Annotated in this window: 55 protein-coding genes and 1 tRNA gene (1 of these 56 running past the window's edge); 32 read left to right on the forward strand and 24 right to left on the reverse strand. The window is 35.8% G+C overall.

Annotated elements, in window-relative coordinates; all coding sequences use genetic code 11:
- Window positions 1-89: 89 nt before the first annotated feature.
- The 6 genes from L1S35_RS11465 to porU all read right to left on the reverse strand — a co-directional run bounded on the left by L1S35_RS11465 (window position 90) and on the right by porU (window position 10510).
- Entirely contained in the window at window positions 90-1937 is a 1848-nt protein-coding gene (locus L1S35_RS11465; protein WP_236400806.1) for a M1 family metallopeptidase, read from the reverse strand.
- 105 nt (window positions 1938-2042) lie between these two features.
- A complete protein-coding gene (locus tag L1S35_RS11470; RefSeq protein WP_236400808.1) occupies window positions 2043-3674 on the reverse strand; it encodes a dihydrolipoyl dehydrogenase family protein in 1632 nt (543 codons plus the stop codon).
- A 2-nt stretch (window positions 3675-3676) separates the two neighbouring features.
- Window positions 3677-4678, reverse strand: coding sequence for a pyruvate dehydrogenase (acetyl-transferring) E1 component subunit alpha (gene pdhA / locus L1S35_RS11475; RefSeq protein ID WP_236400810.1), 1002 nt, complete (start codon window positions 4676-4678; stop codon window positions 3677-3679).
- 140 nt (window positions 4679-4818) lie between these two features.
- Window positions 4819-5301, reverse strand: coding sequence for a cytidine deaminase (cdd, locus tag L1S35_RS11480; protein ID WP_236400812.1), 483 nt, complete (start codon window positions 5299-5301; stop codon window positions 4819-4821).
- Between the two features lie 84 nt (window positions 5302-5385).
- On the reverse strand, window positions 5386-6606 hold the full coding sequence (porV, locus tag L1S35_RS11485) for a type IX secretion system outer membrane channel protein PorV (protein WP_236400814.1): 1221 nt from the start codon (window positions 6604-6606) through the stop codon (window positions 5386-5388).
- A 37-nt stretch (window positions 6607-6643) separates the two neighbouring features.
- A complete protein-coding gene (porU, locus tag L1S35_RS11490; RefSeq protein ID WP_236400816.1) occupies window positions 6644-10510 on the reverse strand; it encodes a type IX secretion system sortase PorU in 3867 nt (1288 codons plus the stop codon).
- A gap of 206 nt (window positions 10511-10716) precedes the next feature.
- On the opposite strand from porU, the gene gldJ reads away from it, so the two are divergent.
- Both gldJ and L1S35_RS11500 read left to right on the forward strand, forming a co-directional pair.
- Window positions 10717-12444: a gliding motility lipoprotein GldJ gene (gene gldJ, locus L1S35_RS11495; protein ID WP_236401019.1), complete on the forward strand. Its 1728-nt coding sequence runs from the start codon at window positions 10717-10719 to the stop codon at window positions 12442-12444.
- Between the two features lie 70 nt (window positions 12445-12514).
- Window positions 12515-13804: a UDP-N-acetylmuramoyl-tripeptide--D-alanyl-D-alanine ligase gene (locus L1S35_RS11500; protein ID WP_236400818.1), complete on the forward strand. Its 1290-nt coding sequence runs from the start codon at window positions 12515-12517 to the stop codon at window positions 13802-13804.
- 161 nt (window positions 13805-13965) lie between these two features.
- Here the strand turns inward: L1S35_RS11500 and L1S35_RS11505 are convergent.
- Window positions 13966-14040 (reverse strand) — tRNA-Val (locus tag L1S35_RS11505).
- A gap of 68 nt (window positions 14041-14108) precedes the next feature.
- A complete protein-coding gene (locus tag L1S35_RS11510) occupies window positions 14109-15329 on the reverse strand; it encodes a bifunctional folylpolyglutamate synthase/dihydrofolate synthase (RefSeq protein ID WP_236400820.1) in 1221 nt (406 codons plus the stop codon).
- 128 nt (window positions 15330-15457) lie between these two features.
- Here L1S35_RS11510 and L1S35_RS11515 point away from each other — a divergent pair, with 128 nt between their 5' ends.
- The 3 genes from L1S35_RS11515 to L1S35_RS11525 are packed head-to-tail and all read left to right on the forward strand — an operon-like array spanning window position 15458 to window position 17110.
- Window positions 15458-16171 carry a MotA/TolQ/ExbB proton channel family protein gene (locus L1S35_RS11515; RefSeq protein ID WP_236401021.1) on the forward strand — a complete coding sequence of 238 codons (714 nt, stop codon included), beginning with the start codon at window positions 15458-15460 and terminating at the stop codon, window positions 16169-16171.
- Window positions 16152-16547 carry an ExbD/TolR family protein gene (locus L1S35_RS11520; protein WP_236400822.1) on the forward strand — a complete coding sequence of 132 codons (396 nt, stop codon included), beginning with the start codon at window positions 16152-16154 and terminating at the stop codon, window positions 16545-16547. Before L1S35_RS11515 ends, L1S35_RS11520 begins: the two co-directional genes overlap by 20 nt.
- Before the next feature lie 26 nt (window positions 16548-16573).
- Window positions 16574-17110, forward strand: coding sequence for a DUF4468 domain-containing protein (locus L1S35_RS11525; protein ID WP_236400824.1), 537 nt, complete (start codon window positions 16574-16576; stop codon window positions 17108-17110).
- 54 nt (window positions 17111-17164) lie between these two features.
- Here the strand turns inward: L1S35_RS11525 and L1S35_RS11530 are convergent, their stop codons facing one another.
- Both L1S35_RS11530 and L1S35_RS11535 read right to left on the reverse strand, forming a co-directional pair.
- Window positions 17165-18043: an energy transducer TonB family protein gene (locus tag L1S35_RS11530; RefSeq protein WP_236400826.1), complete on the reverse strand. Its 879-nt coding sequence runs from the start codon at window positions 18041-18043 to the stop codon at window positions 17165-17167.
- 77 nt (window positions 18044-18120) lie between these two features.
- Window positions 18121-19347 (reverse strand): Glu/Leu/Phe/Val dehydrogenase dimerization domain-containing protein, encoded by a 1227-nt coding sequence (locus L1S35_RS11535; protein ID WP_236400828.1) that lies wholly within the window; start codon window positions 19345-19347, stop codon window positions 18121-18123.
- 233 nt (window positions 19348-19580) lie between these two features.
- Between L1S35_RS11535 and L1S35_RS11540 the strand changes: the two genes are divergently transcribed.
- Both L1S35_RS11540 and L1S35_RS11545 read left to right on the forward strand, forming a co-directional pair.
- Window positions 19581-20327 carry an LCIB family protein gene (locus L1S35_RS11540; protein WP_236400830.1) on the forward strand — a complete coding sequence of 249 codons (747 nt, stop codon included), beginning with the start codon at window positions 19581-19583 and terminating at the stop codon, window positions 20325-20327.
- 3 nt (window positions 20328-20330) lie between these two features.
- A complete protein-coding gene (locus tag L1S35_RS11545) occupies window positions 20331-21329 on the forward strand; it encodes a bestrophin family protein (protein WP_236400832.1) in 999 nt (332 codons plus the stop codon).
- Here L1S35_RS11545 and L1S35_RS11550 read toward each other — a convergent pair whose 3' ends face one another.
- The gene (locus tag L1S35_RS11550; protein WP_236400833.1) at window positions 21330-22397 is read right to left on the reverse strand and encodes an anhydro-N-acetylmuramic acid kinase; all 1068 of its coding nucleotides are present in this window, start codon (window positions 22395-22397) and stop codon (window positions 21330-21332) included. It abuts the gene before it with no gap.
- Window positions 22398-22491: 94 nt separating this feature from the next.
- Here L1S35_RS11550 and L1S35_RS11555 point away from each other — a divergent pair, with 94 nt between their 5' ends.
- The 21 genes from L1S35_RS11555 (at window position 22492) to L1S35_RS11655 (ending at window position 40544) form a co-directional block, all read left to right on the forward strand.
- Complete coding sequence (locus L1S35_RS11555; RefSeq protein ID WP_236400834.1) at window positions 22492-23628, forward strand: acyl-CoA dehydrogenase family protein; 1137 nt, start codon at window positions 22492-22494, stop codon at window positions 23626-23628.
- Window positions 23629-23743: 115 nt separating this feature from the next.
- Entirely contained in the window at window positions 23744-24430 is a 687-nt protein-coding gene (locus L1S35_RS11560) for a Crp/Fnr family transcriptional regulator (RefSeq protein ID WP_236400836.1), read from the forward strand.
- Window positions 24431-24437: 7 nt separating this feature from the next.
- Window positions 24438-25010: a hypothetical protein gene (locus L1S35_RS11565; protein WP_236400838.1), complete on the forward strand. Its 573-nt coding sequence runs from the start codon at window positions 24438-24440 to the stop codon at window positions 25008-25010.
- Entirely contained in the window at window positions 25010-25543 is a 534-nt protein-coding gene (locus L1S35_RS11570) for a GNAT family N-acetyltransferase (protein WP_236400840.1), read from the forward strand. Before L1S35_RS11565 ends, L1S35_RS11570 begins: the two co-directional genes overlap by 1 nt.
- A gap of 136 nt (window positions 25544-25679) precedes the next feature.
- Complete coding sequence (locus L1S35_RS11575) at window positions 25680-26216, forward strand: carboxymuconolactone decarboxylase family protein (protein WP_236400842.1); 537 nt, start codon at window positions 25680-25682, stop codon at window positions 26214-26216.
- A 55-nt stretch (window positions 26217-26271) separates the two neighbouring features.
- Complete coding sequence (locus L1S35_RS11580) at window positions 26272-26691, forward strand: nuclear transport factor 2 family protein (RefSeq protein WP_236400844.1); 420 nt, start codon at window positions 26272-26274, stop codon at window positions 26689-26691.
- A 2-nt stretch (window positions 26692-26693) separates the two neighbouring features.
- Complete coding sequence (locus L1S35_RS11585) at window positions 26694-27572, forward strand: helix-turn-helix domain-containing protein (RefSeq protein WP_236400846.1); 879 nt, start codon at window positions 26694-26696, stop codon at window positions 27570-27572.
- Window positions 27573-27661: 89 nt separating this feature from the next.
- Window positions 27662-28081, forward strand: coding sequence for a DM13 domain-containing protein (locus tag L1S35_RS11590; protein ID WP_236400847.1), 420 nt, complete (start codon window positions 27662-27664; stop codon window positions 28079-28081).
- A 4-nt stretch (window positions 28082-28085) separates the two neighbouring features.
- Entirely contained in the window at window positions 28086-29027 is a 942-nt protein-coding gene (locus L1S35_RS11595) for a hypothetical protein (protein ID WP_236400849.1), read from the forward strand.
- Window positions 29028-29121: 94 nt separating this feature from the next.
- Complete coding sequence (locus tag L1S35_RS11600) at window positions 29122-29583, forward strand: YHS domain-containing (seleno)protein (RefSeq protein ID WP_236400851.1); 462 nt, start codon at window positions 29122-29124, stop codon at window positions 29581-29583.
- 24 nt (window positions 29584-29607) lie between these two features.
- Entirely contained in the window at window positions 29608-29997 is a 390-nt protein-coding gene (locus L1S35_RS11605) for a DoxX family protein (RefSeq protein ID WP_236400853.1), read from the forward strand.
- A gap of 46 nt (window positions 29998-30043) precedes the next feature.
- On the forward strand, window positions 30044-30532 hold the full coding sequence (locus tag L1S35_RS11610) for a DinB family protein (protein WP_236400855.1): 489 nt from the start codon (window positions 30044-30046) through the stop codon (window positions 30530-30532).
- Window positions 30520-31230, forward strand: coding sequence for an NRDE family protein (locus L1S35_RS11615; protein ID WP_236400858.1), 711 nt, complete (start codon window positions 30520-30522; stop codon window positions 31228-31230). The genes L1S35_RS11610 and L1S35_RS11615 overlap by 13 nt, the downstream gene beginning before the upstream one ends.
- Window positions 31231-31289: 59 nt before the next feature.
- Window positions 31290-32324: an ATP-grasp domain-containing protein gene (locus L1S35_RS11620; protein WP_236400860.1), complete on the forward strand. Its 1035-nt coding sequence runs from the start codon at window positions 31290-31292 to the stop codon at window positions 32322-32324.
- The gene (locus L1S35_RS11625) at window positions 32324-32953 is read left to right on the forward strand and encodes a hypothetical protein (RefSeq protein WP_236400861.1); all 630 of its coding nucleotides are present in this window, start codon (window positions 32324-32326) and stop codon (window positions 32951-32953) included. The genes L1S35_RS11620 and L1S35_RS11625 overlap by 1 nt, the downstream gene beginning before the upstream one ends.
- Window positions 32954-32989: 36 nt before the next feature.
- The gene (locus L1S35_RS11630) at window positions 32990-33538 is read left to right on the forward strand and encodes a hypothetical protein (RefSeq protein ID WP_236400863.1); all 549 of its coding nucleotides are present in this window, start codon (window positions 32990-32992) and stop codon (window positions 33536-33538) included.
- A gap of 59 nt (window positions 33539-33597) precedes the next feature.
- A complete protein-coding gene (locus L1S35_RS11635) occupies window positions 33598-34500 on the forward strand; it encodes a T9SS type A sorting domain-containing protein (RefSeq protein WP_236400865.1) in 903 nt (300 codons plus the stop codon).
- A gap of 77 nt (window positions 34501-34577) precedes the next feature.
- Complete coding sequence (locus L1S35_RS11640) at window positions 34578-35255, forward strand: SDR family NAD(P)-dependent oxidoreductase (protein ID WP_236400867.1); 678 nt, start codon at window positions 34578-34580, stop codon at window positions 35253-35255.
- A 2-nt stretch (window positions 35256-35257) separates the two neighbouring features.
- Window positions 35258-35860: a SprT-like domain-containing protein gene (locus tag L1S35_RS11645; RefSeq protein ID WP_236400869.1), complete on the forward strand. Its 603-nt coding sequence runs from the start codon at window positions 35258-35260 to the stop codon at window positions 35858-35860.
- 56 nt (window positions 35861-35916) lie between these two features.
- Window positions 35917-36978, forward strand: a complete 1062-nt coding sequence (locus L1S35_RS11650; RefSeq protein WP_236400871.1) for a mannose-1-phosphate guanylyltransferase — start codon at window positions 35917-35919, stop codon at window positions 36976-36978.
- Between the two features lie 107 nt (window positions 36979-37085).
- Window positions 37086-40544, forward strand: a complete 3459-nt coding sequence (locus tag L1S35_RS11655; RefSeq protein WP_236400873.1) for a T9SS type B sorting domain-containing protein — start codon at window positions 37086-37088, stop codon at window positions 40542-40544.
- Between the two features lies 1 nt (window position 40545).
- Here the strand turns inward: L1S35_RS11655 and L1S35_RS11660 are convergent, their stop codons facing one another.
- The 8 genes from L1S35_RS11660 to gcvP form a co-directional block, all read right to left on the reverse strand.
- Window positions 40546-41310: an ABC transporter ATP-binding protein gene (locus L1S35_RS11660; RefSeq protein ID WP_236400875.1), complete on the reverse strand. Its 765-nt coding sequence runs from the start codon at window positions 41308-41310 to the stop codon at window positions 40546-40548.
- Window positions 41310-42056, reverse strand: coding sequence for an MlaE family ABC transporter permease (locus L1S35_RS11665; protein ID WP_236400877.1), 747 nt, complete (start codon window positions 42054-42056; stop codon window positions 41310-41312). Before L1S35_RS11665 ends, L1S35_RS11660 begins: the two co-directional genes overlap by 1 nt.
- 70 nt (window positions 42057-42126) lie before the next feature.
- Window positions 42127-42975 (reverse strand): glycosyltransferase family 2 protein, encoded by an 849-nt coding sequence (locus L1S35_RS11670; RefSeq protein WP_236400879.1) that lies wholly within the window; start codon window positions 42973-42975, stop codon window positions 42127-42129.
- 86 nt (window positions 42976-43061) lie between these two features.
- Window positions 43062-43703 carry a WG repeat-containing protein gene (locus L1S35_RS11675; protein WP_236400881.1) on the reverse strand — a complete coding sequence of 214 codons (642 nt, stop codon included), beginning with the start codon at window positions 43701-43703 and terminating at the stop codon, window positions 43062-43064.
- A 344-nt stretch (window positions 43704-44047) separates the two neighbouring features.
- The gene (locus tag L1S35_RS11680) at window positions 44048-44572 is read right to left on the reverse strand and encodes a class I SAM-dependent methyltransferase (RefSeq protein WP_236400883.1); all 525 of its coding nucleotides are present in this window, start codon (window positions 44570-44572) and stop codon (window positions 44048-44050) included.
- 41 nt (window positions 44573-44613) lie between these two features.
- A complete protein-coding gene (locus tag L1S35_RS11685; protein WP_236400885.1) occupies window positions 44614-45672 on the reverse strand; it encodes a 3-oxoacyl-ACP synthase III family protein in 1059 nt (352 codons plus the stop codon).
- A 117-nt stretch (window positions 45673-45789) separates the two neighbouring features.
- Window positions 45790-46176 carry a group III truncated hemoglobin gene (locus L1S35_RS11690; RefSeq protein ID WP_236400889.1) on the reverse strand — a complete coding sequence of 129 codons (387 nt, stop codon included), beginning with the start codon at window positions 46174-46176 and terminating at the stop codon, window positions 45790-45792.
- Between the two features lie 126 nt (window positions 46177-46302).
- A complete protein-coding gene (gene gcvP / locus L1S35_RS11695; protein WP_236400891.1) occupies window positions 46303-49146 on the reverse strand; it encodes an aminomethyl-transferring glycine dehydrogenase in 2844 nt (947 codons plus the stop codon).
- A gap of 154 nt (window positions 49147-49300) precedes the next feature.
- Here gcvP and L1S35_RS11700 point away from each other — a divergent pair, with 154 nt between their 5' ends.
- Window positions 49301-50116 carry a UbiA prenyltransferase family protein gene (locus L1S35_RS11700; RefSeq protein WP_236400893.1) on the forward strand — a complete coding sequence of 272 codons (816 nt, stop codon included), beginning with the start codon at window positions 49301-49303 and terminating at the stop codon, window positions 50114-50116.
- Between the two features lie 165 nt (window positions 50117-50281).
- Here the strand turns inward: L1S35_RS11700 and L1S35_RS11705 are convergent, their stop codons facing one another.
- From L1S35_RS11705 to L1S35_RS11725, 5 genes are all read right to left on the reverse strand, one after another.
- On the reverse strand, window positions 50282-52309 hold the full coding sequence (locus tag L1S35_RS11705; RefSeq protein WP_236400894.1) for a M3 family metallopeptidase: 2028 nt from the start codon (window positions 52307-52309) through the stop codon (window positions 50282-50284).
- 41 nt (window positions 52310-52350) lie between these two features.
- Window positions 52351-52716: an endonuclease domain-containing protein gene (locus L1S35_RS11710; protein ID WP_236400896.1), complete on the reverse strand. Its 366-nt coding sequence runs from the start codon at window positions 52714-52716 to the stop codon at window positions 52351-52353.
- Window positions 52717-52771: 55 nt separating this feature from the next.
- A complete protein-coding gene (gene purE / locus L1S35_RS11715) occupies window positions 52772-53257 on the reverse strand; it encodes a 5-(carboxyamino)imidazole ribonucleotide mutase (RefSeq protein WP_236400898.1) in 486 nt (161 codons plus the stop codon).
- A 156-nt stretch (window positions 53258-53413) separates the two neighbouring features.
- Complete coding sequence (locus tag L1S35_RS11720; RefSeq protein WP_236400900.1) at window positions 53414-54571, reverse strand: 5-(carboxyamino)imidazole ribonucleotide synthase; 1158 nt, start codon at window positions 54569-54571, stop codon at window positions 53414-53416.
- A gap of 90 nt (window positions 54572-54661) precedes the next feature.
- Complete coding sequence (locus L1S35_RS11725; RefSeq protein ID WP_236400902.1) at window positions 54662-55198, reverse strand: HEAT-like fold family protein; 537 nt, start codon at window positions 55196-55198, stop codon at window positions 54662-54664.
- Window positions 55199-55303: 105 nt separating this feature from the next.
- Here L1S35_RS11725 and hpt point away from each other — a divergent pair, with 105 nt between their 5' ends.
- The 3 genes in view from hpt to L1S35_RS11740 are tightly spaced (at most 59 nt apart) and all read left to right on the forward strand, a layout consistent with a single transcriptional unit that may run on beyond the window.
- On the forward strand, window positions 55304-55834 hold the full coding sequence (gene hpt, locus L1S35_RS11730; protein WP_236400904.1) for a hypoxanthine phosphoribosyltransferase: 531 nt from the start codon (window positions 55304-55306) through the stop codon (window positions 55832-55834).
- Between the two features lie 29 nt (window positions 55835-55863).
- Complete coding sequence (locus L1S35_RS11735; RefSeq protein ID WP_236400906.1) at window positions 55864-56436, forward strand: adenylate kinase; 573 nt, start codon at window positions 55864-55866, stop codon at window positions 56434-56436.
- A gap of 59 nt (window positions 56437-56495) precedes the next feature.
- Window positions 56496-57671, forward strand: the 5' portion of a protein-coding gene (locus tag L1S35_RS11740) for a hemolysin family protein (RefSeq protein ID WP_255700852.1). The gene runs 99 nt beyond the window's last position; 1176 of the gene's 1275 nt are visible here — the first part of the coding sequence; the start codon lies at window positions 56496-56498; the stop codon falls past the right edge of the window.

Below are 57671 nucleotides of genomic sequence, written 5' to 3' on the forward strand. Positions count from 1 at the left end.
TAAGCCGAGTGTACTTTTGTAAAACCCAACGCAACAAAACAGTAAAAAGATATAACGGACAGCCCGGCCCGAAGGGACACGCCATAATTCTATTTCAATATCTTTTCTAGCGCTTCCACAGTCGTTGCATGATACCCTGGTTTTGCTTTGGCATAAATTTGTTTTGCCCAAACTTTCCCTTCGGGAGTTTTAATCATTTTTTTGTATAACGGTGTTAAGGAATATGTTCTACTATAAGAAGTCAGGAATTGTTCGATGGCAGGGTAGGCAAATTTATACTGATGTTGTATCGCAATAATAAACCATTGGCGTTTTACAACAAAGTTTCCACCATTAGTAAAGTTGAATTCTTTGTCGATGGCTGTCATTTCCTCAACGGTTAAATCTTTTGGTAGATAATCTATAAAGTGCTGTTTTTCGTTGGTTGACTTTATCTTTTGATTCAATCCATTAATGCCGGTTTTTCTCCATGTTTTTTGGATAGCGTCAATGGTGTTGAAATCTTCTGAAACCGGAGTGATTATATTGGATGGAATTCCCGGTTTGTAAATCCATTCCTCGGCTTTGATTTTATCAGCTAAAGCTTTGTCACCTTTGATTAGATTTTTATTGTAATAATCCACAAATTCTTCAGTTGTTACCGATTGGAAGGCATGGTCATTGAAATAGTTAGTGATAAAAGCATCAAATTTTTTGCGGCCAACAGCAGTTTCAATAGTCTGTAAAAAGGCATATCCTTTTTCATAAGGAATGTCACTCAATCCATCATCGGGATTTTTACCTGATGTGTCTATCTTTAAACGCGTATCAGGGCTTTCAATTCCAAGTTCATCCAAATTGTTTTGCAACACTTTTCGGCTTAAGACGTCCTGCATTTGGGCTTCGTTAACTCCGAATACTTCTTCACCAATTCGGTGTTCAACATAAGTGGTAAAACCTTCGTTGAGCCAGGTTTCATCCCATGAGGCATTGGTTACCAGGTTTCCGCTCCAACTGTGTCCTAATTCGTGTGCTAACAAACTGGTTAACGAACGATCGCCGGCTAAAACGGTAGGTGTAAGAAAGGTTAAATTTGGATTCTCCATTCCGCCAAAAGGAAAACTTGGTGGCAGCACAATCACATCATATCTGCCCCAACGATAGGATCCAAATAACTTTTCGGCTGCGTAGACCATTTTTCCTAATTCAGCAAATTCCCATTTGGCTTTATCAATTACAGAATGCTCAGCATAAACTCCGGTTCTGTTATCAATAGATTTGAATTCGACGTCACCAACGGCAATCGCCATCAAATAGGATGGAATTGCTTTTTCCTGTTTAAAAGTATACACTCCGGTATCGTTTTTCTGTTGTGGATTGACAGCACTCATTAATGCTATTAAATCTTTTGGAACAGTAACTTTAGCATTATATGTAAAACGAACTCCAGGTGAATCCTGACAAGGAATCCAAGTTCTTGACCAAATGCTTTGTCCCTGTGAAAACACAAATGGATATTTTTTATCGGCGGTTTGTTCAGGCTTCAGCCATTGCAGTGCTACGCCATCTTTAGTTGTGTTGTAATAGATGTTGACCTTGGTAGTATTCGGTTCTATAGTTATATGAAGTGGTTTTCCGTGGAGTTCAATTTCATTTCCCAGTTCGAATTTGGTTTCTTTTTCGTCATCGCCCAAAGTAACTTTGGTGATGTTCAGCGTGTTTTCATCGAAGATGATTTCGTTTCCTTTGGAGATATTATCAATTGTCCACGAAGCTTTTCCTGAAATAGTTTGGGTGTCAAAATCGACTTTAATATCTAAATCCAGGTGTTTGACAATTGCTTCAGATGAATTTGAAAAGGAGTGGGAGTCTTTTGTTGTTTGATTTTGTATTGGTTCTGCTTTTTTTTGACAGGCAGTAAAAGTAATGAGAACTATCAGTAAACTTAATTTGTTCATAGGTAATTTTATTTGGGTCTAATTTAAAAAGAAAAACCCGTTTTGGAATTCCAAGAACGGGTTTTATTATCTAAAGGTCTTCGACAAACTCAGACTGACTCTTGGTTATGCCAGCATTGTAACAGGGTTTTCTATATACTGTTTCAGGGTTTGCAGGAATTGCGCTCCTGTTGCTCCGTCAATAGTTCTGTGATCACAAGCTAATGATAACATCATAGTGTTTCCAACTACAATCTGTCCATTTTTTACAACCGGTTTTTCTACAATGGCTCCTACTGAAAGGATAGCAGAATTTGGTTGGTTGATGATGGAGTTGAATTCAGTAATACCGAACATTCCAAGATTAGAAATAGTAAAAGTACTTCCTTCCATTTCTGATGGTAATAACTTTTTGCTTTTTGCTCTTCCGGCAAGATCTCTAACGCTTGCGCCAATTTGAGATAAACTCATACCATCAGTAAATGGCAATACCGGAACTACTAATCCGTCTTCAACTGCTACAGCAACACCAATATTTACGTGGTAGTTGATGGTAATAGCTTCTGCTGACCATTGTGAATTGATCTTTGGATGTTTTTTCAACGCCAATGCACTAGCTTTAATCACCATATCGTTGAAAGACACTTTGGTGTCCGGAACACTATTAATGACTGCTCTTGATTTCATTGCTTCGTCCATTGTTACTTCAATTACTAAGTTGTAATGCGGTGCTGTGAACAATGATTCTGATAAACGTTTCGCAATGATTTTACGCATTTGCGAATTTTTGATTTCTTCTGTTGCTATTTCTCCTGCTGGTACAAATGGTTTTGCCACGGTTGGAGCAGGTTGTGCGTTGTCAGTAGCTGGTTGAGCAGCCTGACTTGTCGCAGCCGCTAATGGAGTAAAGTTTTCCACATCACTTTTCGTGATACGACCGTTTTCTCCCGAACCTTTTATTTGAGAAAGATTAATTCCTTTATCCTTAGCAATTTGTTTTGCTAATGGCGAAGCAAAAATTCTTCCTCCATCAGTTGTTGTTTGAGTAGCTTCTACTGTTGGTACAGCTATTGCTGATTGTTCTGTTGCAACCGGAGCAGTAACTGGCTCAGCACCACCTTTTTTATAATTTTCGGCTATGCCTGAAACATCTGTTCCTGCAGGACCGATGATAGCTAAAACGCTGTCAACCGGTGCAGATTCTCCTTCGTTAATTCCGATGAACAATAAAGTACCGGCGTTGAAAGATTCAAATTCCATAGTAGCTTTATCGGTTTCGATTTCAGCAAGGATATCACCTTCTTTAACTTCGTCACCTACTTTTTTCAACCAGGTCGCTACGGTTCCTTCTGTCATTGTATCACTAAGACGAGGCATCGTTACTACTACAACTCCTTTTGGTAAAGAAGCTGGAGCCGATGCAGCAGCTGGTGCTTCTGTAACATTAGGTGCTGTAGCTTCAGCCTTAACTTCCTGAGTAGCTTCTGCAGCACCTGAAATTAATCCCGAAATATCTTCACCTTCATTTCCGATGATTGCTAATAATGAATCCACCGCAGCGGTTTCACCTTCTTTAATTCCTATATATAATAAAGTCCCTGAATTGAAAGATTCAAATTCCATTGTAGCTTTATCAGTTTCGATTTCCGCAAGGATATCACCTTCTTTTATAGTGTCGCCTACTTTTTTCAACCAAGTAGCAACAGTTCCTTCTGTCATCGTATCGCTCAAACGCGGCATTGTGATTTTTGTCGCCATAATTATAGTCTGTGAGGGATGAAAGGATAATTTTCTTGTTCGTAAACCACATCATACAATTGTTGTACTTCAGGGAAAGGAGATTCTTCGGCGAATGTTGCACATTCTTCAACTAAATCTTTTACTCTTTCGTCAATGATTTCAATTTCTGCATCGGTTGCATACTTGTTTTCCTTGATGATGTCAAGCACTTGAGTGATTGGGTCAATTTTTCTGTATTCTTCTACTTCGTCTTTCGAACGGTATAATTGTGCATCCGACATGGAGTGACCTCTGTATCGGTATGTTTTCATTTCTAAGAAAGTTGGTCCGTCACCACGACGTGCTCTTTCCATAGCTTCGTGCATAGCCTCGGCAACTTTTACAGGATTCATTCCGTCAACTGGTCCGCATGGCATTTCATAGCCCAAACCAAGTTTCCAGATATCGGTATGATTTGCAGTTCTTTCTACAGAAGTTCCCATTGCATATCCATTATTTTCGCAAATGAATACTACAGGTAATTTCCATAACATAGCCATGTTGAAGGCTTCGTGTAATGAACCCTGACGCGCTGCACCATCACCAAAATAGGTAAGTGTTACACCGCCGGTGTTGAAATATTTATCGGCGAAAGCCATACCTGCACCAACCGGAATTTGAGCTCCAACGATACCGTGACCACCATAAAATCCGTGTTCTTTTGAGAAGATGTGCATAGAACCACCCATTCCTTTTGAGGTTCCGGTTACTTTTCCAAGTAGTTCTGCCATTACTCTTCTTGGGTCAACACCCATTCCGATTGGCTGCACGTGATTACGATAGGCTGTAATCATTTTGTCTTTTCCACCTAAGTTCATAGCGTGTAATGCACCAGCTAAAACGGCTTCCTGACCATTGTATAAGTGTAGAAATCCTCTAACTTTTTGTTGAATATAAAGTGCTGCAAGTTTGTCTTCAAACTTTCTCCAAAGTAGCATGTCTTCGTACCACTTTAAATAAACTTCTTTTGTTACTTCTTTCATTTTTTACTTTTTGCTAAAGCGTTATTAAGTTGTAAATTATATTTCAACGCAAAATAGTTCACTCACATACAAATTTGCGAATGGCAAAAGTAAAACATTCCGAGTTAGAAGTAAAATTTTAAAAGAGTAATTTTTACCTTTTATAAGAAGTTTTTGTCGAAGGTTAGTGGTAATAAATTTTTAATGGAATCTGATTTATAAATTTCACCACTTTCACCCATAAAATAGATTTCTATTGGCGAGTTTTGTTTGAATTCATATTCAGAAATTGATTGTCTGCAACCACCGCAGGGAGGAATTGGAGTAAGAGTCGGATTTGTATCAGATGCTGCGGATATTGCCATTTTTACAATTCGTGCATCAGGATAGATTGCATTTGAATGGAAAATAGCAACTCTTTCGGCACAAAGTCCGGATGGATAGGCAGCGTTTTCCTGGTTTGATCCTAAAACAATTTTTCCGTTATCTAAAAGTAGTGCTGCTCCAACTCTGAATTTTGAATAAGGAGCATAAGCATTTTTTCTGACTTCGACAGCTTGCTGCATTAGAGATTGAACATCTTGCGGAAGTTCATCAACAGATTGAAATGCTGTAAACGAGGTTTTAATTTCTATTTTGTTCATTTGCTTTTATTGATACTTATTGAGGAAAAAAAATCCAAATCTCTTTTTTGAAATTTGGATGTTGTTTTTATTATTTATCAGCTATTAATAATCTTCGTATTTATCACCAAAGTTAAACGATAATGAGAAGCGAAGTGTATTTTCTAATGGGTTTTTCACTTTTGATGCAGAGAACAAATAAGACACATCTACTTTAACTACGTTGTATTTAAATCCGGCTCCAAGTGAGAAAAATTTTCTGGCACCTTTTATTGGACTTTCGTGGAAATATCCTAAACGGAAAGCGAATGAATCTTGGTATAAATATTCGGTACCAACCGAATAAGTAAACTCTTTAAGCTCTTCACTAAATCCTCCGGGTGCATCTCCAAAAGAAGAGAAGATACCGGAAACCCAGTTGATTTTGTTATAGTCTGCAATGTTTTGATCTCTTATATCTATTTCATTCACCTCATTGCCATTTTCATCGGTGTAAGTTTGACTATCTACAATGCCATTACCGTTTCTATCGGCACTTTGTGGTGTTGGCACTAAAAGTTTTGCCAACTCAACGCTTAAAGTTACTTTGTTGAAATCGTCAAGGATAAAGTCGTAGCCGGCACCAATTCTCATATTAGCCGGAAGGAAGTTAGCACTGTTATCGTCAGAAGCACCAGCATCGTAGTTGATTTTTGGTCCCATGTTTTGGAAATTAAAGCCAAGACGCAAACGACCGTTAAAATCGGCGAAAGCGGCTTCTTCACCTACATAATATCCTGCGATATCGACTGCAAATGAACTTGCCGGTTTGGAATCGGTAGATTCACCGGAGGGAATTCTTAAAGCAGAACGAATATAGCGTCCGGCAACTGACATGGCAAAACGCTCACTTAAGTGTAATGAGTATGAACCATCTAAAGCCAATTCATTTGGTTTAACAATTTGAGGTTCATCATCAGCATTCTGTCTTAATTCAATTTCACCTAAACCAAAATAACGCAAGCTTACTGCAAATGCACTTCGCTCATTGAATCGGTTATAGTAGGTAGCTTGTCCTAAAGAAATATCGTTAACTAAATCGGTTAAATAAGGAGTATAACTTGCTGTGAAACCTTGTTTGTCGGTAGCAAATGCATATTTTGCGGGGTTCCATTGTTGTGAAAAAGCATCTGGTGAAGTAGCAACTCCTTGGTCTGCCATACCTGCAGCTCGAGCATCGGCAGCAACTAAAAGAAACGGAACTCCGGTAGTGATAACTCGGCTATCTTGTTGTGCATTAATATTTTGTATTGAGGCTAGTAAAAATAATATTGCGAATTTTTTCATTTTCAATTTTATAAAAGTTAACAAATATAGTATTTTCCTAAAGGATTACAAGTTTTTCTATTTTTTCTGCCTTTTTATTCGATAAAGTGGACTTTACAGTCAATTTATAGACATAAACACCTTTACCAATTCGGTCTCCAAAATCATCTTTTCCATCCCAGGTTATTTCTCTTGAAAGAAAACCATCTGTTGTTACGGTTTGATTTTTTGTCCATACAATTTTACCTGTTATGGTCATTACCTGTACTTGAACATCCAAAGGTTCAAATGGTCTGTTGTGAGAAAACCAAAATTCGGTATAACTTACAAACGGATTTGGATAATTTAGTACATGTTCAAGCGCAATATTTTCATCGCCAACCACTACAAATTGAATTTCGGCAGTAATGGGATTATTATAAACATCCCAGGCTTTAAATGTAATTGTATGCAAACCTGGGGCTAAATTTCGGAAAGGGAAATAAACTCTGCCTTTTGTGTAATCATCTAATTCGGTTTGATAATAATCATTCATGATGTAGGGCTTTGTTTCGTCTCCATCAAGAATACCAACTATATCATGACCAATTCCGCTTGCGGTATTTATTCCGTGTTCGTCTTCGAGTATGGCTAAGAAAAACGGGGATTCATTTGTAATACCACCATTCACAAATGTTTCATCATTCATATATAATTTTACGGTTGGTCCAGTATTATCGGCTACGGCACTAGTGTTGATTCCGCCAATTTTAATATCTGTATTTTGTCCGTATTTGTCTAAAAGAATCTGATTTCTTTTGGAATAAAAACTAATTCTTCCGTTGCCAACAAGAACTCTAATATCTCTTGGAACTACAAAACCAAACTCAAAAATACCATTTGCCACTGAAGCATTTCCTCTAAAAATAGTTTCGCCCAATGTTGTAAAAGGAATTGACGGGCTATTATTATCATTGTTAAGTGTGGTTCGGATTACGTTTTTATCAAAAATGTTAACCGATAATTCGCCATTATAAGTTTGTAAAAGGTTATTGTTTTCATCCAAAACTTCTCCGGCTAATTTTACAAATGCCAGCGATTGAAAATCATCGATTGGTCCAGAAACAGGCATGTCATTAACTTTTGTCAGAACTACTCTTGGTTTTGGAATGGCTAACATTAAAGCAGGATCGCCTAAATAAAAGACAACGTTACTGGCAGTAGTAGAATTAAAATTTTTAGCAAGACGAAGCGCTTCGGCAATAGAGGTGTATTCATCGCTGTCGTATGAGAATAAATACTCGGATAGTTTATCATTAAATACTTCAGCGTTTCCTTGGTCTATGGAACGAACAGTTGTTATCATTGATATAGCACCACCTCTTGGATTCCAATAGGTATATTCGCCGGCAGTCGGACGATAAGGATTGTCAAATCTGGAAAAATCACAAGTGATAGTAATAAAGAGTGGATATTTATATCGGTTACTCAAATTTTGTCCATCTGATTTTTCCCAAATACGTTCACCTGATAAACCATCTTCACCACCATGTCCTAAATAATTAAATACTAATGCTCCCTTTTCGAAAGCGGCAAAAATTTCTTCTCTTGCTTTTGGATATCTTTTTCCTCCGGCTGAAGTTTGCTGTTCATAAGAATCGAGTAATATTTTTTTGAAATTGATAAATGGTTTTTCAGCAACTATTATATCGGTAAGGTTATTTTGTTTGTATTGTAAAGATGCATCAGAAATTTTATCCGAATCATCGGCTATGGCTACATAATTGGTTCTCCAACTGCCATAGGATTTCAAATCATGGTATTCAATTACTTTGTTAACCATTTCATCTGCTTGTTGTGTGGTGCTGACAATCATTCGTCCGACAGCAATATCGATTCCGCCTAAATCAAAACTGATACTAGTGCCTCCATCGAATGATGTATTGCCATAATCTAATCGACCTTCATCATCATTCATCATAGCAAAAAAATCATCTGAAGCAAAAGAAAACTGTGATTCGGAGTAACTATTCAATGCCTGATATATCGGAACAATATTAGTGTTGTTTGCAATTCGGTCTTTAAAATCATAGGATGCATCTCCGAAAATGTTTAAGTATTTTACCCGTTCACCAACCGGAGCATTAAAGTAAACGTATTTTACAAAATTTCTAATCGCTCCTATGTCTTGTTTTCCGGATGAAAATTCAGGATAAATAGTTTCCAGATTTACCACTTTGACATTCAGATTAGAATAGCTTCTGTGAAAAGCAGCTAATTTTTCGGCTTGGGCATTTAAGAATTTAGGTGTAATAATTAAATAATCAATTTTCTGCCATTGCCCTTGCGCATCATTAAAAATAGTACCTTTTAAATTTTGGATATCCACTTTTGATTTCGAATCTTTTAATGGTGAATAATAATCGGAATTATCAATGGCAATGTATTTTCGAACTTCTCCCAAATTGGATTTAAATGAAAAAGTACTTGATGTGGCATTTTCTGTTTTGGTTACGTTAAATCTATCGGTAATGTCCCAAATTTGTGAGATAGATGAAGCGTTTGAAAGTTGGTATTCACCAATGATTGTAGGTAAAGAAGCTGAAGCCTGATCAAACTGAAAACGGAATTGTTTGCCAAATGCCTGAAGATTTCTTTTGGCTTTGATGTTGATGTAATCTAAGTAGCCTTTTGAACTTGGCACGCCGCCATTATCATAAGTTACTTTTATGTTTACATCTTCGGAAGATACAGTGGCAGTTGCATTTAAATTTCTTTCTATAACTAAAGCATCGCTGCTGCTTCCGGGATCTAGAAGAATATTTCCAACCACTTGTGTGTTGGCTTCTATTTTAAAATTATTGATGGTCGTAGTTACTCCGGCAACGTGAGCTTTAATTTCAATAGGAGAAGAACTTACAATGTTTGGAAATTTAAATTTAAATTCCTGCTCACTGTCGACACTAAAACTTTCTCCAAACCAAATTCTGCCTAACTTTTCAACATTGACATCATCAACTTCGTGAAACTGATAATCATCAAAAGTAGTTATGTTTACAGTTGGGCTACCGGAAGGTTGTGTCATATCGGTAATTCGCTTTCCTGTATCGCCTTGCGCTGTTACATAATAATAAGACTTGTCAGCATAGATGTTTAGGTTGCTCTTGTAATCGTCATTCCAGTTATCCAAACCTTCAGCATAAAAAAGGATGAAATCGCCGTTGTCAAAAACACCATCGGTTTCGCCAATAAACTGAATGGCATTTTCGGTTAAATCCATAGGATACTCAACAGAATTCAGTAACGGCAACATTCTTCCGCCATTGCCATAAATTTTTATTTTTCTTGGATCTACATTCGTGTTAAGCCCTAAACTTTGAAGAAAACTTTTAGTGATTTTGTACACACCTGATTTTTGAACATAAAACCGATACCAATTGCCCGAACTTAAAACGGAGTTCTCAATAGCAGTAACGTTGTTAACGGTATTTGGTGTCCTTGAGGCATTTTGTTGAATAGTATAGCTGAAAGAGATTAGTTTTTTAAAAGAGCTTCCTTCTTTAACTATTGGCGTAAGCTTGATTTTCCCATAATATTTTTCTCTTGCATTATAGCTTTTAAACGATGATTTAAAAACAGAAGGAATATTTTTCACAGCAATATCGCCAAGTTGGCTTTCCGGAATAGTTTCAAAAACAAGATTAGTTATTTGAATGGCATTTTCATTAACCTTGCTATTAAGTTGTATGGTTAAAGAATAGGATATGGTTTTAGAATAAACATCAAACTCATAATTTTGAGTGTTAAACTGAGGTGCCATATATGAAAAACTGCCATATGACAATTCTTTTTTGTCTGTCCAATTTAATGAAACGTCTCCTTGTTCTTGAGCCATTGCTAAGAAGGTGCTCAAAAATAGTAAGCAAATAGTAATGTTCCTTTTCATAGTATACAGTAAACGTGTTTTTTTGAAAATTAGTATAAAAAACCAAAAAAAATATTTTTTTGAGACAAAATACAATAAAACTACTAATTTTGCGTTATATATAAAATTCGTTTACAGGGAGCGAATTTAGTATTAATTAAAAAAAGTTGTTGCAATTTAATGGTAAATACTTATATTGCGCCTCGAAATTTATACCTACTATGAATATGAAAGTAAACAAAATTATAGCAGTAAAATTATTACTATCATTAGTGATAATGGTTGGTTTTACTAGTTGTAGTAAAAAGGACAGCAACAAAGGTGGTTCGAAAGCAACCGGTTGGAAAATCAACGATAAAAAAGGAGGTTTCCAATATGCTTCTAAATTTAAAAAGCAGGCAACGGGACCAGGTTTGGTTTTGGTTGAAGGAGGAACATTTACCATGGGTAAAGTTCAGGATGACGTAATGCATGATTGGAATAATACGCCAAATCAGCAACACGTTATGTCTTTTTATATGGACGAAACAGAGGTAACCAATATGATGTATATGGAATACTTAAGTTGGTTAAAAACAGTTTTTCCACCAGATCAGGAAAATTATAAAAACATCTACGAAGGTGCTTCTCCGGATACATTAGTATGGAGAAACAGACTTGGATATAACGAAACTATGACTGAAAACTATTTGAGACATCCAGCTTATGCTGAATATCCTGTAGTTGGTGTTAATTGGATTCAGGCTACTGAATTTGCTAAGTGGAGAACAGACCGTGTGAACGAAAATATTCTTGAGCAACAAAAGTATTTGAAAAAAGATTCAAAAGTTACTGACATGACTGCTGACAAAGTATTCAGCACTAATGCATATCTTGCTTCTCCTTCTACTGCTAAAGGTGGGGATGAAAAGCTTGTTTTGAAAAAAGGACAAGGTAGAGGAACTGCTCCAAAAGCAAGTGGTACTCCTGCTGCAGGTGCTAATAACACTGCCGGAAACAGTAAAAAGAATGTTTACGCGCAAAGAACTTCAGGTTTGATTTTGCCTGAATATAGATTGCCAACAGAAGCTGAGTGGGAATATGCTGCTGCTGCTGATGTAGGACAAAGAGAATACAACCAATATAAAGGACAGAAAAAATACCCTTGGTCAGGAAGCTATACCCGTTCAGGGAAAAGACAAGTTAGAGGAGATCAATTGGCTAACTTCAAACAAGGAAAAGGAGATTACGGTGGAATTGCAGGATGGTCTGATGATGGTGCTGATATTACCAATAAAGTTAAATCATACCCTCCAAATGACTTTGGATTATATGACATGGCAGGAAACGTAGCCGAATGGGTTGCTGATGTTTACAGACCTATAGTTGACGATGAAGCTAATGACTTCAATTACTACAGAGGTAACGTTTACATGAAAGACAAAATTGGAGAAGATGGAAAAGTTGAATTAGTTACTCCTGAAACTCAAAAATTCGATACGCTTTCAAATGGTAAGATTGTATCAAGAAACTTCCCGGGGCAAATTGCTCAAGTTCCGGTTGATGATAAAGAAACTTATTTGAGACAAAATTTTGATAAATCAAATAACATAAATTATCGTGATGGTGATAAACAATCTACGAGATATTTCAAATTTGGTGCTTCTGAAGAAGGTGACGAAAAAGGAAAATTAAGAGACGATCAAAGAATGTATGATTCTCCAAAACATAATGTATCTACTGACAGTTTAGGGAATATGGTTAAAAAATATGACCGCTCTAACAAGCGTACTACTTTAGTTAATGATGATGTTAGAGTTTATAAAGGTGGTTCTTGGAGAGACAGAGCTTATTGGTTAGACCCGGCACAAAGAAGATATTATCCACAAGATATCGCGACAGACTACATCGGATTCAGATGTGCTATGTCGAGAGTTGGTGCCAAAGCCGACAAAAAGAAAAGAGCAAGAAACTAATTTTTAGTTTTATGAATAATAATAAAAAAGCCCTATTTTTAAGGGCTTTTTTATTTTAACAATTTTGCCAATGACCATTCAGAATATCCATGATTTATTTTTAAAATGCAGTAAGGTTTCAATCGATACAAGAAAGATTGAAGCAAACTCTTTTTTTGTTGCTATTAAAGGCGAACGCTTTGATGCAAATACTTTTGCTAAAGAAGCATTAGAAAAAGGAGCAAGTTACGTTGTCATTGATAACGCTGATTATTATATTGATGAGAGAACTATTTTGGTAAATGATAGTTTGGAAACACTTCAGAAATTAGCAAGGTTTCACAGACAATTCCTTAATCTTCCCGTTATTGCTTTAACAGGAAGTAACGGTAAGACAACAACAAAAGAATTAATCAATGTGGTCCTTTCTAAAAAATTCAATACAAAAGCAACTGTTGGAAATTTAAACAATCACATTGGCGTTCCGTTAACCTTATTATCATTCACAGCCGAAACAAAAATCGGAATTGTAGAGATGGGTGCCAATCACCAAAAAGAAATTGAATTTCTATGCGAAATTGCACAACCGGATTATGGTTATATTACCAATTTTGGTAAAGCACATCTCGAAGGTTTTGGTGGAGTGGAAGGCGTAATAAAAGGGAAAAGTGAAATGTATGCTTATTTACAAGCAAATAACAAATCGGTTTTTGTAAATCTGGATGACAAAATTCAGAATGAGAAAACAGAGCATTTTAACAGAATTACTTTCAGCCAAAAAAATAAAAGCGTTAATGTATTTATTGATGGCGTTGAAGCTAATCCATTTGTTAAAATCAGAACATTAGGTGTCGAAATCAATTCCCATTTAATTGGGTTGTACAATGCTAATAATATAAATGCTGCAATCACTATCGGAAATCATTTTAATGTTGCTACAACTGATATAAAAGCTGCCATCGAAAGCTATATTCCCGAAAACAATCGGTCACAACTTTTGACAAAAGGGTCAAATGAAATTATATTAGATGCTTACAATGCGAATCCGAGTAGCATGATAGTAGCGTTGGAGAATTTCATTCAATTAGACAAGATAAATAAGTGTGTTATCATTGGAGATATGTATGAGCTTGGAGAAGAAAGCCTGGCTGAGCATAAGGCTATTGTCAATTTTTTGAATAAAAACAGCGATTTTGAATGCCATTTTGTTGGCAAAGATTTTTTTGCGAATAGTATTCAAAATCAGAACTTCCACTTTTATAATACATTCGAAGATTTTGCCAAATACCTATCATCATCAAAGTTGGAAGACAAAACAATTCTTATAAAAGGTTCCAGGGGAATGGCTTTAGAGCGGACTTTGGAGTATATTAATAATTAAGGATTAACTGTGTTGAGCCCATTTTGGAGAACACTGAACAAGAAAAACCTAAAAGGCTAGAAAGAGCCTTTTAGGTTTTTTTTATTCTCAAACCTTACGAAAGTAAACTTTCTACGCTTTAGGAAATAAAAAAAACCGAAACTTTTGTTTCGGTTTTTTTGTGGGTAATGAGGGATTCGAACCCCCGACCCTCTCGGTGTAAACGAGATGCTCTGAACCAACTGAGCTAATCACCCGTGTTGCGCTTGATTGCGAGTGCAAATATAGACTACTTTTTTGATATTGCAAACATATTTGAAAAAAATTATAAAATTTCTGCAACAACAAATGTACTTCCGCCAATATAAATAAAGTCATTTTCATTGGCATTTTTCCTGGCGGACTGATAAGCATTTGATACTGAAATGTATCTTTCGCCGATAAGATTAAATCCCGCCGCTTTTTCTTTTAAAATAGCCTCGTCTAAACCTCTAAAATTATTTGGTCTGCAGAAATAATAAATAGCATTCTTCGGAAACAAAGGCAAAATTTCATCTAAATTTTTGTCATTAACTAATCCCAAAACAATATGCAATTGGTCGTATTTTTCCTTTTGTAACTGATTGATGATTATTTTCAATCCGTGAGCATTGTGGGCAGTGTCACAAATAATCTTAGGTTTATCTCCAAGCAGCTGCCATCTGCCTTGTAAATTGGTGTTTTTAATAACATTCAAAAAGCCTTCTTTGATGTTGGATTCTGAAACGATGATTAGATTTTTATCTTGCAATACTTTTATAGTTTGCAAAACCGTTTTTTTATTCTGAATCTGATAATCGCCAAGTAATGCCGAAGGGTAAGTTTCTTGAATCAAATCGGAAGCAAAATAAATTTGGGATTCTGTTTCATTGGCTTTAGCCCAAAAAACAGGCTTTGTTTCTGCAACATATTCGCCAATAACTACAGGAATTTTTGGCTTAATGATTCCAGCTTTTTCAAAAGCAATAGCTTCAAGTGTATTGCCTAAAAATTGCGTGTGGTCTAATCCAATATTAGTAATAACCGAAACCAATGGTGTAACGATATTAGTTGAATCCAATCGTCCGCCCATTCCGACTTCAATAATATTGATATCGGTTTTCTCTTTAATAAAATATTCGAATGCCAATCCAACACTCATCTCAAAAAAACTCAATTCATTGGCTTCGAAAAAAGTTTTGTTTTTGGTTATAAATTTGCAAACATAATCTTCAGAAATTGGTGTTCCGTTGATGGCGATTCGCTCTCGAAAATCTTTCAAATGTGGCGAAGTATACAAACCCACTTTATATCCTGCTTCCTGTAAAACCGAAGCCAATAAATGGGAAGTAGAACCTTTTCCGTTAGTTCCGGCTACGTGAATGCATTTCAACTGAAGCTCCGGATTTCCTAAATGTTTGGCTAACAAAACAGTATTGGTAATGTCTTTTCTATATGCCGTAGCACCTTGTGTTTGGTACATCGGCAATTTATTAAACATCCAATCCAGCGTTTCTTTGTAGTTCATAATTTTAGGAAAAAATTAGCGCGCAATATACTTTTATACACTTTTTTTCGTTTATATTGTGATGCGTATTTGAAAACACAAATTTGAAATTATTTTCAGAATTAATTGCCAAAAATTAGATAAATATGATAAGTACTTTTTTACAGTTACAAGCTGATACTTTAGCACAAGCACTTCCTGCAGTAGACCAAGCAAATGCAGCATTAACCAATGAAGTTTCGGTTTTGGAGTTCATTTTCAAAGGAGGTTTATTCCTAATTCCAATTGCAATTTTGTTATTTTATACCATCTACCTCGTTTTTGAGCGCTATCTGTATATTCATAAAGCAGCCAAAATCGACAATCATTTGATGAAAGATATTCGCAATCATTTGAATAACGCCAACATTGAAATGGCTGTTTCTTCTGCCGAAAGAAGCGGTAACGCTCAAGGAACAGTTATAAAAGAAGGTGTCCTAACGATAGGAAGACATATCGGAGAAATTGAAGGAAATATGGAACGTGCCGCCAATATCGAAATTGGTTATATGGAAAAGAAATTAGGCCAATTAGGTTTGATTGCCGGTATTGCACCAACATTAGGATTTATCGGAACGATTTCGGGAGTTATTAAAATTTTCTACAGCATTTCGGTAACCGAAGATATTAGTATCGGAAATATTTCGGGCGGATTGTATGAGAAAATGATTAGTAGCGGTGCCGGTTTGATAGTTGGTATTATCGCTTACAGCGCTTATCACTTATTCAATGGAAAAATTGATAATTTCTCATTGGAGATTCAAAAACAAGTATTAGAATTTGTAAATATAATTCAACGACCAAATGGCCATAAAGCGAAATAAACGATTTCATGCAGAAGTCGCCACATCTTCTTTGAGCGACATTATGTTTTTCTTATTGCTGTTTTTCTTAATCATCTCGACCTTGGCAAATCCAAATGTTATCCGAATGACATTGCCAAAATCGAAAACCAATGAAAAGACAAACAAGCAACTCATCACCTTATCGGTAACCGATGAAAAAAGATATTTCATTGACAAAGAAGAAGTGCTTTTGGAACAATTGGAAACCAGATTACTAGAGTTGATGGACCCTGAAAAGCAACAAACAGTAGTAATCAGAATTCCGGCGACATTGCAAGTACAGGATTTAGTTGATGTATTGCAAATAGGAGTGAAGAACAAACTCAAGTTTGTCATTGCAACAAGTCCAAAATAAAATTTATAAAATTAAATAGTTAGTACATGAAACTGAAAACTTTATTGTTGATGGCATTTGTGACCACATCAACTTTTGCACAGGACACCGAATTTAAATTTTCAAAAGACGGATTGACCGATTTTATTGTAACCATTTATGAGGGTTCCGCTAAAGACACCTATAACAGAGCAACAGCATGGGTAAAAGATAATGCTAAGAAAAACTTTACTGTGATTTCATCTGTAGAAAATGAAAAGCTTGTTATTGAAGGCACTAAAGAGAATTTTCTATGCAGTAAAGCCGGAGGAACAACGGTTTGTACTACAGCTACGTTTACCATCGAAATAAATTTCAAAGAAGGGAAATATAAGTTTGCCGCTCTTGGCTTGACTGAAAAACCGAATAACTCAGCGAATACTACGGTTCATAATCTGGATGATTTTTCAGAGTATTACGATAAAGATGGTACGTTGAAAAAATATAAAGATGATGTGCCGGCAGCTTATGAATCACTTTTCAATGAGTTGAATAAAAGTCTGATTGTCTTTATGGATAAAAAGAAGAAAGCCGAAAACTGGTAATCTTTTATATATAGAAATAAAAAATCCCATTCATTCGATGGGATTTTTTTATGTTTAGTTCAAACTGAAAGTATAAATTATCTTTCCAACTTGCTTTTCAGGAGCACTGCTGTCAGGCTGCCATTTGGTATTCATTGCAGCTATTTTGGCTTGGTCAAGCAAACATTTAGCAGTATTGGTTGTTCCCTGAACACCGGCTGTAACGCTAATGGTATTCCCGTTTCTATCAACTGAAACCTGAACGGCAACTCTTCCTTGTTCTTGACAAGTATAATCCGGTTGTGGTTTGCTTAGTGCTTTTCGGTTGCCTAATGCATAGCCCGAACCGCTTCCGTTTCCGCCACCACTTCCGCCACCACTTCCTGAACCGGTGCCCGAACCACTTCCTGTTCCGTTACCCGAACCGTTTCCGCCACCTGAACCTGTTCCGCTTCCGTTACCATAATAGCCACTGGAATTTAGATTTCCGTTAGCGCTTCCTTTGTTTCCGCTTTTGGAATCATTTCCATCGCCACCTTTATTACCAAGAATACTGGATAAAGCATCATCAGCACTTTTAGAAACTTTTGGTTTTACAACTGACGGTTTTACATCTTTTTTTACAGGAACGGGAGTTTTTACATTCTCTTTTTTGGGTACAACAACATTGTCATCAGCATTATCATCCGAAATCACATCTTCGTCTGGAGTTGCTACAGCAGTAGCTTTGACCTGGTCTTTTACATTAATGACTTCACTTTTATAGTTATCGCCCATACCAAAATCGCTATCGCCAAAGTTCATCTCGATGCCACCACCGCCACCACCGCCCATGATTTTCATATCAGCCGGAGGCCAAAAACGCAATAGGAAAAGTAAAAGAATCAACAAAGCATACACTACAGTCGTAATGGCTAACGATTTTTTGTCATCTTCTGTCAATTGAAAACTCATAGCTTTTTCTTTTGTTCGTTACTAAATATAACGCTTAAAAATACAAATTATTGTGTAATTGCAACAGATATTTTTTATTACACCAATTGTTTCAGGGCAATTTCAAAAGCAGTTGCGCTGATATTTTTTTTGTCTGCACTCAAATTGTGTGCCTTTTCTAACGCCTTTTTTATAGTTTCCGAAATGTCGTAGAAGATAGCCTCATCAGTCATTTGCACTTTTGCTTCCATAAAGTAAGCAAATACTCTGGCCATTCCACAGTTTGAAATAAAGTCGGGAATCAAACTTACTTTGCTATCGGTTGCTTCCATGATGCTGCCAAAGAAAATTTCTTTATCGGCAAATGGCACATTGGCACCACACGAAATAACTTCCAAACCATGATTGATAAGGTTATCGATTTGGTCTTTGGTTACCAATCTTGATGCTGCACAAGGAGCAAAAATATCAGCACCTAATGTCCATATTTTTTGATTGATTTCTTCAAATGGTATCATGTTTTCTGCTACCAATTTGTTTCCGTCTTTGTTTAAGAACAATCTTTTTATTTCTTCAAAAGTGTAACCTTCTTCATTGATGATTCCACCATCACGGTCGATGATACCCACAATTTTTGCTCCCATTTCGGCAAGATAAAAAGCTGCCGCTGAACCAACATTTCCAAAACCTTGTACAATGGCTTTTTTACCACGAACATCACCGCCATAAATACTATAATAATGGCGAACGGCTTCGGCAACGCCATAGCCTGTAATCATATCGGCAACAGTGTATTTACGCAATACATCAGGAGAGAATTTTGGGTTTTCGATTACTTTGATTACGCCTTGACGCAATTGACCGATACGGTTGATTTTATCAGCTTCGGTAGGTTTGAAATGTCCGTTAAAAACACCTTCCTGCGGATGCCATACACCACATTCTTCGGTAAACGGAATTACTTCGTGAATTTCATCAACATTCAAATCACCACCTGTTCCGTAGTAGCTTTTTAACAGTGGTGATACGGCTTTATACCAACGTTGTAAAACCCCTTTTTTGCGTGGATCATTTGGGTCGAAGTTTATGCCCGATTTTGCACCGCCAATCGCCGGACCTGAAACAGAAAATTTAACTTCCATTGTTTTGGCTAACGATAGTACTTCGTTCATGTCTAGTCCTTTTCTCATTCGGGTTCCACCTCCAGCAGCACCTCCGCGAAGCGAATTAATAACGGTCCAACCTTCGGCCTCAGTCTCGGAATCTTTCCAGTTGAATACTATTTCAGGTGTTTTGTCTTCGAATTTTTTTAATAAGTCTTTCATTGTTTTGCAATCTGAATTGGTTTCAGATTTTCATTTTAGTTAGAGTCAATTTAGTTTGTGGTGCAAATATAAGAATTAGGAATTAGTCCCGAAGCTTCGGGATTTGAAATTAGGATTTGGGATTTGTTTTTTAATATTTATTTGATTTACCTAGAATTGTGCTTTTACTTTTTGTGTCTTAAAAGATTTTTTTTACTTTAGTAAGGCTATAGTTACTAACTTTTTTAATAGGTATGAGAAAAAGAGATAAGCTGAACATAATTAGACAATATTATCCCAATGCTTCCACTACTATAGATAGTGTAAATCGGTTAATTGATTTTGTAGAAGAACAATTGGATTTAGAACCGAATCAAGTTATGTTGGCCGACAGTATTTGTAGTGATGATGTGAATAGTATTCAATATCCGGTTAGAACGCATGAGTTTTTAGGTCCATTTAAAATGGGTGGATTAGATGGTTTTCCATTTACTGGTTTGACCGGAATGGGCGCTTTTGCAAGCCATGTTCCTGACGAAGGTGCAGTTTTTATTTATTATGGTCCGCATATTGGCATTTCAAAAGAAGGGATAGTTGGTGAAATACATCGTTTTGGTCAATCTAAAAATTCGGGATGTTGTGGTGCAGCTCGAGCAGCTTTGGGTAAATTACAAAATAATCAAATCCAAGAAGGTAATATCACCGAAATGGATTATCAAATGAATATTCTGGAACAAATTGTCCTCAAAGAAAAAAACAGAATTACATCCGCAACAGTTCCGCTATATGAAACTACTGAGGTTATTTATGAAGCCATAGATAAGCGTATAAATGAATTGGTTAAGGCTACAGCTTATAACTGTAAATATGTAATATTGGTAGGAGCAATTCTCATTAACAGTGATACAGATATAGGTTCGTTTAGTGCTACAAAGCGCTTTGACGTGATTGAACTAGCTACTGGCAAACGTATTGATTACCTTAATAAATATCCTTTATAAACTATGTATACTAAAAGAAATTATGGTTTTTGGCAAACTTTTAATTGGTCAAAAATGCCTTTTATTTATGGGACAATTTATGCAGGTGCTGTTTTATTAATTTATTGCTTGTTAAAAAAGAATTATGAAATAGACATATCATTACCATGGCAACCCATCAGTGTTTTGGGTATTGCTGTTGCTTTTTATTTGGGATTTAAAAACAATGCCAGTTACGACAGAACATGGGAAGCCCGAAAAATTTGGGGCGGAATTGTCAACAATAGCAGAACTTTTGGAGTTGCAGTAACTGCTTTTATTGACGGGCCAAAAAAAGAGGAAATCAAAAAAAGAATTATTTATCGCCACATTGCTTGGATGACAGCTTTGCGTTACCAATTGCGTTTGTCTCGTGAATGGGAACACCAAGAAGAAAGAATCAAAGGGATATATTTTCCGGAAGCTACGGATAAGTATTTTGACAAACTTGATGGGGAACTTTGCAAACTTTTAGCTAAAGAAGAACTCGAGGGTTGTATAGGCAAAGCCAATATTGCAGTACAAATTTTAAAACATCAGGCTAATGATTTACAAGCTTTGCGAAACCAAAATTACTTTGATGATTTCAGACATATGGAATTTCACAAGTTGATAGGGACTTTCTTTGACGACCAAGGAAGAAGTGAACGTATTAAAAACTTTCCTTTTCCGAGGCAGTATGCTTCCGTGGCGTTATGGCAAGCGCTTATTTTCTCCATCTTAATTCCTTTTGGCATGTTGAATGTTTTTGCCGATGCTAAAGAATATTCTCATTTATTGGTAGTACTCTTTTCGGCTTTAGTGATTTGGGTTTTCTTTTTGATGGAAAAAATAGGTGATTACTCTGAAAATCCTTTTGAAGGTTCGTATAACGATATTCCGATTACGGCTATTTCGAGAGGCATTGAGATTGATTTGCTCCAAATGATAGATGATGAAAATATTCCTGCACCTTTAAAGAGTGAAAATGGTTTTTTGATGTAGTTATGGTTGAAATATTTCGCCGCTACTATGATCTTTCTTCGCACCAGTAACACTACTCAAAACATTAATCTCACCACGTAATTTTAAAACGCCAAGCAACGCAAAAATCAAGGCTTCTTTGAACTCAATAGTTTTTTTATCAGGAATAATAATTTCAAGTTGAGGTAAATGATAGCGCATTCGTTCCATCAAAAAATCATTATAGGTTCCGCCACCGGTTGCTAATAGTTTGCCTTGCTTTTTTGGTAAAGCCACAGCAGTCTGAAAAGTAATATGCTCAATAAATGTCCGCATCTTATCTTCTATTGGAATAGTGTATCGTTCTATCAATGGCAAAACAGTTGTTTTTACAAATTCAAATCCGAGCGATTTTGGAAACGGTTTTTTGTAATAATCCAATGCATTCAATTCATTCATTAAATCGGTATTGCCTTTTCCTGAACGTGCAATTTTTCCTTTATCATCATAATCCAATCCGAGTTGATTTGCATAAAAATTCAGAACGGTATTTACCGGAGAAATGTCAAAAGCGATTCTGTTGCCATTTTGCTCAAATGAAACATTAGAAAAGCCACCCAAATTCAGGCAATAATAAAAATCCGAAAATAAAATCCGGTCACCAATCGGAACCAATGGTGCCCCTTGTCCACCCAACTCAACATCTTGAACTCTAAAATCACAAACCACAGTCTGGTTAATCAGTTTTGCTATTTTGGGAAGATTTCCAATTTGAAGCGTAAAGCCATTTTGTGGCTGATGCAGAATTGTATGTCCATGAGAACAAACTGCATCGAGGTTTTTTAAATTGTTTTTTTCAATAAAGGTCTTGATGACATTTGCCAACAACACTGTATAGTCTTCATTGAGTTGCTGCAATTCGACTTCGGAAAAATCAACGGCAGTTTTTAATTTGTTTAACCAATCATTGCTATAAGAAACGGTTTCGGTTTCAAGAATTTCGAAGTTCCATTTACCTTCAATTATTGAAAAATATATGTGTGCCAAATCGATGCCATCAAGCGAAGTGCCTGACATTACTCCGATAACATTGTAGGTTTTTTTAAACATTGGCTAAATTTACGAAATCGTTTGAAATTTTAACTTTTATATTCTATTTTTGCACACCAAAATTAACGAAACAACAACACAAATCTTCACAACTATGGATTTTAATTTAACCGAAGAACAGCTAATGATTCAACAAGCAGCAAGAGATTTTGCTGTAGCAGAATTATTACCTGGCGTAATTGAAAGAGACGAACATTCTAAGTTTCCAACAGAACAAGTAAAAATGATGGCGGAATTAGGATTCTTAGGAATGATGGTGGATCCAAAATATGGTGGAGCAGGATTAGACAGTGTTTCTTATGTTTTGGCGATGACCGAAATTGCTAAAGTGGATGCTTCGGCTGCGGTTATCATGTCGGTAAACAATTCTTTGGTTTGTGCCGGAATGGAAAAATATTGTTCGGAAGAACAAAAAATGAAATACTTAGTGCCATTGGCAAAAGGAGAAGTTATAGGCGCTTTCTGCTTATCTGAACCGGAAGCAGGTAGTGATGCAAGTTCACAAAAAACAACAGCTATTGATAAGGGCGATTACTATTTGTTAAACGGAACCAAAAACTGGATTACCAACGGCGGAACAGCTTCGACTTATTTAGTGATTGCACAAACCGATGTAGCAAAAGGACACAAAGGAATCAATGCTTTTATCGTTGAAAAAGGCTGGGCTGGTTTTGAAATCGGTCCAAAAGAAAAGAAAATGGGAATTCGCGGAAGCGATACTCATTCGCTAATGTTTACTGATGTTAAAGTTCCAAAAGAAAATAGGATTGGCGCTGATGGTTTTGGTTTTAATTTCGCAATGAATGTCTTAAACGGAGGAAGAATCGGGATTGCATCACAAGCATTAGGAATTGCAACCGGAGCTTATGAATTGGCTTTGAAATATTCGCATGAACGTAAAGCATTTGGCAAAGAAATTTTTAAACACCAAGCTATTGCGTTTAAATTAGCGGATATGTATGTGAAAATTACGGCTGCTAAACTTTTGATTATGAAAGCTGCCTGCGAAAAAGATGAAGGAAAAGACATTGCGCATTCGGGTTCGATGGCAAAACTTTATGCTTCTGAAATTGCTTTGGAAGTTGCCAATGAAGCGGTTCAAATTCATGGCGGAAACGGTTATGTTGCCGAATATCATGTAGAGCGTATGATGCGTGATTCGAAAATTACGCAGATTTATGAAGGAACTTCAGAAATTCAAAGAATTGTAATTTCTCGTGGTTTGGTATAAATTTTTTTCCTATATTTGAGAAGAATAAATCTTGAAATTTAAAATTAATAATCACTAAACCCTTTCGGAAACGAGAGGGTTTTTTGATTTAAAAAAATTAGTACATTTACTCTATATGTATGATGAATTAAAATATTGGTATCTCCGCGATCATAAATTGTTTTGGACATTGAGCATGTCACAAATCAAGCAGTTATGCATTATTACCGGTTTTAAAAAAGCAAAGAAAGGCGATATTATTTATTTTTCTTCTTCTGATGTGCCTCGTGTTTTTTTACTCAAAAAAGGCAATATCAAAATTGTTTCTGTTGATGAAGACGGCAACGAAACTATCAAAGATATTATCCAAAAAGGCGATTTATTTGGTGAATTAGAATTAGAAAACGACCGAAATTCAAATGAATATGCCAAAGCTTTAACTGATGAAGTTACCATTTGTAGTTTTCTGATGTCTGACTTTGAAGATTTGTTGTTGCGTAATCCAAGTCTGGCGCTGTCTTATACCAAGTTCGTTGGTTTGAAAATGAAACGTATCAAAAATAATTATGCCAATCTGATTTCTAAAGATGCCAAAACTAGGTTACTGACTTTCTTGAAAGACTGGGCAGAACGCGATGGGAAAAGAGATGGAAACCGAGTTGTCATCGAAAATTACCTTACTCAAAACGATATCGCCCAAATCATTTGCACTTCACGCCAAACCGCTACGTCATTGCTAAACGAACTCGAAGAAAAAGGCTTGATGCATTATGGTAGAAAAGAAATTATTATAGAAGATATAACCAAGTTACTAACTATTTAAATAATAAATGAAAGCAAACTTTATTGGGCTACTGCTCCTATATGCATTAAGTATAGGTTGCTCTGAAAGTAAATCAGATTCCTTGCCACCAGTATGCGACACTACTAATTCGGAGTTTCATCAACTGTATGACCAGCTAGCTGTAACCTATGATGACAGGGTTACATTTGATACGTCAAGGCACGACTATAGTTTTGAAGTATTAACCCCAAAAAATATATGCAGCATCGGGTACCAAAGTTATCCTGATATTGCTTCTGTCCCATATCGAATAGAAATTTTTGACAATACATCAGCTACTTTAATTTATAGTGGTGACCATGTTTTTTCATCAACGGCAACTTCGTATGTGTCTGTTGGCTCCATTCCATTGTTGGTTGGGCATTCCTATACCATCAAAAGAATACAGAATAACTGGGCACCATACATTACAAATACCATGGGAAGGTTATTGTATAATTCCGGACCAAATTATGTTTTCCCTTTTGTTATGGGTGATCTCAAAATAACGGATGCCTTTGTGTTAAATACAACCTATAAAAGAGGAATACCATTTATTGATATCGTTTTTGAACAATAATGATACATTTTGATAATTATACCGTCCGACGAATAGTAATCAGTGATTTGGAAAACTACTTTTCGCTGATTGAAAATAACCGCAAAAGACTTGAGGATTTTTTTACCGGAACAGTTTCCAGAACACGAACATTTGAAGACACAGAAGTTTTTTTGCGCGAAATAATTCAAAAACGTTATGCTAAACTCTATTATGCGTTTGTTATAGAGAATGATGAAAATATGGAGCTAGTTGGTTTTATTGACATAAAAAACATCGATTGGAATATTCCAAAAGCCGAATTGGGATTTTATACTGATAAAGATTACGCAGGAAAAGGGATAAGCTCAAAAGCATTTTCTTTGTTTGTGGATTATTGCTTTGACCATTTTGGTTTTGCAAAACTGTTTTTGAGAACACACGAAAGTAATATTGCTGCCCAAAAGCTGGCAGATAAAGCTGGTTTTCAAATTGAAGGTAAAATCAGAAAAGACTATAAAACCACAAAAGGAGAAGTGGTTGACTTGATTTATTATGGTAGAATTAAAGAATAGAAGCTGCCAAAAAACAGGCATAAATCAATAAAGGGAAAATTGTCCATCACCTTGCGTTTATTGTCCATTTTATAGCATTTAAAGCTGTCGCATCTTTGCAATGTCAATAACGACAAACAATTTAAATAAATATAAAATGACTACAACAACATTTTCAGTTCCGACAAGAGAACAAGTTTCAGAAAACAATCAAGCTATTTTTGATAATTTACAAAAAGCTTTAGGTTTTGTCCCTAATTTATATGCAACAATCGCATATTCAAAAAATGGGTTAGAAAAATATTTAGCATATCAAAATGCAAAAACATCACTAAGTAATAAAGAGAAAGAAGCCGTCAACTTAATCGTTAGCCAAGTGAACAATTGCATTTACTGTCAAAGTGCTCATACTATTATTGGAAAAATGAATGGTTTTTCAGATGAGCAATTGTTAGACATCAGAAGAGGAAAAAGCACAGATGCGAAATTAGATGCATTAGTAAAATTGGCAGCAGAAATTACTCAAACCAGAGGTAATGCCAATTCAGACATTGTTGATGCTTTCTTCGCTCAAGGCTATACCAACGAAAATTTGGTTGATTTGATTTTGCAGGTAAGCGACAAGACAGCTATGAACTATTTGCATAACCTGACTCAAATTCCGGTTGACTTTCCATTAGCTCCGACTTTATAATTTGTAAATTAGCAAACCAATTCTATTGAGTTGGTTTGCTTTAATTTTATTTAAAATGAACATAGCAGAACAAAAATTTCCGTTGCCACCTTTTACAATGGAAACGGCTTTACAAAAAGTACAATTGGCAGAAGATGCCTGGAACAGCCAAGATATTGATCGGATTGCTCAAGCCTATACTATTGATACAGAATGGAGAAACAGAGTGGAATTCATTAATGGAAGAGAAGAAGTCAAAACTTTTTTGAAACGAAAATGGGAAAAGGAATTGAATTACAAACTCAAAAAGGAACTTTGGGGCTTTCGCGAAAATCGTATGGCCGTTCGTTTTGAATATGAATATCAAACCCAAAGCGGACAATGGTTCAGAGCTTACGGTAATGAATTATGGGAGTTTGATGAAAATGGTTTGATGCGTAAACGTTTTGCCAGCATCAACGACTTGGAAATAAAAAGTGAAGAAAGATATTTATAGTAATGACCAATAAAAACACTTTTACTTTAGTCAATCCTGAAACAGGAAATTTAGCATTCAAGCTTTTTTCGTTTGAAGATATTAGTTCCTTTGACCATATCCAAAGGCTGAATTATTATTCTTTGATTTGGATTCAAAAAGGAAACGGTAAAGTAAAAGTAGACTTTTCAGAATATGATTTCACGGAAAATCAATTGTTGGCTTTTGCTCCTTATCAACCTTTTATGTTAACCACAAATGAAGAGACAAATGGAATTGTAATCCATTTTCATCCTGATTTTTTTTGTATTCACAAACACCATCAGGAAGTTGCATGTAATGGCGTATTGTTTAATAATATTTACGAGCCACCTTATGTAACTATTGATGAAATGACCAAAACCACTTTTAATATGATTTTGGAACAAATAAAAACAGAAATGCAAAATCCTGCATTGGCACAATACGAGTTGTTAATTTCCTATTTGAAAATTATTTTAATTACTGCTTCAAGGCTGAAGAAAGAACAACTATCTGTTGTTTCAGAAACGGCTGAAAATACAGCACCTTTTATTCTGCAGAATTTAAAAAATTATATTGAACTCCATTTTAAAACTAAGCATTCACCAAGTGATTATGCCGATTTACTCAATATAACACCAAAAGCATTGGCAAAAATTGCCAAAACACACTTTAATAAAACCCTGACCAACCTGATTGCTGAGCGTATTATTATTGAAGCAAAAAGAGAATTATATCTCACAAATAAAGCTGTAAAAGAAATTGCATTTGAATTGGGTTATGATGATGAGCATTATTTTAGTCGGTTTTTTAAAAATAATGCCGATGTTTCTCCACAGATTTACAGAGAAACTGTAGGTTTTGCTCGCGCGATGGGTTAATTAGCAACTTTTTTGCAGCTAATGTAAACTACGCGACATTTCACAATTTCATATAGATTTAGCTTTGTACTATCAAAAATGAATCAATTATGAAAAAGCTATTTAAATTAATCCCAATTTTGTTCCTGATCTTATCTTGTCAGGAAGAAGGCGAGTTAACACGTACGCCCCAAAACATCGTTCCAATTACTCCAACAGCAATTTTAAAATACTACGGCACTTTTGAGCCAACAAGCGGAATTGCTGTTGCGGGTGAAGCTAAAATTTATCAGGAAGGAACTCAATACAAAGTCAAGCTGGATAATTTTTCCGTAAGTGATGGTCCGGATTTGAAAGTCTATTTATCAAAAGCAGCAACACCAACAGATTTTGTAAATCTTGGAAATTTGACTTCTCAAACGGTGTATCCAATTCCATCATCTGTCAACATTGAGGATTATTCCCATGTGCTTATTCATTGCCAACAATACAGTCATTTGTTTGCAATAGCTGAATTAATCCAAAATTAAAATTATGAAATCGAAGATTCACGAATACCAAAAAAACAATTTTAAAGTCATGAGTAAAAAATTAGCTTTGATATTAGTCGTATTTGCAAATCAAGGGTTTTCTCAAGGCTGTAGCGATGCCGGAATTTGTTCCATAAACAAAGGCTTTACTACAGAAGAAAAAAACTTTAAAAACCACATAGAGATTGCTGCAATTTTTGGTGCCGGCGAATCGGATGTTCGCTATGTTTCGCCTTATGTTTCGTATACAAAACGTTTCAATGACCGGTTTTCGTTTACCAGCAAAGTTACTTTTTCTACTGCTACCGGAAGTTTTGGAACACGAAGTCAGTTTGGAGATGCTTTTTTAATTGGGAATTATTCGTTTAAAGAAAAGAGCAAGAAACAATGGAGCGCTTTGTTGGGTTGGAAATTTCCTTTTACAGCTTCTAACCTAAAGATTAACGGCTATTCATTGCCTCTGGATTATCAATCGAGTTTGGGAACAGTTGATTTGTTTTTGGGAACTAATCTCAACTATAAAAATTGGGATTTTAATGCGGCACTTCAAATTCCGGTGTTTAATTTGAATAAGAATTCGTATTTTAAAGAGTATGGAGGAACGGATGATTTTCCATCAACCAATTTGTTCGAACGAAAATCGGATGCACTACTAAGAGCAACTTATTCGATGAAAACACCAAATAAAAAATTTACATTCAAGCCCAATGTACTCTTCATTTATCATTTGGGTGAAGACAGTTATGAAAACATTTTTTCCCAAAGAGAAAACATCAAAGGTTCTGACGGTTTAACCATAAACGGAAACCTGATTACATCTTACAGTATTAGTAAACAAAGTAGTATAGAACTTTCGTTGGCGACACCATTTGTGGTTAGAGATGTTCGCCCTGATGGATTAACACGGAGCTTTGTTGCCGGACTTCAATATCAATATTCATTCTAATAAATATTATTCCATAAATGTAAAGTAGCAGACAAAGTGGTTTTTTCATCTGATGTAGCTTTGTCTCTTAAAAGAATAACTAAATTTAACAATCATGAACAAACAAATTTTAATCCTATTAGTTGTATTTATTTCGGTAACAACATTTGGACAAACAGCAGCAAAAAGAACTAAAGAATTCAATTTAGAAAATAAAACAGCCATTCAGGGTTATGATCCGGTGGCTTATTTTACTCAGAAAAAAGCGGTAAAAGGAAAAGCTACTATTGTAGCAATTTATGAAGGTGTGACCTATAATTTTTCTTCACAAACCAATAAAGAGTTGTTTCTAAAAAATCCGGTGGGATACGAACCACAATATGGCGGTTGGTGCGCTTTCGCGATGGGTGATTATGGCGAAAAGGTAGAAGTTAATCCGGGAACTTTTAAAGTTTTGGATGGAAAACTATATCTGTTTTACAATGCATTTTTCAATAACACTTTGAAAAGTTGGAATAAGGATGAGATCAACCTGAAAAAGAAAGCCGATGCCAATTGGAAGAAACTTTCAAACTAATCTAAGAATTCTAAAAATCTAATAATGAAAAACTCAATATTCACTTGGATTGTAAAACTCATCGCGGTAATCATCCTTTTGCAAACACTGTATTTCAAATTTACAGGCGCTGAAGAAAGCGTTTATATTTTTGCCAAATTGGGAATTGAACCTTACGGAAGAATAGGTTCGGGAATTGTCGAATTGATGGCATCGATTTTAATTTTAATACCAAGAACAGCATTACTTGGCGCATTACTTGGTGCAGGAACAATGCTCGGCGCTATTTTTTCACACTTGTTTGTGTTGGGAATTGAAGTAAAAAATGATGGCGGGGAATTATTTATTTTAGCAATAATTACTTTACTTTGTTGTACGATACTAATTATTCAAAACAGAAATAAGATTCAGGATTTGCTTAGATTTAAAATATAAAACTGAGGTATTATAAAAAACGTAATTAAGTTATAAATATAAAAATATGCTCATACCATCTTTGCACAAAACTTTAAATGAATTGGAATTGTTGTTAAATCAACTTTCCAATGATGATTTTATTTCGCCATGTAAGGCTTTGAGTAATTCAACAATTGGCGAACACACCCGACATATTATCGAAATGTTTCAGTGTTTGGGAAATCAATATGAAAATGGTGTTGTGAATTATGACAGAAGAAATCGCGATTACAGAATCCAATCAGATACTCATTTTGCATTGCAATGTTTAACGGATATCAGAAGTCAATTAGAAAGAGTCAATAAAAAGTTACTATTGGAACAAGTTGTTGGTGAAGAAGAATTGCATATCGAGAGTAATTACTTCAGAGAACTGTTATATAATTTAGAGCATTGTATTCATCATCAAGCTTTAATAAAAGTGGCGGTTTTGCAGTTGGAACATTTACAAATTGACCCTGATTTTGGCGTGGCACCATCTACAATCGAATACAGAAAACAATGTGCACAGTAAGTTTTGTCAATGCCAATGGCAAAATTATCATTACTTCCAATCGTGATGAAAAAACATTGAGGCCAAACTCCACTGAACCCAAAAATTATCTTATCAACAACAAAAAAATCATCTTTCCAAAAGACCAAAAAGCTGGCGGAACATGGTTCGCTATTGATGAACATGCTACCATTTTAGTGCTTTTAAATGGTGCCAATGAAAAACACATTCTTAAAGAAAGTTACCGAAAAAGCCGCGGTTTGATTGTATTGGAATTAATCAGCAGCGAATCAGCAATTGCAGCATGGAAGAAAATCGATTTGGAAAACATCGAACCTTTTACATTGGTACTTTTTCAAAACCAAAAACTATATCAATTGAGATGGAATGAAACTGAAAAAAGTACTTTGGAATTGGATACCAATCAAAGTCATATTTGGTCATCATCGACTTTATATCCAAAAGAAATCAGAGAAGAAAGAGCCAATTGGTTTTATACGTTTCTGGATACAGTGCCAGAAGTAAATGCGGATGAATTATTTAATTTCCATCGCTACACCGAAGAAGAGAACACTGAACACGGATTGGTCATCAATAGAAATGAAACTTTAAAAACATTGAGTATAACACAAACCGTAATCGAAAAAAACAAAGTTGTAATTCATTACAATGATTTGATTGCCGAACAGGATTTTTCTAATACCTTTATATCTGTATAATAATATAATAATCTGTCTCCCTGAGCTTGTCGAAGGGCATAACTTATAACTCATAATTCTTGAGACTTTTTCTCCATAAACTCTTCCATTGGGAATATTGGCCATTTCAAGTTGTCTATATTCCTATTTATTTTTTATGGGCGTATTATGCTTTGAAAGCAAGAACGATTTTCTTTTTTAACACCTGTAATCCAACGATGAAAAACGGCGGTTTTGTTATGGATAGCAAAATAGAAATCTATGATTTAATTCCGCAACAGTTTTATCCAACAACAAAATTCGTCAAAGAAAAAATGCCTTTTGATGAAGTCGAAACCTTACTGAAAACTTCCAAAATTAATTTTCCTTTTATTGTAAAACCCGATATTGGTTTGCGCGGTTCGGCAGTGAAAAAAGTAAGCAGTTTAGAAGAATTAAAAGTCTATCACCACAAAGCCAATTTCGATTATTTAGTACAGGATTTGATTCCGTATGAAAATGAAGTTGGGATTTTCTATGTTCGTTTTCCGCATGAAAAACAAGGAAAAATTAGCGGAATTGTAGCTAAAGAATTCCTAATCATTGAAGGCGATGGTTGTTCGACAATTGAGGAATTATTGAAAGCAAATCCACGTTACGAGTTCCAATTAAAAGCTCTCGAAAAAGAATATGGCAGTCAGTTAAAAGCCATTTTAGCTAAAGGAGAAAAGAGAAATTTAGTGCCTTATGGGAATCACGCTCGTGGTGCAAAATTTTTAGATTACAGTAATCTTATTTCACCGGAATTGACAAAAGTCATTGACGAAATGTGTCTTCAAATTCCCGAGTTTTATTTTGGAAGAATGGACTTAATGTACAACACTTGGGAAGAACTCGAGCAAGGCAAAAACTTTTCTATTGTAGAATTAAACGGTGCAGCCAGTGAGCCTACACATATTTACGACCCAAAACATTCACTCTATTTTGCATGGAAAGAATTGGCTCGCCACATCAGTTATATGTTCCGAATCAGTGTTGCAAATCACAAACGCGGATTTCCGTATTTGTCACATAAAGTCGGAATGGAACAATATAGATTACATTTGGAACAAAGTAATAAAATTGTAAATTTTTAATGCAGAATCTTAAGAACATAGCTGTTGGTTTTCTAGTGAGTTTCATCGGTTCTATTCCGTTGGGCTATTTAAATGTTGTCGGTTTTCAGGTTTATGATAAAGCGGGTTTATTTCCAACAGCTTTATATTTATTTGGCGTAATTATTATTGAGTTCTTCGTGATTTATTTCACCTTGATTTTTGCTAATAAGTTAGCTGCCAATAAAAAACTAACCAAGTATATTGAAGGATTTTCGATAGTATTTATGTTTGTTTTGGCGTATGTTTTTTATTCCAGTGCCAATGCTAAAAGTGATTTTTCAACAAGCTTTAATTACGCACCATTCTTATTAGGAATTGTCTTGAGTTGTCTCAATTTTGTCCAGATTCCGTTTTGGACAGGCTGGAATTTATATTTGCTAAACGGAAACTACATCGAAATTTCAAAATCAAGGAAATACTTTTATGTCTTCGGAACCATAACCGGAACATTTTGCGGTATGTTGGTGCTGATTCTTTCGCTTCATTATTTTGCTTCTAATGTTGATTTTTTATCTAAATATTTAATGCAAATCATTATTCCATTGGTGTTTGTCGGGCTCGGATTTTTTCAGGGAATAAAATATTGGATGAAACACAAAAAAGTGTAACTTGTGCTTGTTTATTCATCTGAAATTAATGTGATTATGAAATATCTACTATTATTTTTATGCTCCTTCACGGCTTTTTCACAACTTGATTCCACTTTTGGAACTAACGGACTTACCTCAATACCTGGTAATTCTCCTGTTGGAATAAAGATTGAGACTGACGGAAAAATTTTGGTGTTAATGAAAAAAAATGATGTGGCATCCTTAGTTCGCCTTATGCCCGACGGTACAGTAGATAATACATTTGTTTTCCAAAATTTGGTGATAGCCGGAACTACTTCCTCATATCCTTTGAACATGGCAGTGCAGAATGATGGAAAAATTGTTGCTATAATAAATACCAACACGATAAGCACTAGTAATACTTTGGTAAGATTCAATACCGATGGAACAATTGACAGTTCGTTTGGAAATAACGGATATATCTTTAATGCTTTTCAACAAGGTAATAATATCGTTTCTTATACGAGAATTGCAATAAATCCGATATCAGGGAACATTCTAATAGCCGGAAATATATATATATATCTAGTCCTAGTTCTTATATGCCAATTGTTGTCTGTTATACCTCTTCAGGGATTTTAAATACAGCATTTTATGGATCAGGAATTAGGGGATGGGCACCTTCAGAAAACAGATATATTATGGACATTGTGATTGACACAAGTAGTAAGATTATTGTGGTAGGATATAGAATTTATGGCAGTAGTAGTCCAGAATCCGGGAAAGATGATTGGATATTTCGTATGAATAGCGATGCGTCAACCGATTCAACATTTTCAGACGACGGTTCATTTACCACTAATGTGGGTAGCTATTGGGCCTCGAATTCTAGAAGCGCAAACAGCGAATTCATTAAGGACAATGGACAAATATTGGTAATAGGACAGGGAGGAGATTATTTTACTAAAAAATTCATGGTATACGAGCTTTCCACTGACGGTGTTCTAATGAATGCAGCTATGCCTGTCTTTTTTCAAAAAACAAATTATAATATAGCCAATAAGGTTGTTCGCGACAATGATGGGAAATTTATTTTGGCAGGAAGCATTTTGCATTATAGTGCAGGGGGTAGCTTCGGAATGTTAAAAATTGATTCAAATAATTCCATTGATACAGCCTTTGGTACGAACGGATGGATAACCCATACAGATCAAACAGCAACAAGCAGTTTTGGCGGAATCAATGACCTGAAGGTACAGCCGGCAGATAACAAAATTGTTATTGCAGGAATGACAGCAGCAAACGTTGTTACCATTGCAAGATATCTTAATACCACAACAACAGCACTGCATTCAGATGATTTTCAGGTTGAACACCAGGTGCAGGTATTTCCCAATCCGGCTGACGATAATTTAAACATAAGGATAGAAGATAATTCGCTTCTGAACGAAGAATATGCAATTGCCGATTTAAACGGTAGGATTTTAGCAAAAGGAGTATTGAATAATCCCACTTCCATTATTAACATTGAGAAGCTTTCCAAAGGAATGTACTTCCTGATTATAGCAAAGGGAAACCTGACTGAGAAATTCATAAAAAATTAACGCGCGGTTTACAGTTAATAATTTTCAGTCTAATCATTTCCGAAGTTTTGTTATATTTACCATACTTAAAAATGTAGATGAAGAATATAATCATTACCGGAACTTCGCGCGGAATAGGATTCGAGCTGGCTTTACAATTTGCCAATGCTGGTCATCAGGTTTTAGCCATTTCCAGAAAAACACCACAAGCTTTATTGGGAAACCAAAATATCACTTGTCTTTCCGTTGATTTATCCAAAGAAAACGAGCTTGTTGCTGTTGATAATTTTATTTCACAAACATGGAAAAAAGTAGATATCATCATTCACAACGCAGGAAGCTTGGTCAACAAACCGTTTGCACAAACTACGCAACAGGATTTTGAAAATGTCTATAAAGTCAATGTTTTTGGTGTTGCCAATTTGACCAGAATTTGTTTACCATATCTCAAAAAAGGGAGTCATGTTGTTTCTATAAGTTCAATGGGTGGCATTCAGGGAAGTATGAAGTTCGCCGGACTTTCGGCTTACAGTTCAAGTAAAGGAGCAGTGATTACACTATCTGAATTGTTAGCCGAAGAATACAAGGAACAAGGTATTGCTTTCAATGTATTAGCACTTGGTGCGGTTAATACCGAAATGTTAAACGAAGCTTTTCCGGGTTATGAAGCTCCGATTTCTGCCAAGGAAATGGCCGATTATATTTTCAATTTTGCCCTAACCGGAAACAAATATCATAACGGAAAAATAATTCAGGTTTCATCTTCAACGCCATAATTTTGAGCGAAGTCTTATCCAAATATTTGCCAGAACACGCCGTAATTTCATGCTTTGAATTAATCAAAGAGAACAATGTGCATCTCAAGATTGTCAACGAGCGACAAACACGTCATGGTGATTATCGACGGGCAGTTGGTGGAAAACACGAAATTACGGTCAATGCCAATTTGAATAAATACCGATTTCTAATTACGTTGGTTCATGAGATTTCACATTTGGTTGCCTATGAAAAATACGGACGGCTTATAAAACCACACGGTAACGAATGGAAAATTACCTTTCAGCGCCTGATGGTTCCGTTTATTCGACCTGAAATATTTCCACATTCTGTTTTACCTTTGATTGCCAATCATTTCAGAAATCCAACAGCGAGTAGCGATACCGATGCTCGATTAGCTTACGCCCTAAAACAATTTGACGAAAGAAAACCTGATGTTCATTTCGTACATGAAGTTCCAAGTGGCAGCATGTTCCGAATAAAAAATGGCAGAGTTTTTCAGAAAAAAGGACTTCGCGTAAAGCGCTACGAATGTCTGGAAGTAAAAACCGGAAGATTGTATTTATTTAACGCCAACGCTGAGGTGGAAATAATTCCGGGATAATGATTAAAAAAACTCAGCAACTTAGTACCTTAGCGCCTTAGTTACTTTTAGAAAAAATGAATAAAAATTATTACGCAATAGTAATGGCTGGTGGCGTTGGTTCAAGATTTTGGCCGGTAAGCACCACCGATTTCCCAAAACAGTTTCACGACATGTTAGGTTCGGGCGATACTTTGATACAAAAGACATTCAGTCGTTTATCGAAATTGATTCCGGCAGAAAACATTTTAATTCTGACTAACGAACGCTACAACGATTTGGTTTTGGAACAATTACCAATGGTAAAGCAAGCCCAGATTTTGTTGGAACCGGCAATGCGAAATACGGCACCGTGTATTTTATACGCTTCGTTAAAAATTCAGAAGCAAAATCCAGAAGCAGTTATAGTTGTCGCACCAAGCGATCATTGGATTGAAGACGAAGATAAATTTTCAGGAAATTTGCAACAGTGTTTTGACTTCTGTAAAAATGAAAATGCGTTGATGACTTTGGGTATTCAGCCAACTTTTCCTAATACCGGTTTTGGCTATATCGAGTTTGATAAATCAGATGCAAATCCGATTAAGAAAGTAAATCAGTTTAGGGAAAAACCTGATTATGAAACGGCAAAATCCTTTTTAGATGCCGGCAATTTCCTTTGGAATGGCGGGATTTTTATTTGGAGTGTAAAATCGATTACGGAAGCTTTTGAAAAGTTTCAACCTCAAATGAATGCGTTGTTTCAACAAGGTTCTGAAAGTTATAATACCGATAGCGAAAAGCAGTTTATCCAAACTAATTACGAAAAAGCGGAAAACATTTCTATTGATTATGCCGTGATGGAAAAGGCAAAAAATGTTTACGTTTTACCAGCCACTTTCGATTGGAATGATTTGGGAACTTGGGGTTCATTGCACGATAAATTAGACAAAGACGATAACAATAATACGGTGGTGAATGCGACTGTAATTTTAGAAAACGCCTCCAACAACATCATTCGTTCCGAAGCAAAAAAACTTGTAGTCATTGATGGTTTGGATGATTATATAATCGTGGATAACGAAAATGTACTGATGATTTATCCAAAGAGCAAAGAACAGGACATCAAGAGGATTACGGCTATGGCCGACAAATTATAAATGAGAAAGGAGCAAAGTTGCTCCTTTTTTTATTTAAAAAACTAGGATTTTACGCAACTAAAATAAATTTGTGTTATATTGTATTGCTATTTTAAAAAGTGAGATTGATGTTTGGAAAAAGGTTGTATTTATTTTTCACGTTTTTGTTTTTTGCGCAATTTGCCCAAGGGCAATTATCAAATTTCACTTTAAATGTTACAGCAACGAATGAAACATGTCCTTCTAATGGCAGATTAACTTTTGAGGTTTCAAATACAACTGCGGGCTCTGTAATTTTATATTCTATCTATTTACTTCCTAATGTTACTACACCAATTTCTGTCCAATCCGCCACAACAATTTCGGGATTATCAGCAGGCAGTTATAGAGTTGTGGCAACGCAATCTTTAGGAAGCGAAAGTGGTACACAGCAGCAAGACATCACAATTACTGATGCCATAATTCTTTTAACTTACCAAACAACAAGTACCAATGAAATTTGCGGTAATGACGGAACCATAACGGTCAATGTTACCACTGGTACAGCAGCAAGTTATGAGATTTTTTCGGGACCAATGACTAGACCGTCTCAAACGTCGAATCTTTTTACTGGTTTGACAGCCGGAGTTTATCAGATCAAAGTCATTGATATTTGTGGTCAGGCAATTGTTCAGACTTACGCTTTATTCCGGACTAATACCGATTTAAACTTTACTTTGTACAACCCAATTATGAGTACTTGTACGATGGCCAGTATTGGTGCCGGTTTTCAAATGGCATCGCCGACAGGACTAATAAGATATCCTATTGAGATAACAATTTTATTTACACCTCCATCAGGCCCATCAATTACTTATAATCAAACTTTAACCAGTGGAAATGGATTTTCCCAACAAGTTCCATATTATCCGGGTCAGACAAGTAGCTATTCAATTACTATAACAGATGGTTGTGGCACGGTTTATCATTTAAATGGAGTTGTTGAAGATTTGCCGCCAATTGGTGGACCGGGTTATTCAGTTGCACCTCAGGATTGTGAATTTCAGCTGATAAATTTTACTCACATTACTTCATTGATTTTGGTTTCAGCACCTCCGGGTTATGTGGGTACATTACCTCAGGATTTTACTTCTTCAATAGTCGATACAGAGGTAATTGTTCATGATGTAGTTCCGGGAATTTATGTTTTTAATCTTATAGATGCTTGTGGTAATCCACAGACTGTTACGGTAGAAGTTGAGCCCAACCAAAGTGAAAATCCTCCTTATTTTGTGATTGCAAGCCCAACATGTATAGATGTGACGCTTTACATATATGATATTAATCAGTTGATAATGGTTTCGGCTCCTCCGGCATATACCGTTCCGTTGCCTCATGATTATAGCAGTTTAATTAATTCGGCACATTATGCTGTTTTTGTTCATTTACCGGTTGGAACTTATGTTTTTAATCTTTTAGATCGATGCGGATATCCGGTAACTATGACTGTTGTTATAGTTTCACAAACGCATCCTCCGGGAATATCTATTAGGGAAGGATGCGAAAATGGTGTGGGTTCATTTCGAATTTTGGGAGATTTGGTGACGATATCAATAGTATCAGCTCCAACTGCTTATACAGGTCCGGTGCCGGCTGATCTGACAGGAAATATTCTCTCAAACGGAACGATATTAACAATGGATAACTTGCCTCCGGGAGTTTATACTTTTCAATCTACCAATTCTTGCGGTGGTTCTTTTACAACTAATGCAACTATTACAGGTTATCAGGAAAATACAAATGCCATAATTACTCCCAACTGTGGTTCATTCAATCTTACTTTGAATCATACTAGTAATAATAATTCCGGTGCTACATATTGGTTGCAAAAATATAATCCCACAGGCGGAAACTGGGTGCATCCTCTAACAGATGCGGTTTATGTAGATGGTTCAGTTCCTACTATAACAGATTCATTTGAGCTACAAAATAATACTACAACTTTTAACATAGCTTTTATTGGTCATTTCAGAATATTAAAAGTATTTAGAACATTTAGAAATGATAGTCCTTCCCAGGTTAATTGTTTTAGAACTATTTATGAATTTGACTTTTATAATGTACCGAGAATTATAGATGTGTATCCCGTTTCTTGTGGTGCTACTTTTGAAGTTGTGGTGAATGCTGTTGGAAATTCAGCGTTGACTTATCGAATAGTTGCTAAAAACAGTCTACCTTTTTTAATAGAAAACGGAAGTTCTAATCTTTTTTCAGGCTTAGAACCGGCGACATATACTTTTGAAGTTGAAGATCTATGTCATAATAGTGCAAACAGTATATTTCAGGTTTTGAATCCGGAACCAATGACAATTACCAGCTCCGTTTCTTGTGATGGAGAAAGTGCTTCTTTAACTGTACCAAATTTCCCTTTTCTCACTTATCAGTGGTGGAAAGACAACAATACAACAACTATTTTGAGCACAACTAATGAATTAAGCTTTCCATCTTTTAATTCAACTTTAGATAATGGAATCTATCATGTTAGAATAACCTATTTGGGAAATCCAGGTTCATGCCTTAACCAAGTCCTTGATTATGAAATCCTCTTAAATAATATTACTCCACAAGCTGGTGATGATAATACTGTTTCCTATTGTGGCAGACAAGGAATCATCGATATGACCACTTTATTGACAGGAACTTTTCAACCTTCAGGAACTTGGTCAGAAATAACCACAAGTGGAACCTTGACAAATAATTTATGGGATTCATCAACTGTTTCGTTTGGAACCTATCAGTTTAAATATACTGTTTCAGGAAGTTGTAGTTCGACAGATGACGCATCAATTAATATTACGATAAAGGCTATTCCACAAATACCAACTGCCAGTGCAGATCCAATACAATGTGAAACTCAAAATGTGAATCTGTTTGCCACTTTTGTAGCAAATGGAAACTATAATTGGATTGGGCCAAACGGATTTACTTCCACGCTGCAAAACCCAGTATTAAATTCTGTTTCCACTAATGAAAATGGGACTTACACAGTTAATGTAACTCAAAATGGCTGTCAATCGGGAAATTCAAGTGTTGAAATTCTGGTTAATCCTTTGCCAAGTTTTGCCTTAAACCAAAGCTGTGTTGGGAAAGACTATCAGGTTTGGTATACCAGACAAAATGAAGCTTCTTTTGATGAAGCCAATTCAACATTTAGCTGGACTGGCCCAAATAATTTTACAAGTAATCAGAGTCTGATAACGATTACTGGTGGCAAATTAGGAATTTATTCTTTAAGTATTACAAACCAATTTGGCTGTGAAGTGACTAACACTATTGATGTTGCAAGGAATATTTGTTTTATTCCAAATGTCATTACACCAAATAATGACCAAACAAATGAAAGTCTCGATTTAACAGGATTTGGTGTTGACAAACTTGAAATCTACAATCGTTGGGGTAGAAAAGTGTATGAAAAAAGTAATTATTCAGACGAATGGCATGGTCAGAATATGAACGGTGGCATATTGCCGGATTCTACTTATTACTACATTATTAAATTAGATACGGAGGAAATTAAAAATGGCTGGATTTTCCTGACAAGAGGATGATTTATTCTTCTTTATTCTGTGCTTTTCTGATTTTTTTGAAAAGATTCGACGAATACACAAAATCAGTTATCGCTTCATTGTCGGTTTTGAAAATGTCTTTTTTGGTTCCTTCCCAAGCCAGAATTCCTTTTTTAAGAAAGATAATTTTTTCGCCAATTTCCATCACCGAGTTCATATCGTGCGTATTGATAACGGTTGTGATATTGTACTCAACAGTAATCTCATGAATTAAGTTGTCGATGATTATAGATGTTTTTGGATCTAGTCCTGAGTTCGGTTCATCACAAAAAAGATACTTCGGATTGTTTACAATAGCACGGGCAATAGCCACACGTTTTTGCATTCCACCCGAAAGTTCAGATGGTTTTTTATGATGTGCTTCTTTCAAATCGACTCTGTCAATTACAAAATCAACACGCTCTTTGATTTCGGCAGTACTTTTATTGGTAAACATTTTTAATGGAAATCCAACATTTTCTTCCACAGTCATGCTGTCAAAAAGCGCACTTCCCTGGAATACCATCCCAATTTCGGTGCGCAATGCTCTTTTTTCGTCCGGAGTTAAATCGGAATAAATTCTGCCGTCAAATGAAATTGTTCCTTTGTCAGGTGTGTGAATTCCAAGTAAACTTTTTAGTAAAACCGTCTTTCCCGAACCACTCTGACCAATGATCAAATTGGTTTTTCCGGTTTCAAAAATGGTAGAAACCCCTTTTAAAACCTTGGCATTTCCAAATGATTTTTCTACGTTTTTTACTTCTATCATCAGGTCAAAAGTAATTGGGTTAATATATAGTTCACCAAAATAATTGTCACAGCTGTCCACACAAACGAAACCGTACTTGCTTTTCCAACTTCAAGCGCGCCACCTTTCATATAATAACCGTGAAAAGATGGAATAGTAGCCAGGATTAAAGCAAAAGCAAAGGTTTTAATAAATGCATACGCAATATGAAAAGGAATAAATTCCTGCTGAATTCCGGTAATAAAATCATTGCTCGAAGCGAAACCACCATAAACAGCCGCAATCCAACCGCCAAGTATTCCCAAAAACATACTAATTCCAATTACAAAAGGGTAGAGTAGCAGCGCTATTATTTTGGGGAAAACCAAATAATTTAAAGAGTTTACGCCCATAACTTCTAAAGCATCAATTTGCTCGGTAACACGCATCGTTCCTATGCTCGATGTGATAAATGAACCCATTTTTCCCGCCATGATAATCGAGATAAATGTAGGCGCAAATTCTAAGATTACCGATTGTCTTGTGGCAAAACCAATAAGGTATTTCGGAATCAACGGATTGGTTAAATTCAAGGCAGTCTGAATCGAAACTACGCCACCAACAAAGAAGGAGATAAAGCAAACAATTCCGAGTGAGTCAATAATTAAATCGTCAATTTCTTTGAAGATTAAAGTTCTCATGACCGACCACTTTGTTGGTTTGTTGAAAATCTCTTTCCACATAAGAAAGTATCTCCCTATTTGCGATAAATACCGGATTAGCATCATGAGTTAAAAATATTGTCAAAAATAGGGAGAAGTTATGAGTTATGAGTTATCAGTTGTGAGTTTTTTAGCTTTAAAAAAGCTTTTCTTTCATCTTTTTCCAGCGGTAATTCCGAATGAATTTGGCTTGTTCAGTTGTAACTAAAAGTGGTTTTTTAGCCGATTTTGCTTTCCAGAATCCATTAATGTAGTCAAAGAATAATAGCGGTTTTCTTTTTCGCATCGCTAGTTTTAAAGATGCAATTGAAGTGATGAAAAAGCCGTATCCCAAACTATAAAAAGCTTCGCCTTGTTTGTAACGAGCGGTTTTGTTATAGTTTGCCCCCGTTGGTTTCAGGTGTTTTACTTTCAGCGTTTTATCGGTGACAACTTTCCAATCATAAAATTTACACAATAATTCATCAACCGTGTCCCAACCCATGGCTGGTTTCAATCCTCCAATTTGTTTAAAACATTCTTTTCTGTAGGCTTTAAAAGCACCACGAATATGGTCTTTATCGGTAAGGTTTTCCAGAATCCAGTCACCGTTTTTTTCGATATAAGCAAAACCACCAACCATTCCGATTTTATCATCCGATTTGAAATGAGAAATTATGGTTTCAAAATAATTGCTTGGGAAAATTAAATCGGCATCCACTTTTACAATGAAATCATAATCATCATCCAAATTCTCCAATCCTTTTTGAAACGCCTGAATCACTTTGCTTCCGGGAAGATGAATTGCTTCTGAAGATTTGTTTACCAAAGAAATAAACGGATTTTTTTCGGCGAAAGCCATGACAATAGCAGCAGTTCTATCAGTCGAATTATCATTGACAACTACTACTTTTTTTGGTAAAACTGTTTGCTCTACTATTGATTGTAATGTTAGTGTAATATATTTTTCTTCGTTGTGTGAAGGAATGACAATATAGTAGTTCATTGTTAATTGCTTGATAGTGTAAAAATAAAAAAGGATTCCACAATTGGAATCCTTTTTTAACATTAATTATAAAATAACCAAACAAATTACTCAGCGTTAGCAACTTCTACCGTTTTCTTTTTACCGGTGAATGCTTCGATATTATCATAAATTACAGGAATCACTTCTTTACCGGTTTTATCGATAAATCCAAGTTTTTCTTTTCTGTTTTTTACTAAAGCCCAATTTTTTCTCACATCATCAAATTTGGACACTTCTGTGTATTTTACCGGAACAACAATGGCTCCGTCTTTATCAATAAATCCTTTTAAACCTTGGCTTTCTACCAATATCCATTCTTTTGAATACTCTCCGAATTTACCGATGCGGTCATAAATTGGTGGGACAATTTCCTTTCCTTGCTCGTTCATAAAGCCATATTTTCCTTCTTTAACAATCAGTGCCCATCCCGAATTATAAGCATTGTAATTTTCAATAGTCTGATACTTTGGTTCAACAACAATTTTACCGCTTTTATCGACAAAACCGTATAAATTTTCTAACTCCACTTTTGCCCAATTGGGATGCATTTTGTCAAAATCATCAATTGCATTGTATTTGGGTGGAATCACTTCGACACCAGCCTCATTAATGATACCGAATCTTTCATCGGATTTAACAATAAATAATTTTTGACCGAAAGAAAATGTAACAACAGTCAACATCGAAAATGTAAATAATTTCTTCATAAATAATAGATTTTAGGGTTATGTTTTATTACAGGTCAAACATACATATATTATCGACGAAATAACAAATAAAATCGATGAAATACACATAATTTACATAAAAGTAAGAATAAGTGCTATAAATAACTTACAATTGTCACTTTTTTTATTCAGTAAAAAATTCATCATTTTCGATTTGTATTACCAGTTTCAAAAAAAATGTATTTTACAAGAATAAGGACAATCTTCAGCATTGTAATTGACTGCTTAAAAAGTATTAATTTGAAAGTCAATAAGTTAGTTCTAAAAACAAAAAAAAATAACCCGATTTGGGTTATTCTTGAAGAAAATCTGAAAAAAGAGAGCTATTTTATTTTTTCAGCATAAACCATATAATATCTTGGAGTGAAATATCTCAATAACGGACGAAAACCAAATTTTTTCACAGGATGTGTAAACTTTTGACGGTCGATAATCTTCCAGCCGGTTTTTTCTAAAAGCCAATCCAACTGCCAATCTTCAAATTCGTGATAATGTCTGTCCCATTTATCAGTTTTGCTTCTGTAAGCCGGAGAAAACCATAATCGCAATGGAATCGAAATTAATAATTTGTCACATTTTACATTTTCCAAAACGGTGTAAGGATTTAACAAATGCTCAAAAATTTCAAAACCGGTAAAGACGTCATAGCTTTCCTTTTGTAAGGCAGTTTGGTCATTGTCTAAATCTTCTCCTTTGGTATTGATAACAGTATAACCATTTTCCTCCATGATTTTTGAAAACGGATTGGGAACACCAAGATCAAAAATAGTTTCAGTGGTTTTGATATGCTTTTGAAGAAAAGCTAACGTTAAAGTAAAGCGTTTGCTTGGGTATGTCTTCTCGTACATGAAGCGTTTTGTTGTTTTAGTTTGGCAAAATTAAACTTTTTCTACATTTTATAAACGATAGCATTCACATTCATTCCGGCACCAACCGATGCAAAAAGAATAACATCACCTTTTTTTATCGAATGGTTTTCAAGTCCGCCTTTTACCAATAAATCATATAAGGTTGGAACGGTTGCCACACTCGAATTGCCTAATTTGTGTATGCTCATCGGCATGATTCCTTCTGGCGGTGTTTGACCGTATAGTTTGTAAAATCGGTGAATAATAGCTTCATCCATTTTTTCGTTGGCCTGATGAATAAGCACTTTTTTTACATCATTTATTGAAGCGCCACTTTTGTCCAAACATTCTTTCATGGCTTTTGGAACCTGACTTAAAGCAAATTCATAAATCTTTCTCCCATGCATTTTGATATAACGAACATCAGGATCATGGGTTTTATTGAATGAATTTCCAAAGAATAAATAATAGGCTTCATCATAAGTGAATGTAGCCGTTTCGTGAGCCAATATTCCGCCTTCATCTTCAGTGCCTTCGACAATTGTAGCACCGGCACCATCAGAATAAATCATAGAATCTCTATCATGTAAATCAACAACGCGGGAAAGTGTTTCAGCTCCAATGACCAAACATTTTTTTGCCATCCCGGCTTTTATAAAAGCTTGTGCCTGAATAACGCCTTCAACCCAACCCGGACAACCAAAAAGCATGTCATAGCAAACGCATTTTGGATTTTTTATACGCAAATCAAATTTTACTCTGGTTGCCAAACTTGGTAATATATCGGTTTGAATAGCCCCTTTTTTTACGTTGCCAAAATTGTGTGCAAAGATGATATAATCTAATGATTCAGGGTCAACCTTTGCATCTTCTATAGCTTTTTTGGCAGCAATGAAGGCAATGTCGGAAGTTTGTAAATCGTCAGTAACATAGCGACGCTCCTGAATGCCTGTAATTTCCAGGAATTTTTCAGCAACAATATCGTTCGGATGCGGAAAAGGTGTTCCGTCATCATTCAAAAAAACATGTTCAGCAAAATCTTTATTGGATACTATTTCAGTGGGAATGTAACTTCCGGAACCGGTTATTTTTATATTCATTATCATAAATGTTTCATTGCGAAATTAGAAATAAAAGCCATTGAGTGTTACTAAAATATAAATAAACGATATTGAATTATGAATATTTTCAATATTGATTACATTAATTGTGAAAAATCACGTCTTTTTGTCTTTTTCCTGCGCAATTTTTATCTGCATTATGGTGCCAATACTCAGAGCCTGGGTTTTTATTTGTTCTGCTTTTTCACCTTTGAAGTTTTCATCTACTGTAGTAAAAAAATGGTTGAGCCATATTTTAAACAGTTCAGGCGAAAGGTATTCTTTGGCATTCACATCCAAATGTATTTGAGTCAAATTTTTGGTATACCCGCCAGTTCCGAGGATTGCTTGTGACCAAAAAATAACCAAAATCGGCAAATGTTCTTCGATTTTAATCTTAACAACATCTGTGAAAATGTAACTTATAGAATCATCCGACAATAATTTTTTGTAGAATTCATCAACAAGTAAGTATAAATCATCTTGGTTTTGGATGTCGTGCATTGGTTCTTTATTTGGAACAAAATTATAAATTACTACTTTCGGATTTACTGATTAAAATCAGCTTTTAAAATTAAAATCCCAAACTCACATTTGGAATTTGGGATTTTAGTATTGGAATTTTATAGTTTACATATACGCTTCAATCGGCGCACAAGAACAAACTAAGTTTCTGTCTCCATAAGCATCATCAACACGACGAACGCTTGGCCAGAATTTATTATCGTGGATATAATCCAACGGATAAGCTGCCTGCTCACGAGTGTATGGATATGTCCAAGTATCCGCTGTTAGCATCGCCAAAGTGTGTGGTGAGTTTTTCAAAACGTTATTAGCATCGTCAGCACTTGCCGCTTCAATTTCTTTCCTGATGGAAATCATGGCATCACAAAAACGATCTAATTCGGCTAAATCTTCCGATTCTGTCGGCTCAACCATCAAGGTTCCTGCAACCGGGAAAGAAACCGTTGGCGCATGAAAACCATAATCCATCAGACGTTTTGCGATATCAGTTACTTCGATTCCGTTTTGTTTGAATGAACGACAATCCAAAATCATTTCGTGAGCTGCTCTTCCGCATTCTCCTGTGTATAAAATTGGGTAATGCTCTTCTAATCTGGTTTTCATATAATTGGCATTCAAAATAGCATGTTGCGTTGAACTTTTTAGTCCTTCAGCACCAAGCATTGTAATATAACCATACGATATCAAACAAACCAAAGCCGAACCATAAGGCGCAGCAGAAATGGCTGTGATAGCTTTTTCTCCACCAACTGAAATCACAGGATTTGTTGGAAGAAAAGGAACCAGTTTTTCGTTTACACAAATTGGTCCAACTCCGGGGCCACCACCACCATGAGGAATAGCAAAAGTTTTGTGTAAGTTCAAGTGACATACGTCTGCACCAATCGTAGCCGGATTAGTCAAACCAACCTGAGCATTCATATTGGCACCATCCATATACACCAAACCGCCATTGTCATGAATGATTTTGGTGATTTCACATATAGCACTTTCAAAAACACCGTGAGTTGATGGATAAGTCACCATTAAACAAGACAAATCGGCAGCGTGCTCGATAGCTTTTGCTCTCAAATCTTCTACATCAATGTTACCGTTTTCCATGGTTTTGGTAACGATAATATGCATTCCCGCCATAGCAGCTGAAGCAGGATTGGTTCCGTGAGCCGAAGCCGGAATCAAACATACATTTCTGTGATTATCGCCACGAGATAAATGATACGCACGAATTGCCATAAGTCCGGCATATTCACCTTGCGCACCTGAGTTTGGCTGCAATGTAGTTCCGGCAAAACCGGTTACCACATTCAATTGCTGCTCTAATTTTTTAAGCATGGTGATGTATCCTTCTGCTTGCTCAATCGGAGCAAAAGGGTGAATGCTGTTCCAGTTTGCCATTGATAACGGTAACATTTCGGCAGCAGCATTCAATTTCATTGTGCAGGAGCCTAACGAAATCATCGAATGATTTAACGATAAATCTTTGCGCTCTAATTTTTTGATATAACGCATCAACTGAGATTCAGAATGATGGTTGTTGAAAACATCATGCATCAGGAAAGCTGATTTTCTTTCCAGGCCAGCAACAAAATTATCAGAAGTTGATAAGTTAGAAACGGTTACTTTATCTTTTCCGGTAGCTTCAGCAAATATTGCTATAATTTGATTAATGTCAGTAATTGAAGTAGTTTCGTTTAAGGATATCGAAATCGTATCGGTATCAACATAATAGAAATTCACTTCGTTTTTCTCAGCAACCGCTTTTACTTTTTGTGCATCTGCTTTTACAGAAATGGTATCGAAGAAAGCAGTATTCGTTTGGTAAACTCCTAATTTATTCAAAGCATCAGCCAATGTAACTGCTGATGAATGTACTTTGTTAGCAATATATCGCAATCCTTTTGGTCCGTGATAAACGGCATACATGCCGGCCATAACGGCTAGTAAAACCTGAGCCGTACAAATATTTGAAGTTGCTTTTTCACGTTTGATGTGTTGCTCGCGTGTTCCCAAAGCCATGCGCAAAGCACGATGTCCGTTAGCATCGATAGATACTCCGATGATTCTTCCCGGCATGGAGCGTTTATATTCTTCTTTAGTCGCAAAGTAAGCAGCATGAGGACCACCATAGCCCATCGGAATTCCGAAACGTTGTGTAGTTCCTACTACCACGGCAGCGCCCATTTCTCCCGGAGAAGTTAATTTTGCCAATGATAAAATGTCGGCAGCAACGGCTACTTTAATTTCGTTTTCCTGAGCTTTAGCGATAAAAGCACTATAGTCGTTTACCTGACCGTATTTTCCGGGATATTGTAAAATTGCTCCGAAGAAATCAGTTGAGAAATCAAAAGTCTCATGGTTTCCGACTACTAATTCCACACCAATTGGCGTAGAACGGGTTTGTAAAATCGATAAGGTTTGTGGTAATATTTCTTCGGAAACGAAGAATTTATTGGTGTTGTTTTTCTTTTGGTCACGGGTACGAACATCGAACAATAAAGCCATGGCTTCGGCAGCAGCAGTTCCTTCGTCTAGCAATGATGCATTGGCAATTTCCATTCCGGTTAACTCGATAACTGTAGTTTGAAAATTCAAAATGGCTTCCAATCTTCCTTGTGCAATTTCAGCTTGATATGGCGTATAAGCAGTGTACCAACCCGGATTTTCAAAAATATTTCTTTGAATTACAGCCGGAATTATCGTTGGATGATAACCCAAACCGATATAAGATTTGAACACCTTATTTTTTTTACCTAATTCATGAATGTGCTGTGAATATTCGTATTCAGTCATTGGTGCATCCAAATTTAAATCGCTTTTCAAACGAATATCATCCGGAATCGTCTCGTAAATTAATTGGTCAAAGTTTTCAACTCCTATGGTTTTGAACATGTGGTTTAGGTCAGTATCACGTGGACCTATGTGGCGTAGTGCAAATGCGTCTGTTCTCATTAAATGCTAAGTTCTATGTGTGTTTAGTTGTGTGTGTTTTTAACGCCAACAAAAGTAATTATTAATGTCCAAATTTTAGGTTAAAAGGATTGTAATTTTCGCGAATTTTTCAACTAAAAGTGTCGTTTATTAACATATTGATTAAATTTGTCTGATGACTCTTTTTAAGCGACTTCTCGACTTTTATATTAACAGCAGTATTCATGTCGCACTGTCGGTCTATGCTTTGGTGCGAATGACGGGTTATCTGTTTGCAATTGACAAAATAGGAGACCTCGCGTTGTTTGGTTTTTTTGGCACTATTGTAGGTTATAATTTTGTAAAGTATGATGCGTTGGCCCGAATAAAAAAGCTGCAAATGCGAACCGAGTTGAAGCTTATCGCCGCCTTAAGTTTTTTTTCGTTCTTAGCCACCGGCTATTTCTTTTTTCAACTGGAACGGATTACCCAAATCACAGCCGTTGCGTTCCTGATAGTGACTATGCTTTATACGTTGCCCTTTTTTCCAAATAAGGAAAATGCCCGAAATTGGGCTGGAGTCAAAATTTATATAGTTGCGTTATGCTGGGTTGGAGTAACGCTTTTTTTGCCAATAATTAATGCCGGAATCCCAATAAATGCTAATGTTTTTATACTTGCGGTGCAACGTTTTATTTTAATATTTGTGTTAGTTCTCATATTCGAAATCATCGATTTAAGATTTGATGACCCCAATTTAAAAACTGTACCACAACAAATAGGTGTAGAACATACCAAAGTTGTCGGGAGTATTTTACTCTTTGCATTTATACTTTTAGGATTTTTTCAAACCGATTTTAGCTTTTCGACTCTGCTAATAAGACTCGGAATTGCTTTTACTGTTTTCTTCTTCCTGCTTTTTGCCAATGAAAAAAAATCAAAATATTACAGCACCTTTTGGGCAGAGAGCATTCCTGTTTTTTGGTTGATTTTACTTTTGTTTTTTCAATGATAATTTGGGCGTTACCTCGTTCCAAAAAACGAGGTCGGGCTTTCCACTATATCTTTTGTTTCACAAATGGATGCCGTTGCAATCCCCAACGCAAAAAAAAACCGAAGCACAAACTCCGGTTCTTAAAATATACTACTTCGTATTTTGCATATCGTACCTCGTACTTTAAATCAATCCCGCTCTTTTCAGCAAAGCTTCGGGCTTAGGTTCTTGTCCACGGAAACGTTTGTACAATTCCATTGGCAATTCGGTTCCGCCTTTTGACAATACGTTTTCCTTGAATTTGGTAGCGACTTCTTTATTGAAAATTCCTTTTTCCTGAAAATACGCAAACGCATCAGCGTCTAAAACTTCGGCCCATTTGTAGCTGTAATAGCCCGAAGAATAACCACCTTGAAAAATATGCGAAAACGAAACGCTCATGCAATTTTCTTCCACATCAGGATATAAAGATGTTCCTTCAAAAGCAGTTTTTTCAAATGCTTTTACATTGGTAATTTGGTTAGGATTATTGCTGTGAAAAGCCATATCCAGAATGCCAAAACTCAATTGACGTAAGGTTGCCATTCCTTCTAAAAAGCTCGCGCTTTCCTTGATTTTATTGACATATTCCTGTGGAATGATTTCTCCGGTTTCATAATGTTTGGCGAAAATGGCCAAAGCTTCCGGCTCATAACACCAGTTTTCCATCACCTGACTTGGCAATTCTACAAAATCCCAATAAACAGATGTTCCCGATAAACTTGGATAAGTCGTATTAGCTAACATGCCGTGTAAAGCATGTCCAAATTCGTGGAATAAAGTCGTTACTTCGTTAAAGGTTAGGAGTGAAGGTTTGCTTTCAGTTGGTGGCGTAAAGTTGCACACAATAGAAACATGTGGTCTTTCGTTAACACCGTCTTTAATATATTGTGGTTTGAAAGAAGTCATCCACGCACCATTTCGTTTTCCTTTTCTTGGAAAAAAGTCAGCGTAGAAAATGGCAACCAATTCATTTTGGAAATCCAAAACTTCAAAAGTCTGCACATCTTCATGGTATTTATCAATATCAAAAACTTCTTTGAATGTGATTCCGAATAACTTTTCAGCTACAGTAAACGCACCGTTCAAAACATTTTCTAATTTGAAATAAGGTTTTAATTGTTCATCATCAAAATCGAAAAGTTTCTGTTTAAGTTTTTCCGAATAATAAGCGCCGTCCCATTTTTCAAGTTGGTCAATTCCGTCTAATTCTTTTGCGAAAGCGGTTAGTTGTGCAAATTCCTTTTCGGCTGCCGGTTTGGCTTTGGCTAATAAATCATTCAAAAACGATTTTACTTTTTCCGGAGTTTGGGCCATTCGTTCCTCTAAAACAAAATCAGAATGAGTTTTGTAGCCTAATAGATTAGCACGTTCAAATCGCAATTTGGCAATCTTCAACGTAATTTCCTGATTGTCGAATTCGTTGTTTTGAAATGCTTTTTTGCCGTTGGCAATCGCCAGTTCTTTTCGAAGTTCACGATTGTTGGCATACGTCACAAACGGAATATAACTTGGATAATCTAAAGTGAAAATCCAGCCTTCGAGATTTTTTGCTTTTGCCAGACTTGCCGCGGCTTCAATTGTTCCTTCCGGCAAACCTTTTAAATCGTTTTGATTGGTAATATGCAATTGATAATTGTTGGTTTCCGCCAGCACATTTTCACCGTAAGTCAGTTTTAGTTTGGCTAAATCAGTGTCAATTTCGCGTAAACGTGTTTTTTTATCTTCTGATAAAAGTGCTCCATTTCGGGAAAAACTTTTGAATTTTTTGTCTAACAATGTCGCTTGTTCCGGACTTAAATTTAAAGAATTTCTTTGTTCGTAAACGGCTTTTACACGCTTGAATAAATCTTCATTTAATGCAATATCGTTGCTGAAAGCGGTTAGTAAAGGTGAAACATCCTGAGCGATTTTTTGCATTTCGTCACAGGTTTCAGCCGAATTCATATTAAAGAAAATAGAAGATAATCTATCTAAAGCTTCACCTGAAAAATCTAATGCTTCTATCGTGTTTTCGAAAGTTGGTGCTTCGGGATTGTTGGTTATGGCATCAACTTCTGCACGTGCTTTTGCGATGTTTTCTTCGAATGCCGGTTGGTAATCTTCTAATTTGATTTGGCTAAAAGGTGCTGTGTTGTGCTTTGTGTTGAATTTTTGGGTTAGGATTGTCATAGTATTTAAATTGTCCCCTTGAGGGGACTTTAGGGGTGTATTTATGTTTGGTAATTCTTTAATTTTTGCTCCAAAGTTAATAAAACACTGAACATATTTTGTTTAATATCAATGTCAGTAAATCTCAAAAAAGTGACGCCTTCTTTTTCTAATTCGCCTTGCCGCCTTGCGTCGTATTCATATTTGAACTGATGACTTTCTCCGTCAATTTCGATTGCCAACATCAATTCATGACAATAAAAATCAACTATGTAATTTAATAATGGGACTTGTCGGTGAAATTGGAATCCATAACCTTTACTTTTAATGTTTTTCCAAAGTAGTACTTCAGATAATGTACTGTTGTTACGAAGTTGCCTTGCGTATTCTTTTAGATGTGGACTATATGGAATGATTTTGTTTCTCATACAAGTAAGTTTTACACCCCTAAAGTCCCCTCAAGGGGACAATTATCTTTACAACTTATTTCTTCATTTCATCCGATGATTTGTTCACCGCGTCTTTTAGAGATTCCTTGTAAACAATGATTTTATCGAGTACCATTTTGTCGTGGCTTCCTATTATTTGAGCTGCCAGAATCCCTGCATTTTTGGCTCCGTTAAGCGCGACAGTTGCTACAGGAACTCCGCCAGGCATTTGCAAAATTGACAAAACCGAATCCCAACCATCGATAGAATTGCTCGATTTTACGGGAACGCCAATCACAGGCAATGGCGACATTGAGGCTACCATTCCTGGTAAATGCGCTGCACCACCGGCACCGGCAATGATGACCGAAATACCGCGAGTGTGTGCTTTTTTGCTAAACTCAAATAATTTTTCCGGAGTTCGGTGTGCTGAAACAATATCGACTTCAGTCTCGATGTCAAAACTTTTCAAAATGTCGATGGCTTCCTGCATTACGGGTAAATCTGATTTTGAACCCATGATTATGGCTACTTTACTCATTTTATTTATGGTTTGTAGTTTTATTCCGCTGCGCTACATACAATTCCGCTACGCTTCGGGTGTTGTTTATGGTTTAATGTTGCCCTTCGACTGCGCTCAGGGTGACAAATTGTTGTAAAATTATAACTGTGACTGTCAACTGCGACTGAACACTAATTACTGAACACTGATTACTCTAATACTATTCTTTACTTCTTCCGCAATTTTTCTGGCTTTATCCATATTTTCATTCACAATCGTTACATGTCCCATTTTTCGGAAAGGTCTTGTTTCTTTTTTACCGTAAATATGTGGCGTAACACCAGCAATTGCCATAATCTTTTCGATGTTTTCATAGATAACGTTTCCGCTATATCCTTCAGCACCGACCAAATTTACCATAATTCCCGCAACTTTGCTAGCGGTATTTCCCAAGGGTAAATTCAGAATCGCCCGCAGATGATTTTCAAATTGCGAGGTATAACTGGCTTCGATGCTGTAATGCCCGGAATTGTGTGGTCTTGGTGCGACTTCGTTAACCAAAATTCCCTCGTCATGAGTTTGAAACATTTCCACTGCTAACAAACCAACATGATTATAGGCCTTTGAAACTTTCAAGGCAATTTCGTTGGCTTTTTTAGCGATGTTAAAATCAATGCGTGCAGGGCAAATTACGTATTCTACTTGATTGGCTTCGGGATGAAATTCCATTTCTACGACAGGATAGGTTTTTACTTCACCCGATTCGCTTCTGGTAACAATTACGGCTAACTCGTTTTTGAATTTCACCATTTGTTCAGCGATACATTCTACATTCGGCAGATTATCAATATCTAAAATTGACCGCACTACTTTTACACCGTTTCCGTCGTAACCAAATTGGGCACATTTCCATATAAAGGGCATTTCTATTAAGTCATTTTCAATCTCAGAACGCAGTTTGTTTAAGTTGTTAAATCGTTTAAAAGCAGCCGTTGGAATTTGATTTTCGACATAAAAATCTTTCTGAACGCCTTTATTCTGAATCAATCGCAGGGTCTTTGGTGATGGGAAAACTTTTAACCCTTCACTTTCTAATTTGTCTAAAGCGTCAAGATTTATGTTTTCGATTTCGATGGTTAATAAATCCACTTTTTTTCCAAAATCATACACTGTTTCATAATCCATTAAATCGCCAATGAAGAATTTTGTCGCGCCAAATTGAGAAGGCGCATCCATACTTGGATCTAAAACATAGGTTTGAATATCGAATTTTCGGGTTTCGGCCAATAGCATTTTGCCTAACTGTCCGCCACCGAGAATTCCCAGTTTAAATTCAGAAGAGAAATAGTTCATGTTGTAGTTGTTGTTGGTGCAAAGATACTAATTAGAAATTCCAAATATCAAATATCAAATTCCAAAAAAAACAAATTTTTAATTTCAAATTCAGGTGTTTATTTTTTTTAAAACTTCTCTAGCTGCAGCTTTATATCCAGCCGATTGAGAAGCAAAATCTTTATTGATAATATTCTGCAATTCTTCTTTTATCCAATCCTGATTTTTAGCATAATGTCCTAAGGTATACATAGCATAGGCTTTCGGAGCGACTTTGGCATCACCAATTAACCAATCCAAACAAATCTCGATTAGTTTTTCTTGCTGGGTTTCGGTCAAAGAAATTGCTTTGGAAGTACTCAGAAAAAAAGCGGTTCTCGACATTCCTCTGATGGCTGATTCGTGTTTGTATTTCGGAATGGTTTCGCAAATGACATCGACAAAAGGAGTAAGCATTTTGGTATGTGTTTCAACAAGCATTTCGATAATCCAAACGGCTTTGTAATGATTTTTATTGGTTAAATCGGTGGCAATTGCTACTAAATCTTTTAGGTATTCCGGATTTTCTAAAACAAAATCACGATTGCCATTTCTGCAATTGGTGCTTGCGTTGCTTTTTGCAATTCGGTTAAAGAAAGTCATATCCATTTTGTAAATATAAAAAATCCATTTTTTATTTAACATTTTCACTTCTAAGGTCTAGCTTCTAACTTCCAAGTTCTTATCTTTGCACCTTATTTTAAATTTCAAAAAATGATACACTTACACGATAAAACATTCGAGCCATTCATTTCATCTGATGAAATTGATTTTGCAATCAAAAATATGGCTAAGCAAATGGATGATGATTTTTTTGACGAAGTGCCAGTATTTATTGGTGTTTTGAACGGATCATTTATGGTTTTGTCTGATTTGATGAAACAGTATCGAGGCATGTGTGAAGTAAGTTTTGTGAAAATGGCTTCATATGAAGGAACTGAAACAACCAATGAGGTAAAACAGTTGATTGGTCTAAATCAGGATTTGGAAGGAAGAACTGTTGTAGTTGTGGAAGATATTGTAGATACAGGAAATACAATTGAGGAATTGAAAGCTATCTTCAAACAAAAAAAAGTAAAGCATCTGAAAATTGCAACCTTGTTTTTCAAACCGGAAGCCTATAAAAAAGACATTAAAATTGATTACGTTGGAATCAGAATTCCAAATAAATTCATTGTTGGTTTTGGTTTAGATTACGATGGATTAGGAAGAAATTTAGCTGACGTTTATCAATTGGCACAATAACTCATAATTTATAACTCATAATTTTTAAAATGATTAACATCGTTCTTTTCGGAAAACCAGGTGCAGGAAAAGGCACACAAGCTGAATTTTTAAAGGAAAAATACAATCTGACACATCTTTCAACAGGAGATATTTTCAGATACAATATAAAAAACGATACTGAATTGGGTCAACTTGCCAAGACTTATATGGACAAAGGCGATTTGGTTCCGGATGAAGTTACCATCCAAATGTTGCAAAGCGAAGTAGATAAAAATCCGGATTCTGCGGGGTTTTTATTTGATGGTTTCCCAAGAACATTAGCACAGGCAGCAGCTTTGGATGCTTTTTTGGAATCAAAAAATCAAAGTATTACAGCAACTGTAGCTTTGGAAGCTGATGACAATATTTTAGTAGCTCGTTTATTGGAAAGAGGAAAAACTTCGGGAAGACCGGACGATCAGGACGAAGAAAAAATCAGAAACCGTTATGACGAATACAATCAAAAAACGGCTCCTTTGATGCATTATTATAAAGATCAGAATAAGTTTTATTCGGTTGACGGAATCGGTTCTATTGAAGAAGTAACACAGCGTTTGACTAACGTTTTCGACAAATTTTAAAAACAATTTTTTGTTATTGGTTATTACACAACTCATAACTTATAACTCATAACTTAAAAATGGAAATACTCATCATACTTTTTTTAATCCTGCTCAACGGCGTTTTCTCCATGTCGGAAATCGCGTTGATTTCAGCGCGTAAAAACCGTTTGGAAACAGCAGCAAAAAAAGGAAATACCAATGCCAAAGTCGCTTTGGATTTGGCTAATTCACCAAACAAATTTCTATCAACGGTTCAAATCGGAATTACGTTAATCGGAATTCTGACCGGTATTTATTCTGGGGATAAGATTACACACGATGTGCAGGCTTTCGTAGCTGGTTTTGAAGCTTTGAAACCTTATTCTGAAAGTGTTGGCGTTGGAATAGTAGTGGTTATTTTAACCTTCTTTTCTTTGGTTTTGGGCGAATTATTGCCAAAAAGAATTGGTCTGAATTATCCTGAAGCTATTGCTAAAGGCGTTGCCGTTCCGATGAAAATGGTTTCAATTGCAACAGCACCGTTTATTTGGTTGCTGACCGTTTCTACTGATGGAATTCTGAACATTCTGAATATCAAACCAACGGCTGACGGGAAAGTAACCGAAGAAGAAATTAAAGCCATTATCAAAGAAGGAACCGAAGGCGGCGAAGTTCAGGAAATAGAGCAGGATATAGTGGAACGCGTTTTTCATATTGGCGACAGAAAAATTAATTCGTTAATGACACACCGACAATCGATAGTTTATCTTTCGTTTGATGATACGATAGAAGAGTTGAAAGCCAAGGTTCTAGATGAATTGCATTCGGTGTATCCAGTTTGCAAAGAGAATATGGACGATGTTGAAGGTGTGGTTTTGCTAAAAGATTTGTTTGCGAGTTTTGAAAAAGGAAAATTCAATTTAAAATCAATAACCAAATCACCGGTTTATTTGATTGAGCATACTTCAGCATACAAAGCATTAGAGAATTTCAAAAAATCGAAAGTGCATTATGCTTTTGTTACCGATGAATACGGGGTGTTTCAGGGGATAATTACACTGAATGACATCCTTGAAGCTTTGGTTGGTGATGCATCCGATTTCGATGAAGATGAATACCAATTGATAGCCCGTGAAGACGGAACCTGGCTGGTTGACGGATTGTATTCGTTACACGACTTCCTGACTTATTTTGATATGGATGAGTTGACCAACGACTACGAAGTCACAACGGTTAGCGGATTAATCATGACCGAAATGGGTAAAATTCCAACT

Origin of the sequence: Flavobacterium anseongense, from assembly GCF_021608185.1 — a bacterium.
Taxonomy (GTDB): domain Bacteria; phylum Bacteroidota; class Bacteroidia; order Flavobacteriales; family Flavobacteriaceae; genus Flavobacterium; species Flavobacterium anseongense.

Coding starts and splice junctions, on each gene's coding strand:
- porV (WP_236400814.1), bottom strand. CDS start 6,606: ATGAAAAAATTCGCAATATTATTTTTACTAGCCTCAATACAAAATATT.
- L1S35_RS11610 (WP_236400855.1), top strand. CDS start 30,044: ATGCTCATACCATCTTTGCACAAAACTTTAAATGAATTGGAATTGTTG.
- L1S35_RS11650 (WP_236400871.1), top strand. CDS start 35,917: ATGAATAAAAATTATTACGCAATAGTAATGGCTGGTGGCGTTGGTTCA.
- L1S35_RS11590 (WP_236400847.1), top strand. CDS start 27,662: ATGAAAAAGCTATTTAAATTAATCCCAATTTTGTTCCTGATCTTATCT.
- cdd (WP_236400812.1), bottom strand. CDS start 5,301: ATGAACAAAATAGAAATTAAAACCTCGTTTACAGCATTTCAATCTGTT.
- L1S35_RS11655 (WP_236400873.1), top strand. CDS start 37,086: ATGTTTGGAAAAAGGTTGTATTTATTTTTCACGTTTTTGTTTTTTGCG.
- L1S35_RS11700 (WP_236400893.1), top strand. CDS start 49,301: ATGACTCTTTTTAAGCGACTTCTCGACTTTTATATTAACAGCAGTATT.
- L1S35_RS11545 (WP_236400832.1), top strand. CDS start 20,331: ATGTATACTAAAAGAAATTATGGTTTTTGGCAAACTTTTAATTGGTCA.
- L1S35_RS11555 (WP_236400834.1), top strand. CDS start 22,492: ATGGATTTTAATTTAACCGAAGAACAGCTAATGATTCAACAAGCAGCA.
- L1S35_RS11720 (WP_236400900.1), bottom strand. CDS start 54,571: ATGAACTATTTCTCTTCTGAATTTAAACTGGGAATTCTCGGTGGCGGA.
- L1S35_RS11710 (WP_236400896.1), bottom strand. CDS start 52,716: ATGAGAAACAAAATCATTCCATATAGTCCACATCTAAAAGAATACGCA.
- L1S35_RS11535 (WP_236400828.1), bottom strand. CDS start 19,347: ATGAAAGACTTATTAAAAAAATTCGAAGACAAAACACCTGAAATAGTA.
- L1S35_RS11560 (WP_236400836.1), top strand. CDS start 23,744: ATGTATGATGAATTAAAATATTGGTATCTCCGCGATCATAAATTGTTT.
- L1S35_RS11520 (WP_236400822.1), top strand. CDS start 16,152: ATGGCCATAAAGCGAAATAAACGATTTCATGCAGAAGTCGCCACATCT.
- pdhA (WP_236400810.1), bottom strand. CDS start 4,678: ATGAAAGAAGTAACAAAAGAAGTTTATTTAAAGTGGTACGAAGACATG.
- L1S35_RS11530 (WP_236400826.1), bottom strand. CDS start 18,043: ATGAGTTTTCAATTGACAGAAGATGACAAAAAATCGTTAGCCATTACG.
- L1S35_RS11735 (WP_236400906.1), top strand. CDS start 55,864: ATGATTAACATCGTTCTTTTCGGAAAACCAGGTGCAGGAAAAGGCACA.
- L1S35_RS11615 (WP_236400858.1), top strand. CDS start 30,520: ATGTGCACAGTAAGTTTTGTCAATGCCAATGGCAAAATTATCATTACT.
- hpt (WP_236400904.1), top strand. CDS start 55,304: ATGATACACTTACACGATAAAACATTCGAGCCATTCATTTCATCTGAT.
- L1S35_RS11675 (WP_236400881.1), bottom strand. CDS start 43,703: ATGAAGAAATTATTTACATTTTCGATGTTGACTGTTGTTACATTTTCT.
- L1S35_RS11525 (WP_236400824.1), top strand. CDS start 16,574: ATGAAACTGAAAACTTTATTGTTGATGGCATTTGTGACCACATCAACT.
- gcvP (WP_236400891.1), bottom strand. CDS start 49,146: ATGAGAACAGACGCATTTGCACTACGCCACATAGGTCCACGTGATACT.
- L1S35_RS11635 (WP_236400865.1), top strand. CDS start 33,598: ATGGACATTGTGATTGACACAAGTAGTAAGATTATTGTGGTAGGATAT.
- L1S35_RS11600 (WP_236400851.1), top strand. CDS start 29,122: ATGAACAAACAAATTTTAATCCTATTAGTTGTATTTATTTCGGTAACA.
- L1S35_RS11585 (WP_236400846.1), top strand. CDS start 26,694: ATGACCAATAAAAACACTTTTACTTTAGTCAATCCTGAAACAGGAAAT.
- L1S35_RS11630 (WP_236400863.1), top strand. CDS start 32,990: ATGAAATATCTACTATTATTTTTATGCTCCTTCACGGCTTTTTCACAA.
- L1S35_RS11510 (WP_236400820.1), bottom strand. CDS start 15,329: ATGAACTACAAAGAAACGCTGGATTGGATGTTTAATAAATTGCCGATG.
- L1S35_RS11540 (WP_236400830.1), top strand. CDS start 19,581: ATGAGAAAAAGAGATAAGCTGAACATAATTAGACAATATTATCCCAAT.
- L1S35_RS11500 (WP_236400818.1), top strand. CDS start 12,515: ATGACCATTCAGAATATCCATGATTTATTTTTAAAATGCAGTAAGGTT.
- L1S35_RS11565 (WP_236400838.1), top strand. CDS start 24,438: ATGAAAGCAAACTTTATTGGGCTACTGCTCCTATATGCATTAAGTATA.
- L1S35_RS11575 (WP_236400842.1), top strand. CDS start 25,680: ATGACTACAACAACATTTTCAGTTCCGACAAGAGAACAAGTTTCAGAA.
- L1S35_RS11465 (WP_236400806.1), bottom strand. CDS start 1,937: ATGAACAAATTAAGTTTACTGATAGTTCTCATTACTTTTACTGCCTGT.
- L1S35_RS11550 (WP_236400833.1), bottom strand. CDS start 22,397: ATGTTTAAAAAAACCTACAATGTTATCGGAGTAATGTCAGGCACTTCG.
- L1S35_RS11690 (WP_236400889.1), bottom strand. CDS start 46,176: ATGCACGACATCCAAAACCAAGATGATTTATACTTACTTGTTGATGAA.
- L1S35_RS11705 (WP_236400894.1), bottom strand. CDS start 52,309: ATGACAATCCTAACCCAAAAATTCAACACAAAGCACAACACAGCACCT.
- L1S35_RS11570 (WP_236400840.1), top strand. CDS start 25,010: ATGATACATTTTGATAATTATACCGTCCGACGAATAGTAATCAGTGAT.
- L1S35_RS11640 (WP_236400867.1), top strand. CDS start 34,578: ATGAAGAATATAATCATTACCGGAACTTCGCGCGGAATAGGATTCGAG.
- L1S35_RS11625 (WP_236400861.1), top strand. CDS start 32,324: ATGCAGAATCTTAAGAACATAGCTGTTGGTTTTCTAGTGAGTTTCATC.
- L1S35_RS11665 (WP_236400877.1), bottom strand. CDS start 42,056: ATGATGCTAATCCGGTATTTATCGCAAATAGGGAGATACTTTCTTATG.
- L1S35_RS11470 (WP_236400808.1), bottom strand. CDS start 3,674: ATGGCGACAAAAATCACAATGCCGCGTTTGAGCGATACGATGACAGAA.
- gldJ (WP_236401019.1), top strand. CDS start 10,717: ATGAAAGTAAACAAAATTATAGCAGTAAAATTATTACTATCATTAGTG.
- L1S35_RS11685 (WP_236400885.1), bottom strand. CDS start 45,672: ATGAATATAAAAATAACCGGTTCCGGAAGTTACATTCCCACTGAAATA.
- L1S35_RS11725 (WP_236400902.1), bottom strand. CDS start 55,198: ATGGATATGACTTTCTTTAACCGAATTGCAAAAAGCAACGCAAGCACC.
- L1S35_RS11595 (WP_236400849.1), top strand. CDS start 28,086: ATGAAATCGAAGATTCACGAATACCAAAAAAACAATTTTAAAGTCATG.
- L1S35_RS11680 (WP_236400883.1), bottom strand. CDS start 44,572: ATGTACGAGAAGACATACCCAAGCAAACGCTTTACTTTAACGTTAGCT.
- L1S35_RS11660 (WP_236400875.1), bottom strand. CDS start 41,310: ATGATAGAAGTAAAAAACGTAGAAAAATCATTTGGAAATGCCAAGGTT.
- L1S35_RS11670 (WP_236400879.1), bottom strand. CDS start 42,975: ATGAACTACTATATTGTCATTCCTTCACACAACGAAGAAAAATATATT.
- L1S35_RS11580 (WP_236400844.1), top strand. CDS start 26,272: ATGAACATAGCAGAACAAAAATTTCCGTTGCCACCTTTTACAATGGAA.
- purE (WP_236400898.1), bottom strand. CDS start 53,257: ATGAGTAAAGTAGCCATAATCATGGGTTCAAAATCAGATTTACCCGTA.
- porU (WP_236400816.1), bottom strand. CDS start 10,510: ATGAAAAGGAACATTACTATTTGCTTACTATTTTTGAGCACCTTCTTA.
- L1S35_RS11605 (WP_236400853.1), top strand. CDS start 29,608: ATGAAAAACTCAATATTCACTTGGATTGTAAAACTCATCGCGGTAATC.